Consider the following 57,671-nt stretch of genomic DNA (forward strand, 5'->3'; position numbering starts at 1 on the left):
GGCGCTGTCCCCCGGGCAGCGCCGCTTTACTTTTCGATTACATTTACAACATCGATTATCACTTTGCGCATAGAAAAACTCACGCCGTGTCACAGTGATAATCGTGATAAATAATAAAGAAACATTCAGATTAATTAATTTGCCCTGTTATTTTGATGCAACTCATTATTTCCCCATTTTTAGCGCTTTTTTAATCAATTCATAACAAAAACTGTGATACATTGCGCAGCCGTCAGGTTTCCTTGTCGTTAATAAGGGTTTTCCAGTCATTTGTGCACGCGATGTGCATATATCCCAAACATGTTGTCTCCTTTTCGTCTTTGGGTGAGGTCGTTATGAATCGTTTTGTCATTGCCGATGCCAACAACTGCATCGGTTGCCGTAGCTGTGAAGTCGCTTGCGTAATGGCCCACAACCACGGTGAGCATGTTCTCACGGCGGCGCAGTTTCAGCCGCGCATCCACGTTATCCGCCGCGGCGATCGCCGCACTGCGCTACTGTGCCGTCACTGCGAAGATGCGCCCTGTGCCAACGTCTGCCCCAATGGCGCCATTGAAAAATATAACGACAGCATCCAGGTCAGGCAGGAGAAGTGCATCGGCTGCAAAACCTGCGTCGTCGCCTGCCCGTTTGGCGCCATCGAGGTCATTACCCAGTCCGATCCGCGCAGCAACCACCCTGACAGCGTGCGCGCCAACGCCCATAAGTGCGACCTGTGCGATGAGGTGGCCGATGGCCCCTCCTGCGTTGCCGCCTGCCCCAGCAATGCCCTGCAGCTGATCAGCGAAGCCTCCCTGACCCAGCTGCGCCAACAGCGTCAGCTGCGCGCCGTGTTCAACGAGCAGGCCGGACGGATGTTTAACGGCAGCGCGGCGGCCGATGCCCGCGGCGCCGCGATCGGCGGCAGCGGCGGCAGCAAGGTGGCGCAGATGCGTCAAACCCCGCCGCGCCAGGATCCGGTCAAGATCGCGCTGGCTATCCGTAAGACCCGCTTCGACGAAATCTACCCGACCTTTGACCGCCCACAGGCGCAGGCGCAGAGCGAACGCTGCCTGGCCTGCGGCACCCACAGCGTCTGCGAGTGGACCTGCCCGCTGCACAACCATATTCCGCACTGGATCCGTCTGGTAAAAGAGGGGCGGATCCTTGAGGCCGTCGAACTCTCTCACCAAACCAACTGTCTGCCGGAGGTGACCGGCCGCGTATGCCCGCAGGATCGCCTGTGCGAGGGCGCCTGTACGCTGGGGAAAGAGTTCGGCGCCATGACGATCGGCAACATTGAACGCTACATCAGCGACAGCGCCTTCGCCCTGGGCTGGCGCCCTGACCTCTCCTATGTCAAGCCGGTCAACCGCCGCGTCGCCATCATCGGCGCCGGCCCCGCCGGACTGGGCTGCGCCGATATTCTGGCCCGTAATGGCATTCAGGCGGTGGTGTTCGATCGCCATCCAGAAATCGGCGGTCTGCTCACCTTCGGCATTCCGGCGTTTAAGCTGGATAAAGCGATCCTGGCACGGCGCCGGGAGATCTTCAGCGATATGGGCATCGAGTTCCGCCTGAACACGGAGGTGGGACGTGACGTCAGCCTGGCGCAGCTGCTGTCCGACTTTGACGCCGTGTTCGTCGGCGCCGGCACCTATACCTCCATGCAGGCGGGGATAGAAAACGAGCAGGCGCCGGGGGTCTATGACGCCCTGCCGTTCCTGATCGCCAATACCAAGCAGGTGATGGGACTGCCGCACAGCGATGAGGCGCCCTATATCAGCATGGAAGGTAAGCAGGTGGTGGTGCTGGGGGGCGGCGATACCGCCATGGACTGCGTGCGCACCTCCATCCGCCAGGGTGCCACCCGGGTAACCTGCGCCTATCGCCGCGACGAGGCCAATATGCCAGGCTCGAAGAAAGAGGTGAAAAACGCGCGTGAAGAGGGCGTCGAGTTCGAATTTAACGTGCAGCCCCTCTCCATCGCCGTCGATGAGCAGGGCAAGGTCTGTGGGATCCACATGCTGCGCACCGCGCTGGGCGAGCCGGACGCCGCCGGACGCCGCCGTCCCAAGCCCATCCCCGGCTCCGAGTTTCTCATGCCGGCCGATGCGGTGGTGATCGCCTTCGGCTTTACCCCGCACGCCATGCCGTGGCTGGAGGCCCAGGGGGTAAACGTTGACCGTGCCGGGCGAATCATCGCCCGCGTAGACAGCGACATTCCTTATCAGACCAGCAATCCGCAGATCTTCGCCGGCGGCGATGCGGTACGCGGCGCCGATCTGGTGGTCACCGCCATCGCCGAAGGGCGTCACGCCGCCGCCGGCATGATGCGCTACTTTGGCGTTGAGGCGCAGCGTCCGCATATCCGTGTGCAGGATATCGCCTGATCGACGGATCTATCGCCCGCCGTCCGGCGGGCGTGACTCCCTTTAAACCAGGGGACGGGCGGCTCGCGTCGAGCGCTCCCCTGCGCCTCACCGCGACTCAGCGACGGATCCGCACCAGCAGCCCGGCGGCCAGTATCAGGGCCAGCAGCAGCATTCCCCACTCGCCAAAGCGCAGATGGGTCTGCAGGGCGCCCAGCATCAGCAGCAGCAGTCCTCCCGCCGCCCAGCGCCGTAGGCGACTCAGCAGCCCCAGCGCCCCCAGGGTTTCGGCCGCGCCGACCGCATACATAAACCACTGCGGATAGCCCCAGCGGGCAAACGCCGCCTGCTCAAACGCTAGCCCCGCCAGCTTCGCCGCGCCGGAGGCCAGAAAAATAATCAGCAGTCCCCACGTCAGAATCCGTTGCATCTCTCCTCCTCCCTGCCATATTTTGTATTGATTGTTACAAAATACAGCAACGGCCACGACGACGCAACGTCTATCGCCCCTGAGGCGCCGGCGCCGCATAATTCCTGCTGGCATTCGCCGCCGTAATCCGTACCATACACGCCACGCCGTCCACGATGACAGCCCCCGATAATTGCGCCGTCGCCCGACGCGCCGCCGCAACCCTTTTGTCTATGCCGGGTAACAGAAACGATGTCAGTGAATCAAGAAATCAGCAAAAAAGAGCAGTACAACCTGAACAAGCTACAAAAGCGCCTGCGCCGCTGCGTCGGTGAAGCCATCGCCGACTTCAATATGATTGAAGAGGGCGATCGGGTTATGGTGTGCCTATCCGGCGGCAAAGACAGCTATACCATGCTGGAGATCCTGCGCAACCTGCAGCAGAGTGCGCCGGTGAACTTTACCCTGGTCGCGGTCAACCTTGACCAGAAACAGCCCGGCTTCCCGGAGACCGTCCTGCCGGCCTACCTAGAGACCCAGGGCGTCGAATACCGCATCGTCGAAGAGAACACCTACGGCATCGTCAAAGAGAAAATTCCAGAGGGCAAAACCACCTGCTCCCTGTGTTCGCGTCTGCGCCGCGGCATTCTCTACCGCACCGCCAACGAACTGCGCTGCAATAAGATCGCGCTGGGCCACCACCGTGATGACATGCTGGAGACTCTGTTTCTCAACATGTTCTACGGCGGCAAGCTCAAAGGGATGCCGCCCAAGCTGATGAGCGATGACGGCCAGCATATCGTGATCCGCCCGCTCGCCTACTGCCGTGAAAAAGACATTGAGCGCTTCGCCGCCGCCAAGGCTTTCCCGATTATTCCGTGTAACCTGTGCGGCTCCCAGCCTAACCTGCAGCGCCAGGTGATCAAAGAGATGCTGCGCGACTGGGACAAGCGCTATCCGGGACGCATCGAAACCATGTTCAGCGCCATGCAGAATGTGGTGCCGTCGCATCTGGCGGACGGCGCTCTGTTTGACTTTAAGGGACTGCAGCAGGGCGGTGAGATCATCGACGGCGGCGATCTGGCCTTCGATCGCCAGACGATTCCGCTGCAGCCGGTCGGCCTGAGCGACGATGACGATCGTCCGCAGACGGACGGCATGCGCCTGGACGTCGTCGAGGTGAAGTGATCTGCCCGGCGGGGCGTCTGGACGTCTCGCCGTGTTCAGAAATAAAAAAAATGCCGGTAATCACCGGCATATGACGAATTAAATTGTGCTATGCAATAATTCAAAATTAGGAAGTAAGACAATATGGAGCGCAACGCCCATCGCTTGACGTTGCATTCACCTGCGAAATGAAGTTTGCCCTACCTACTTCGAGTGAAGTTTGATATTGCTCAATTTCCTCCGGCCTTTTCCCCACCTACCGCATGAACTTTGACACGCCACAAAGATTGCTCGCGCGATAGATTACAACCATTTACTGCGTTTTAACCCGATAACAACGCAAAATGCCAAAATCAGCAGCAATAGGCAAAACAGCACGAACGCCAGCGGCGACTCGCTGCCGGGGATCCCCCCCAGATTGACGCCGAACAGGCCGGTCAGAAAGGTGGCGGGCAGAAACAGCATCGCCAGCAGTGACATGGTATAGGTGCGACGGTTCAGCGCATCGGCCACCTGCGACGCGATCTCATCTGCCAGCAGCGCGGTACGGGCGATACAGCTATCCAAATCCTCCAGACCACGGCCGAGGCGATCGGCGATATCCTGTAGACGACGCCGGTCGTCATCGCCCAGCCACCCCAGACGCTCGCAGGCCAATCGCGCCAGCACATCGCGCTGCGGCGCCAGGTAACGACGCATCACGATCAGCTGCTTACGCAGCATCGCCAGCTCGCCGCGGGGAGGAAACTGCTGATCCAGCAGCCGATCTTCCATATCGATGATGCAGTCATGGCGCGCATCGATGGCGTCGCTGAGCTGATCCACCAGCGCATCGGCAATCGCAACCAGCAGCCCCGCGCCGTTCACGGCGCCGCTGCCCCCCTGCAACTCCTCTACCACCGGCGCCAGCATCGCGCTGTCGCGATGCGCGGAGGTGAGGATCAGCGAGCCGGTCACATACATTCGCAGCACCACCCACGGATCCGGGTGCGTATCGGCCGCCGGATCGAGATGGATGCTGCGCAGGGTGATCAGGACCCCCTCCCCCTGACGCGTCAGCCGGGGGCGCAGGCTCTCCCCGGACAGGCTCTGGCGCAGCGGATCCGGCAGCAGCGGCGTGGTCGCCAGCCAGTCGCGGATCGGCGCCTCGCGGTAGTCCAGGTGTAGCCAGGCCGGCTGCGCCAGCGAGGCCTGCGTGTGATCCGTCAGCGCCCGACAGCCGCCCTGCCCATCCAGTTGCAGGGCATATATCGCCTGCCCCAGCGGCAGATCCTCGCCCATCATTGGCGCTTGTCCAGCAGCGCCGTCGTCAGGCGCGAGGTGCAGCACAGATGGTCGCGATCGTCGCGGATATCGATCTGCCACACCTGATGCCGGCGCCCCAGATGCAGCGCCCGGCATACGCCGTGCACCGTACCGCTGCGCACGGCGCGCAGGTGGTTGGCGTTGATCTCCAGCCCCACCACCTGCTGAGTCCCCTCGCTGCACAGGTAGCCCGCCAGCGAGCCCAGCGTTTCCGCCAGCACTGCCGATGCGCCGCCGTGCAGCAGGCCAAAGGGCTGGCGGGTGCGCTGATCCACCGGCATACTGCCCTCCAGCGTATCGTCCCCTATTCGGGTGATCGCAATGCCCAGATGGCCGACCATGCACGCCTCCCCGACCTGATTAAGCTGCTCCAGGGTTATCGCGCGTTTCCAAATCATCACATATCTCCAGTAAAGCCTGAACCGGATGGCGCAGCGCCACCCCCTGCTGGCGTAGCGCCTGACTGCGGCAAGAGTAGCCCGTCGCCAGACAGCGCGCCGGCGGCAGCGCAGCCAGCGCGGGCTGCCACGACAGCGCATAGATGCCGCGCGACGCCGCCTGGTTGGCCACCTCATGGCCATAGGTTCCCGCCATGCCGCAGCAGCCTACGCTGACATTCTGTAGGCGGGCGCCCAGATGGGCAAACACCTGCTGCCACTGCGCCACGCTGGCCGGCTCGGCACAGGTTTCGGTACAGTGGCCGAACAGATACCACGTCTCGTCAGTCGCGGGCCTGAGCCGCTCGGTGGACGGCAGCACCTGCGCCAGCCACTCCTGAATCAACTGTACCTGAAACTCACCGCGCTGCTCACCCAGAATAGTTTTATATTCATCGCGATAGCATAACACCATTGCCGGATCGACGCCCACCAGCGGGATCCCCAGCCGGGCGACGCGGTTGAGAAACTCGGCGCCGCTGCGCGCCGTACGGGCAAAGCGGCGCAGGAATCCCTTGATATGCTGCGCCTTACCGTTGGGAACAAAGGGCAGCAGCTGGGCGCGCAGGCCTAACCGATCGCACAGTCGGATCAGCGCCTCGACGACCCGCGCGTCGTAGTAGCTGGTAAAGGGGTCCTGCACGATAAGCACCCGTCGCGCGCGCGCCGCAGCATCCAGCCCCTCCAGCGACTCCAGGGAGTCCAGCAGCGCCGGGTGGCCGGCCAGCGCATGGCGCAGGGTCGGCGCTGAAAGCTGCGGGAGATCGGTCATTCCGACGCAGCGTTCGCCAAGGCGCCCCAGCAGCGGCTGACGCAGGAAAAAGTTAAAGACCCGCGGCGCCCTCGCCATCCACGGCGTATAGCGCTCCACCCCGGCCACCAGATGGTCGCGCAGCGGGCGCAGATAGCGCGTGTGGTACAGCTGCAGAAAGCGGGCGCGAAACACCGGCACATCGATCTTGATCGGGCATTGACTGGAACAGGCCTTACAGGAGAGACAGCCGTCCATCGCCGCCTTGACCTCATGCGAGAAGTCATATTCGCCGCCGCGGGCGCGCCAGCCGTGGCGCGTTTTGGCGATCAGCGCCCGCAGCGACGCCAGCGTGCCCAGACGCTGCTCCAGCGCCAGGGGATCGACGCCCTGCTCCGCCAGCAGGCGCAGCCATTCGCGCATCAGCGCCGCCCGGCCTTTCGGTGAGTGAAGACGATCGCCGCTCACCTTCAGCGAGGGGCACATCGGACTGCGCCGATCAAAGTTAAAGCACAGGCCGTTACCATTGCACTCCAGCGCCCCGCGAAACGCCCCGCGCACCGCCGCCGGAATCTGCCTGTCGAAGGTGCCGCGCTTTACCGCATCCACCCGCTTCATCGGCGCATCGCAGCCCAGCGGCGGGCAGATCTTGCCGGGGTTCATCCGGTTATCTGCATCAAACAGGCTCTTGATGCGACGCAGCTCATGGTACAGCGCCGCGCCAAAGAAGGCGGGACTGTACTGGGCGCGAAATCCCTTGCCGTGTTCCCCCCACAGCAGGCCGCCATATTTGGCCGTCAGCGCCACCACCCGATCGGAGATCTCGCTGACCAGCGCCTCATGGCGCGGATCGCACATGTCCAGCGCCGGGCGCACGTGCAGTACGCCGGCGTCCACGTGGCCAAACATGCCATAGCTCAGCTGATATTGATCCAGAATGGCGCGAAACTCGGCGATATAGTCCGCCAGATGCGGCGGAGGCACACAGGTATCCTCGACAAACGGGATAGGCTTGGCCGCCCCCTGGGCGTTACCCAGCAGGCCGACCGCCCGCTTGCGCATGCCGTAGATCCGTTCGATACCGGCCTCATCGCCGCACAGACGGTAGCCGATCACGCCCCCTTCGCCCGCGTTCGCCATCGTCTCTAGCCGTTGGCACAGCGCCGCCACCTGAGCGGCGATGACGTGTTCATCATCACCGGCAAACTCGACGATGTTCAACCCCTGCAGAGGGCGATCGGCGCGATCGTCGATCAGATCGCGCACGCCGTGCCAGATGATGTCGCGACGCGCCAGCGCCAGCACCTGAGAGTCGATCGTCTCGACCGACAGCGCGTTGGCCTCCAGCATCAGCGGCGCGTTGCGTAGCGCCGCATCGAAGCTGTCATACGTCACGTTGACCAGCCGACGAACCTGCGGCAGCGGAATGATGCGCAGACGCGCCTCGGTCACCAAGGCCAGGGTTCCCTCCGAACCGGCCAGCAGCCGCGACAGATCGACGCGCTGCAGATCGTCGCTGAGAACGTGGCGCAGATCGTAGCCGGTCAGGAACCGGTTGAGCGGCGGAAACTTGGCTACGATGGCCTCGCGCTGCCCCAGACAGACCTCCAGTACCCCGCGATAGATTTCGCCGATCCGATCGCCCTGGCGGGCCAGGGTCTGGGCCAGCCGAATCGGCAGCGGCGCCGTATCCAGAATATCACCGCCCAGCAGCACACTGCGCAGCCCCAGAATATGGTCGGAGGTTTTACCGTACACCCGCGAGCCCTGACCGCAGGCATCCGTATTGATCATCCCACCCAGGGTCGCGCGGTTGCTGGTGGAGAGCTCCGGCACAAAGAAATAGCCGTGGGGTTTGAGGATGGCGTTCAGCTGATCCTTGACGACCCCCGCCTCGACCCGCACCCACCCCTCCTGCAGATTTATCTCCAGAATCCGCTGCATGTGGCGCGACATATCCACCACGATGCCCCCGTTCAGCGCCTGGCCATTGGTACCGGTGCCCCCGCCGCGCGCGGTGAGACTCAGGTGGCGAAACGCCGCCTCCTGGGCCAGGCGGGCGATCGCCACCACGTCCGCCGTAGAGCGCGGAAATAGAACGGCGTCCGGCAACAGCTGATAGATGCTGTTGTCCGTCGCCATGGTCAGACGCGCCCCATAGCGCGTGTCGCACTCGCCGTTAAAGCCGTGTTGCTTCAGCGTCCGAATAAATGCCGTAACCGCCGGGTCAAACCCCGTCGATGGCGAAAGCCGAGGGATCATGCGCATAAATCCTGTCCATAGTGTGTGCTCCGCGGGCTCACCGGCCCACCCCTGCCATACGCCGCGTCCGAGTATTGGCGACCGGCCGATGCGACGCGCCGGTCATGCGGCATCGCCCCGCAGCGCGGTAGCCATGCCTGAATTCAACCGGTTACTCCTCACGCTATCACAAAACAGCAGGCGGTGAAATTTTCTACGCCGCGCGCCGCCGCCGATAAAGATCTGCATGCAGGCGCTGGGTTTTCCCTCTATCCTGAGTCATCATAGGCGCGGCGCACGCCGCCGCGCACAATTGAGATGGAGACTATGGATAAGCCACTACCGAAGTATGATTTGGCCCGGATTATTTTTGGGTCGCTGTTTATTGCCCTGCTGATCATTTCCTGTCTGTGGGTGGTTCAGCCGTTTATTCTGGGCTTTACCTGGGCCAGCATGGTGGTGATCGCGACCTGGCCGGTGCTGATTTGGCTGCAAAATCACCTGTGGGGCAAACGCTGGATAGCGGTCGTGCTGATGACTCTGCTGCTGCTGCTGCTGTTTGTGCTGCCCATCGGCATGGTGATTACCAGCCTGATCGGCAACGCAGGCCCGATCCTGGACTGGGCAGCCAACGCCCGTAGCTGGCAAATGCCGCAGATGGAGTGGCTGCAGACGCTGCCGCTGATCGGCGCCAAACTGTATGCCAGCTGGCAGGGGCTGATGAACGAAGGGGTTCTGGTCACCAAGATCCAGCCCTATATCGGCCAGGGGATCACCTGGTTTATTACCCAGGCGGCCCACGTCGGCGGCTTCTTCCTGCACTGCTCTCTGATGCTGTTGTTCAGCGCCCTGCTGTATAGCCGGGGTGAGGACGTCGCCTTTGGCATCCGTCGCTTCGCTATCCGCCTGGCCGCCGACCGCGGCGATGCGGCGGTGATCTTGGGCGGTCAGGCCATTCGCGCCGTCGCGCTGGGCGTCGTCGTCACCGCGCTGGCCCAGTCGGTACTGGCGGGTATCGGGCTGGCGATCAGCGGTATCCACTATGCCGTCCTGTTGACGGTGGTGATGTTTATCTGCTGCCTGGCCCAGCTGGGCCCGCTGCTAGTGCTGATCCCGGCCGTCGCCTGGCTGTACTGGAGCGGCGATAACACCTGGGCAACGGTGCTGCTGGTGTGGAGCGGCGTGGTCGGCACCATGGATAACGTACTGCGTCCGGCGCTGATCCGCCTGGGCGCCGATCTGCCGATGCTGCTGGTGCTCTCCGGCGTTATCGGCGGTCTGCTGGCCTTTGGCATGATCGGCCTGTTTATCGGCCCCGTCGTGCTGGCGGTCTCTTATCGTCTGGTCTCCGTCTGGATCAGCGAGGCGCCGGCGCCGCTGAGAGATGCCCGGCAGGTCAGCGAAGAGCTAGATAAGCTGCAGTAAGATAATGGGCGGCGTCTGCTTCGGGAGACGTCGCCTAAAATGCGGTAACGCCTCTACGCTCGCACGATTAAAATAGCCGACATGAACGCCATCGGGTATTTATTCAACAGCCTGCGGTTTTATTTAAGTAATGAAACTAAAATCGCTGTACATATTCCTTTCCTCTCGCTGCCCGGTGAAAGTTCTGTATTCTCCATTTTTTATAGATTAGCTATCGTCATAGTAATAAATTAGATATATAATCCAGCCCTGTAATGTCTTCAGCGCGGTGTCAAGAAGAATCACTCCCAAAACCGTCTGATCCCCCGGATCCAGAAATGTGCATCGGTGCCAGCGCGGGCCTGCGGATTTCTCCCCCTATTGCTGTGTGTAGTCTTTGCCCATCGCCTTGATGGGCTTTTTTTTTATCCGCCATGTTTCAAATGGTAACCGGCCATTTATTTTTATCGCGCTGAGCAAAAATAAAAACGGTAGAAAAAACGGCCGCATCGCAGCGACCGTTTTAGCGGGTTAGCAAAATAACGCTTATTTTTCTGCCAGATTAATCCAGGTCTGCACCACCGTATCCGGATTCAGCGACAGGCTGTCAATTCCCTGCTCCATTAACCAGCGGGCAAAGTCCTCATGATCCGAGGGGCCCTGACCGCAGATCCCTACGTATTTCCCCTGCGCCTTGGCGCTACGGATAGTCATCGACAGCAGCGCCTTCACCGCCGCGTTGCGCTCGTCAAACAGCGCAGAGACCACCCCGGAGTCGCGATCCAGCCCCAGGGTAAGCTGCGTCATATCGTTAGAGCCGATGGAGAAACCGTCGAAATGGGCCAGGAAGTCGTCGGCCAGCAGCGCATTGGAGGGGATCTCGCACATCATGATCACCTTCAGGCCGTTTTCACCGCGGCGCAGCCCCTCTTTCGCCAGCTGAGAGACCACCGCCTGCGCCTGCTCCACCGTGCGCACAAAGGGAATCATCACCTCGACGTTGGTCAGCCCCATCGTATTGCGCACCCGCTTAATGGCGTCACACTCCAGGGCGAAGCAGGGGGCAAAGCTCTCCGCCACATAGCGACCGGCACCGCGGAACCCCAGCATCGGGTTCTCCTCATGGGGTTCATAGCGCTCACCGCCGATCAGGTTGGCATATTCATTGGACTTAAAGTCTGACAGGCGGACGATCACCCGCTTGGGCCAGAATGCCGCTGCCAGCGTCGCGATGCCCTCGGTCAGACGGCTAACGTAGAATTCCACCGGATCGTCAAACCCCTGCATCATCTGACGGATCTCTGCCTGCACCGCCGCATCCTGACGATCGAACTCCAGCGCCGCGCGCGGATGCACGCCGATCATCCGGTTAATGATAAATTCCAGCCGCGCCAGCCCCACGCCGTCGTTGGGCAGACGGGCGAAGTCAAAGGCGCGATCCGGATTGCCGACGTTCATCATGATCTTCAGGGGAAGCGCCGGCATCTGCTCGACCTGCGAACTCTGCACGCTGAAGTCGATCTGCCCGCGGTAAACGTAGCCGGTATCCCCTTCGGCGCAGGAGACCGTCACCGCCGTCCCCGGCCGCAGGCGCTCGGTGGCATCGCCGCAGCCGACGACCGCCGGGATCCCCAGCTCGCGCGCGATGATCGCCGCATGGCAGGTGCGCCCGCCGCGGTTGGTTACTATCGCCGCGGCCCGCTTCATGATCGGCTCCCAGTCCGGGTCGGTCATGTCCGTCACCAGCACATCGCCCGCCTGGATCAGGTGCATCTCGCTGATGCTGGTGATCACCTTCACCGGCCCGGCGCCGATACGATGGCCGATGGCGCGCCCCTCCACCAGCACTTCGCCGCGCTGGCTCAGGTGGTAGCGCTCCATCACCTGCTCGTTGGCCCGCACGGTCTCCGGACGAGCCTGAACGATGTACAGCGTGCCGCTGTGTCCATCCTTGGCCCATTCGATGTCCATCGGACGGCCATAGTGCTGCTCGATCAGCAGCGCCTGGCGCGCCAGCTGCTGGATCTCCTCGTCGCTCAGGCTAAAGCGCCCGCTCTGCGCCGCGGGGACATCCTCAATGCGCACCTGCTTTCCGTGCTCCTGGCTGTCGGCATACACCATGCGGATCTTCTTCGACCCCAGCGTGCGGCGCACGATAGCCGGCCGCCCCGCCTGCAGGGTCGGCTTATGCACGTAAAACTCATCGGGGTTTACCGCCCCCTGCACCACCATTTCGCCCAGCCCATAGGCCGAGGTGATAAAGACCACCTGATCGAACCCCGACTCGGTATCCAGGGTAAACATCACCCCAGAGGCCGCCAGATCGGAGCGCACCATCAGTTGGACCCCGGCAGAGAGCGCTACGCCGCGGTGGTCATAGCCCTGATGCACTCGGTAGGAAATGGCGCGATCGTTAAACAGCGAGGCGAAGACATGCTTCACCGCCGTCATCACCGCATCGATGCCCTGTACGTTGAGAAAGGTCTCCTGCTGCCCGGCAAACGAGGCATCGGGCATATCCTCCGCCGTCGCCGAGGAGCGCACGGCGAAGGAGGCGTTGGCGTTGTCCGCGGCCAAGGTGGCATAGGCGCTGCGGATCTCCGCCTCCAGCGCCGCCGGGAACGGGGTTTCGATCACCCAGCGGCGAATCTGCGCTCCCGCCCGCGCCAGTGCGTCGACGTCATCGATGTTCGTCTGATCCAACAGCGCATAGATCCGCTGGTTGACGCCGCTCTGATCCAGAAAATCATTAAACGCCTGCGCCGTGGTGGCAAAGCCATTCGGCACCGACACGCCCAGCTCAGACAGGTTGGTTATCATCTCGCCCAGAGAGGCATTTTTACCGCCGACCCGCTCGACATCGTGCATCCCGAGCTGGTTGTACCACACCACATTCTGTAATTGCGCGCCATTACTAGACATCGAAGCAATCCTTTTATTTCAAAGCATGGGTTTCGGAGACAATACACCGCCAACGCGGCATAATTAGCCTAACACAATGTCGACACAGGCCAAGACAGGTGAATCGTTACACCTAGCGTAGAATTTACCTTTCATGGAAAAAACGCACTTTTTTACTGAGGGGTGCTGAAGCTCGTCAGCCATTATTGGCCGCATCGCGCCCATGCTGAAGCGCGCCGCGCGCGATCGTCAGCGTATTGGCCAGCAGCGTGGGACGCTTCGGCGGCAGAGTAGCTACAGCATATTGAAAGCAAAGACTTTCCTGACCACTCTTCAATTAACTGTAGTCTTAAAAATACATTCGTGCTATTTATCAGCCGGGCAGCGACGCACCGCGGTCGCGGTGGTCCTGCCCCCATCAACAGGAGGAGAGCATGAAGAGAAGCGTGTTCTATATTTCCGACGGAACGGCCATTACCGCAGAGGTGCTAGGGCACGCCGTGCTGTCGCAGTTTGCGCTGGACGCCACCAGCTATACCCTGCCCTTTGTCGAAACCGAAGAGCGAGCGGAGACCGTACGGCAGCAAATCAACGCCATCTATCAGCACAGCGGCGATCGCCCGCTGGTGTTTTACTCTATCGTCTCGCCGCGCATCCGCACGATTATCGAAAGCAGCGAGGGTTTCTGCCAGGACATCGTCCGCGCGCTGGTGTCGCCGCTGCAGGCGGAGCTGGGTATCCAGCCGGTGCACGTCGCCAACCTGACCCATGGCCTGACGGCCCATAATCTGAACCGCTACGATGCGCGTATCGCCGCGGTTGACTACACTCTGGCCCACGACGACGGTATCTCGCTGCGCAACCTGGAGCGCGCCCAGGTTATTCTGCTGGGGGTCTCACGCTGCGGTAAAACCCCCACCAGCCTGTATCTGGCGATGCAGTTTGGTATCTTTGCGGCCAATTATCCGTTCACCGCCGACGACATGGACAACCTGCAGCTGCCCCCCGCGCTGCGTGAACACCAGGACAAGCTGTTTGGCCTGACCATCAACCCCGAGCGACTGGCGGCGATCCGCGAGGGACGCCGGGAAAACAGCCGCTACGCATCCCTGCGCCAGTGCCGTCTGGAGCTGGGTGAGGTCGAAGCGCTCTACCGTAAACACCAGATCCGCTACCTCAACACCACCAACCACTCCGTCGAAGAGATCGCCGCCAAAATCATCGATACCCTGGGGCTCAATCGCCGCATGTATTGAGATGGCGCCTGCCCCTGTCGCCGCATCCCTGCGCCGCGGGGCGGGCAAAAAAGGCGCTTATTGTGCGACATGACGCATGTACTAGTAAGAAAGTACATCAACTGCTCACAAAAGCAGCGACGCTCTATTGATTTGTCCGGTAATTGCTTTATCGTGATCCCCATCACTTCCCGGTACTCCTGCCGTTGAGAAGACCAGCTTTAGAGATAGCCATGCACAAAACCGATGAACTGCGTACTGCGCGCATCGATACATTGATTTCGCCCGCAGAACTGGCGCAGCAACTGCCTATCGATCCGTCGGTGGCAGAGCACGTGACAACGTCACGAAAACGAATTGAACGCATCCTTCAGGGCGATGATCCCCGCCTGTTGGTCATCATTGGTCCCTGCTCCATCCACGATACGGCGGCGGCGCTGGATTACGCCCAGCGCCTGGCCCCCCTGTGCCAGCGCTATCGGGATCGTCTGGAGATCGTGATGCGCACCTATTTTGAAAAGCCGCGCACCGTTATCGGCTGGAAAGGGCTGATCTCCGACCCGGATCTGAACGGCGCCTGCCGCGTCAACCACGGCATCCGCCTGGCCCGAGAGCTGCTGCTGCGGGTCAATCAGCTGGGGGTGCCGACCGCAACAGAATTTTTAGATATGGTGACCGGGCAATATATTGCCGATCTGATCAGCTGGGGCGCCATCGGTGCGCGTACCACGGAGAGTCAGATCCACCGCGAGATGGCCTCGGCGCTCTCCTGTCCGGTCGGTTTTAAAAACGGCACCGACGGCAGCACCCGCATCGCCATCGACGCCATCCGCGCCGCCCGCGCCAGCCATATGTTCCTGTCGCCGGATAAAGATGGCCGGATGACCATTTACCAGACCAGCGGCAACCCGTTTGGCCATATCATCATGCGCGGCGGCAAGGTGCCCAACTACCACCCGGCCGACGTGGAGCAGACCTGCCAACAGCTGCGCCAGTACGACCTGCCGCCCTACCTGATCGTCGACGCCAGCCACGGCAACAGCCAAAAGCAGCACCGCAGGCAGCTTAACGTCGCCGAGGCGGTCGCCAGCCAGATCCGCGCCGGCTCCCGCAATATTGTCGGGATCATGGCGGAGAGCTTCATCGCCGAGGGGGCACAGAAAAATCTGCCCGGACAGGCGCTGATCTACGGGCAATCGATCACCGACCCCTGCCTGGGCTGGGAGGACAGCGAACGGCTACTCGCGCAGCTGGCCGATGCGGTCGGCAGCCGCCTCTGACCCCGATCGGGACGCACGCCCGCGGTGTCCCGACATCCCCTTATCCCCCGCATTTTATCTTTTTGTGCCCTTTCGCTTGATCCAGATCATGAACAATTCGCATTACCATTGATCGAATGATAACTATTATCATTCAATGCCGCGCAGATCAGGTATTAACGGAGAGTTACCATGACGCTGGACATTACCCCCTATCTGGCCGCGGCCGAGGGCATTCCCTTCCCCGAACGCTGGGCCACCATGCCCTGGCGCCATCAGCAGCCTCTGCCCGCCGACGCCCTGGCGCAGGGCTGGCAGCACCTATGCCAACGCACCCTGCCGCCCAATAAGCGCCTGGTCTATGTGCATATCCCCTTTTGCGCCACCCACTGTACCTTCTGTGGTTTTTATCAAAACCGTTTCAGCGAGCAGGCCGTTGCTCGCTACTGCGACTACCTGCAGCGCGAAATCGCCCTGGAGAGCGCCCTGCCGCTGCAGCAGTCGGCGCCCATCCACGCCATCTATCTGGGCGGCGGAACCCCCAGCGCCCTGAGCGCTGAACAGCTGTATCGCCTGATTACTCAGCTGCGCAGCGCGCTGCCGCTGGCCGCCGACGGCGAAATCACCGTCGAAGGACGCGTGCTGAACTTTGACGATGCGCGCATCGACGCCTGTCTGGCGGCCGGCGCCAACCGTTTCTCCATCGGCATTCAGACCTTTGATACTCGTCTACGCCAGCGTATGGGGCGGCGGGCCGATCGCGATCGGGCCATCGCCTTTCTGCGGGCGCTGGCCGAGCGCGACCGGGCGGCGGTGATCTGCGATCTGATGTTTGGCCTGCCGGGGCAGACCGCGCGGGAGTGGCAAAACGATCTGGACATCGTCAATGATTTACCGCTGGACGGCGTCGATCTCTACGCGCTCAATCTGCTGCCCTCGACGCCGCTGGCCAAGGCCGTCGCCAACGCCCGTACCCGCGTCGCCGACGCCGCAGAACGCCAGTCATTCTACCTGCATGCGCTCGATGAGCTGGATAAGCGGGGCTGGCGCCAGCTCAGCAACAGCCACTGGGCACGCACCACCCGCGAGCGCAATCTGTATAACCTGCTGATCAAGCAGGGGGCGGACTGTCTGGCCTTCGGCAGTGGCGCCGGCGGCCACCTGGATGGCCAGTCCTATATGCTGCAGCGCTCCCTGGAGGCCTACTATCAACGGCTGGACGCCGCGGAAAAGCCGCTGATGATGCTGAGCGCGCCCGCGCCGCAGCACCGCTGGCGCCTGGCGCTGCAGGGCGGTATCGAAACCGGGCGGCTGGATCTCGCCACCCTGCTCGACGATCCTACGCCGCTGCTGCCGCTGCTGCCGCTGCTGCCGCTGCTGCTGCAGTGGCAATCCTGCGATTTGCTACGCCTGCGGGATCACTGCCTCACGCTGACGCCGCGCGGGCGTTTTTGGGCCAGCAATCTGCTGCAGGCCCTGCAGCAGCTGTTGGCTCAGCTGTTGACCCCCTTGCAGGCAACCCCCCTTAGCGCTGGTGCACACGCCGCGCACGCCCCCCATCACACACACTCGGAGAGACACCATGCATCCTGAACATCAGCCACGCATTGCCGAACTGGACGCCTTTCTATCCACGGCGCCGACGGATACCGTTGAAGCGATCGCCCAGCGCTTCGCGCTCTCGGCGCTGGACGTTCTGCGTCACCTGCCGCAGGTCACCCTGTGCGACGGCAACGCCTTTGATCGGGTTTGGCAAACCCTGACCGGCTGGGGCGATGTCACCACGCTTATCAACAACCCCGATTTAATTCTGGAGTTTCATGGCCCGCTGCCCGGCGGCGCCCACCGACACGGCTTTTTCAACCTGCGCGGCAAAGGCGGCCTGAGCGGCCACATCCGGGCTCAGCGCTGCCGACACATTGCACTGGTTGAGCGTCCCTTCATGGGGATGGAGACCGCCAGCGTGTGGTTTATCAACCCTGAAGGACAGGCCATGCTGAAAGTGTTCGTCGGCCGGGATGAGCAGCGCCGCCTGCGGGAAGAGCCCCTGGCCGCGTTCCGCGCCCTGGCCCAAACGCTGTCCACCGCAGGCGCGCGCGCATGACGCCGTGGATCCTGTTTGGCGCCGGACAGGGCGCCGGCCTGGCGTTGGCCCAGCGGGCGGCGGGCCATCGCCCGCTGTATGCCCTGGTGCGTAAAGAGGCCCAGGCCCAGCGCCTGCGCGACCTCGGCGTCCAGGTCACGCTGGGCGATGCCTGCGATACACAGGCGCTGCAGGCGCTATATCGCCAGGCGGGGGCGCACAGCGCGATCCTCTCCACCCTGGGCGGCGGCGGTCATGACTATCTCGCCCACCGGGCCATTATCGATTGCGCCGTTGAGCAGGGGATCGCCCGGATGCTGTTAGTGACATCGCTGGGCTGCGGGGAGAGCTGGCCATTGCTGTCGCCGCGCGCCCGCGCTGCCTTCGGCCACGCGGTGCGGGAAAAGAGCCTGGCGGAGTGCTGGCTGCAGAGCAGCGGTATGGACTTTTGCATTCTGCGCCCCGGCGGGTTGCTGGATGGCGAAGCCAGCGGGCAAGCCACGCTGCACCGGACGCCGCGCCACGGTCTGGTGCGCCGCGCCGATCTGGCGCAGTGGATGTACCGCCTGATGGAAATGCCGCAGGCCTGGGGACAGATCCACACGCTGGTAGACCGCCATCTGACGCCGCCCGAGCGCCCCGTGCGCTAAAAACTGCTTGCCGTCGCCGGCGTCTTATACGATAATGATTATCATTAAGATGAAGAGCAGAATTTTATCCTACGTACTCACTATGGAAAAAGCGACCCCCGATTCACCACGTACCAGACTGACGCAAGAGCGTACTGCGCCGCCGGGCAGTACCATCGCCAGTCACACCCTGCTCGGTCAGGAAGGCCGGGTGACAATTACCCACCAGGGAGAGCACTACCAGCTACGCCAGACCCGATCGGGCAAACTGATCCTGACCAAATAGATACCATAACGCCCTAATACCGTTTTGCCAGCCACCCAGTCCGCCGCATACCCGCGGTGCGGCAAGGCAGCCAGCAGTCCCAATGCCATACTACATTTGGAGTGTTGAGCCATGCCTACGCTTTTTAGCCCTGCCCTACGTCCGCTTACCCTGGCCATCGGCGCCATCGTGTTGACCCCCTCCCTGCTGCAGGCCGCGGAGAGCAGCGACCGCGTGACCGTTATCGCCACCGGGAACCAGCGCGACAGCTTCAGCGCCCCGATGATGGTCACCGTCATCGACCAGCAGGACCCGGTGGCCGCCAGCGCGGCATCCGCGCCGGAAATGCTGCGTAATGTCCCGGGGCTCAGCCTGAGCGGCGTCGGCCGCAGCAATGGCCAGGACATCACGCTGCGCGGCTACGATAACCGCGGCGTTCTGGTCCTGGTCGATGGCGTACGCCAGGGAACCGACACCGGTCACCTGAACGGAACATTTCTCGATCCGGCGCTGATCAAGCGAGTCGAGGTGGTACGCGGCCCCGGCGCCCTGCTGTATGGCAACGGCGCGCTGGGCGGCGTGATCGCCTACCAGACCGTCGATGCCGCCGACCTGCTGCTGGCGGGGAAAAACAGCGGCTACCGCGTATTTGCCAGCGGCGGCACCCAAGATCACAGCCTGGGCCTGGGCGCCAGCGCCTATGCCCGCAGCGATACGCTGGATGGACTGATCTCCTTTAGCACCCGCCAGCGCGGCGATCTGCGTCTTGGCGAGGGGGAAAGCGCCGCCAACCGCGAAACCATCGGCAACCTGTTGGCCAAAGGCACCTGGCTCATCGACGATGCTCAATCGCTGCGTGCCAGCCTTCGCTATTACGACAACGCCGCCCGTGAGCCCAAAAATCCGCAGGATATCCAGGCCAGCGCCAACAACGTCATGACCCGCCGCGATACTCTCCAACGCGATCTGCAGCTGGAGTACCGCCTCAAACCGAGGGAGAATACCTGGCTGGATGCCAGCCTGCGGCCTTACTACTCCGATGTCCGGATTACCGCCAACCCGCAGGGAGAAAGCGCTGAAAGCCGAACCCAGCGCACCCTGGGACTTCGGCTGGAAAACCGCAGTCGCCTATGGCACGACGGCCCCGCCGCCCATCTGGTGACCTACGGCAGCGAAGCCTACGGCCAAAGCCAGCGCCCGGGCGGCGGCGCCAGCGCCTATCCCCAGGCGGACATCCGCTTTGCCTCGGGCTGGCTGCAGGATGAGATAACCCTGCGCGATCTGCCCGTTAGCCTGGTGGCTGGCACCCGCTACGATAACTACCGAGCCCACAACGACAGCTATGGCGATATCAACGCGGACAAATGGTCGTCCCGGGCGGCCGTTACCGTGACCCCGGCCGACTGGCTGATGCTGTTTACCAGCTACGCCCAGGCCTTCCGGGCGCCGACCATCGGAGAGATCTACAACGATGCCCGCCACTTTTCCATCGGGCCCTTTGTCAACTACTGGCGCCCCAACCCCAACCTGCGCCCGGAGAGCAACACCACCCAAGAGGCCGGCTTTGGGTTACGCTTCGACGATCTGCTGGCCGAGGGCGACAGCCTGCAGTTCAAGTCCAGCTACTTCGGCACCCGTGCCAAGAACTATATCGACACGCAGGTGGTCAACGACTTTGCCAAGCGCCAGTTCTATACCACCTCGATCAACGTTGACGATGTCAAACTGTGGGGCTGGGACGTCGCGCTGAACTACCGCAGCGATCGGTTTAGCTGGGAATCGGCCTATAACCGCACCCGCGGCAAAAACAGCCAAAGCGGCGACTGGATTGCCAACGGAACGCCGGACACCCTCAGCAACCGGCTGGATATTCCGCTGGCCCACAGCGGCTTCTCCGTCGGCTGGGTCGGCACCTTTGCCGCCGCCTTCCACACCAACGACAGCCGGACACAGCCGCAGGCTGGCTATGGCGTCAATGACTTCTATGTCAGCTACCGCACCCCGGCCCTGGGCAATCAGTTCAGCGCCACCACCGTCCTGAGCAATGCGTTTGACAAGGCCTACTACGCGCCGAACGGCGCGCTGCAGGATGGCCGCGGCGCCCGTCTGCTGCTCAGCTACCAGTGGTAACGCTATTTTTACCCCGGGGCGTTAGCGCGCCCCGTTTTCACCTGCACAATAAAAAAGGATCTTTGCATGAGCCATGACCTGTATACCCGCTACCTGAACGCCCGCCAAGCGCACCCGCGCGCCTATGCCCGCGATCTGGCGCAGATATTAGGCGTCAGCGAGGGCGAGTTGACCCGGGCCCGCGTCGGCCACGACGCAGTCCGCCTGCACGTTGACGCCGCGGCCCTGCTGACGGCCTGCGCCGCGCTGGGCGAGGTTAACGCCATCACCCGCAACGAGTATGCCGTACATGAGCATCTGGGGCGCTATGACAACGCGCACCTGAGCGGCCACAGCGGGCTTATTCTCAATCCGCGGGCGCTGGATCTGCGTCTGTTTTTACAGCACTGGCACGCCGCCTTCGCCCTGCGTGAGCAGAGCGCGCGCGGCGAGCGCTTTAGCCTGCAGTGCTTTGACTCACAGGGCGACGCCGTACATAAAATCTACGCCACTCAGGCGAGCGATATGGCGGCCTGGCACGCGCTGGTTTCCCGCTTCACCGGCGACGAGAATCCGGCCTTCCCCGGGCTCTCCGCGCGCCCTCCTGTCGCCGCGCCGGCGCTGGACGCCGCCGCGCTGGAGCGCGAGTGGCGCGCCATGACCGATGTACACCAGTTTTTCCCGCTGCTGCAGCGCCATGGCGTCAGCCGCCAGCAGGCCTTTGCCGCCGTCGCCGATGATCTCGCCTGCCGGGTAGACAACGCCGCGCTGCAGCAGATCCTGACCCAGGCGCAGCGGTGCCAGAATGAGATCATGATCTTCGTCGGTAACCGTGGCTGCGTACAGATCTTCACCGGTGAAATCGCCAAGCTGACCCCGCAGGATCAATGGCTCAACGTCTTTAATCCGCGCTTTACCCTGCACCTGTTCGCCCCGGCTATCGCGGAGAGCTGGATCACCCGTAAACCGACCCGCGATGGGATGGTCAGCAGCCTGGAGCTGTTCGCCGCCGACGGCACCCAGATAGCCCAGCTGTTCGGGCAGCGTACCGAAGGAGAGGCGGAGCAGACACAGTGGCGCGAGCAGCTGGCGGCCCTGACCCCGCAGGTGAAGGAGCCGGCATAATGACCAGAATCACCTCGGCAATACTGCTGCTGGCGCTGTGCAGCGTCGGCGCCCGGGCCGGTGAGCGGCTTATCACCCTCGGCGGTGACGTGACGGAGATCGTGTTTGCCCTGGGGGCGGGCGACCAGGTCGTCGCCCGGGACAGCACCAGCACCCAGCCTGCCGCCGCCGCCGCACTGCCTGACGTCGGCTACATGCGCCAGCTCAACGCAGAGGGTATCCTCGCCCTGAAACCGACCCGGGTGCTCGCCAGCGATCAGGCCCAGCCGGCCATCGCGCTGTCACAGATAAGCGAGGTGGGCGTCACCGTGGTACCGGTGACCAGCGTCAACCGCCTGGACGCCGTCGACGACAAAATCCACCGGCTGGCCAGCGCGCTGGGGCGCGAAGCGCAGGGACAGGCGCTGATCGAGGACTACCGGCGGCGCCTGGCCGCCATTCCGCGATCGCCCCTCAATACCCGGGTGCTGTTTATCCTTAGCCACAGCGGTATGACGCCGATGGCCGCCGGCGGCCAGACCGCCGCTGACGCCATCATTCGCGCCGCCGGGGGCCAGAACGCCATGCAGGGCTTTAACCGCTACCGGCCGCTCTCCCAGGAGGGGGTCATCGCCGCCCAGCCGGATCTGATCCTGATCAGCCACGATGGCGCCAAGGCGCTGGGGGGACCCGCGCGGGTATGGGCGCTGCCTGGAATGGCGCAAACGCCGGCGGCGCGCGAAAAGCGGGTTCTGGTGCTGGATGACATGGCGCTGCTGGGCTTTACCCTCGGCACACCGGATGCGCTGGCCGCCCTGCGTAGCGCGGCCGAGCAGGCGCAGCGACCATGATCCGTCGCTCACCGCGCCTGACGCTGGGGCTGCTGCTGGGTCTATTGATGTTGACCACCCTGGTCGCCGCTCACCTGGGCGCACTGCGCCTGTCGCCCGTCGCGCTGCTGCGCGACGGCGATCCCCTTCAGTGGCAGATCTGGCTCAACATCCGCCTGCCGCGGGTGCTGCTGGCGGTGGTTATCGGCATTGCGCTGGCCGTCTCCGGCACCGTTATGCAGGGGCTGTTCCGCAACCCGCTGGCCGATCCCGCCCTGCTGGGGATCAGCAGCGGCGCGGCGCTGTGCGTGGCGCTGACCATCGTGCTCCCGCTGGCGCTCTCGCCGCTGCTGGCGCTGTATGCCCAAATGCTGGCGGCGTTTGGCGGTAGCCTGGCCATTTCGCTGCTGATTTATCTATTAAGCCGCGGCGCATCGGTGACACTGTCACGATTGCTGCTCGCCGGGATCGCCATTAACGCCCTCTGCTTTGCCCTGGTCGGGGTACTGAGCTACCTGAGCGACGATCAGCAGCTGCGTCAGTTCACCCTGTGGAGCATGGGAACCCTGTCGCGCAGCGAATGGCACACGCTGGGCGCCAGCGCCCTGCTGATCCTGCCGGCCAGCCTGTTCGCGCTCACGCTGGCCCAGCGCCTGAACCTGCTGCAGCTGGGCGATGAAGAGGCCCACTACCTTGGGCTCGACGTGGCGCGCACCAAGCGCCAGCTCTTGCTGCTCAGCGCCGTACTGGTCGGCAGCGCGGTGGCCGTCAGCGGCGTCATCGGCTTTATTGGCCTGGTGGTTCCCCACCTGTTTCGCCTGCGGCTCGGCGCCGATCACCGCTGGCTACTGCCCTGCGCGGCGCTGGGCGGCGCCTGCCTGCTGCTGCTGGCCGATACCCTGGCCCGCACCCTGGCGGCCCCGGCGGAAATGCCGGTCGGCATGCTGACCAGCCTCCTGGGCGGCCCCTATTTTCTCTGGCTGATACTGCGCTACCGGGAGGTAAGTCATGGTCAATAACCCTACGCTGCAGGCCGAGCGACTCACCTACAGCGATCATGGCCGGACGCTGATCCGCCAGGTGTCACTGACCCTACCCTGCGCCGAGCTGGTGGTCATTATCGGCCCCAACGGGGCGGGAAAATCGACCCTGATGCGCCTGCTGGCGGGCTATTTACGCCCGGACAGCGGGCGCTGCACCCTGCTGGGGAAGGATCTGGCCGCGTGGCCTGCGCAGCAGCTGGCGCAGCGACGGGCGGTGATGCGCCAGCACAGCGCGCTGGCCTTTCCCTTTAGCGTACGCGAGGTGATCGCCATGGGGCGCGCGCCCTGCCCCGAGGGACAGCAGCAGGCGCTGCAGGCGGTGATGCAGCAGAGCGGCTGCCTGGCGCTGGCGGATCGCGACTATCGCACGCTCTCCGGCGGCGAGCAGCAGCGGGTACAGCTGGCGCGGGCGCTGGCCCAGCTGTGGCATCCCAACCCCCAGCCGCGCTGGCTGTTTCTCGACGAGCCGACCTCTGCACTCGATCTGTTTCATCAGCAGCACCTGCTGCGCCTGCTGCACGGGATGACCCGCTGCGAGCCGCTCTCGGTCTGCTGTATCCTGCACGATCTCAATCTGGCTGCCCTGTATGCCGATCGCATCCTGCTATTACACCAGGGGGCGCTGGTCGCCAGCGGAACGCCGGAGCAGGTGCTGGACCCGGCGCTGCTGTCACACTGGTATCGGGCCGATCTGACGGCGGGGCGCCATCCTGAAAGCGGCGATCCCCAGATCCACCTGCGACGCTGAGTCAAGACAACCGTTTCTCCTGTCGGCGGGCGCTGTCCCGCCCTTTTCTCCGCAATAACACATCAGCATGGCTTATCTATAACGGTTTTATATTGGCATCCTATTGGTGTGCCAGTAGACTGTGCGCGAATGGATTTCCCCCCTCCCGTGCGCGGCGCCGTCGTATGGCAGGGGATGATGCGACCCGCCACGGTGTAAGCAGCATGAGCCAATGACAAAGGAGTGAATTGTAGAATGAGTGAAACCAACGCCAACCCAGCCTGGCAGGTAGAGAATATCGGTATCGATCGGGTTCCCGAGCCGGCGTGCCGCAGTACCCCCAGCGAACTGTTCTGGATCTGGTCTGCCGCCAATATCGGTATTTTGGGCGTGGTCTACGGCGCGATCATCGTCAGCTTTGGCCTCTCCTTTGTACAGGCGATACTGGCCGCCCTGCTCGGGGTGATGAGTTTCTGCCTGGTCGGCTACTTCAGCTTTGCCGGTAAACGCGGCCGCACCTCTACCCTGACCCTCTCCCGAGCCATCTTCGGCATCCGCGGTAACATCGCCCCCACCCTGTTCAGCTGGATCAACCTGATGGGCTGGGAGGCGGTCAATATCATCACCGGGACCCTGACCCTGGCCGCGCTGCTGCAGGCCTGCGGCGTGCCGGGCGGACACGGTCTCACCCTGGTGTGCCTGGTGCTGTTTGCCGGCCTGGCCATCGCCGTCAGCCTGCTGGGTCAGACGGCCGTCGCCGCCATCCAACGCTGGTTTACCCGCATCTTCGGCACCATGACCCTGATCGTGGTCGGCTATATCCTGTTTACCACCCCCTGGCAGGCCGTACTGGCGATGCCCTCCGGCAGCTGGCTAACCGCCTTCCTGCCGGCCGTGTCGGTGATCGCCGCCGGCACCGGTATCAGCTGGGCTATCGCCGGCGCCGACTACAGCCGCTATCAGTCCGCCAAGAGCAAAGAGAGCCACATCTTCGCCGCCGTCACCGGTGGCGCCGCGCTGCCCCTGTGCCTGCTGATGCTGGCCGGGATCCTGCTCTCAGCCCGCCTGCCCGATCTGGCCGCGGCAGAAAACCCCATCGCCCTGATAGGCTCAGTGCTGCCGCGCTGGATGTCCATCCCCTATCTGCTGGCCGCCACGGCGGGCATCGTGACCATCGCCGTGCTCAGCCTCTACTCCGCCAGCCTGAACCTGTTGACCATCGGGGTTAAGATCCGCCAGATCTGGGCGGTAACGCTCGATGCCGCCATCGTACTGGGCATCGCCCTGTACATTCTGTTCGTCGCCGGCGACTTTATGGGGCCCTTCGTCTCCTTCCTGCTGTGCTGCGGCGTCTTCCTGGCCGCCTGGGAAGCGATCTTCCTGGTCGATTATGTCTGCCTGCGTCGCCATCAAGGCTACAGCGACAGCCAGCTGTTCGATCTGCGCGGCAGCAACGCCGGCGTACGCGTCGGTCCGCTGCTGTGCTGGCTGCTCGGCGCGCTGTGCGGGCTGATGGTGACCCGCACCGGCTTTATCGACGGCCCGCTGGCCATCGGCGTCTTCGCCGACTCCAGCCTGGGGCTGTTCGTCGCCTTCCTGATCAGCCTGTTTAGCTACGCCCTGCTGGTCGGCATGAGGAAAAAAGCATGACAACGACGCAAACGCCGCGCCCGGTCGCCGTCATCGGCGGCGCCGTCGGCGATCTGATCCTCAACCTGCCGCGTCTGCCGCGGCGGGGAGAGGACGTAGAAGCCGGCGAAGGCGGGCGAACCATCGGCGGCTGTGCCTTCAACGTGGCGCGGGCGCTGTGCCGCCTGGAGATCCCGGTCATCAACGGGATGCCGGTCGGCAACGGCCCCTGGGGTGCGCTGGCGGAGCAGGCCATGACCGCGCTGGCGCTGCCGGTGCTGCTGCGTCACCCGCAGCAGGATAACGGCTGGTGCCTGGCCTGCGTTGAGGCCGACGGAGAGCGCACGTTTATCAGCGTCAGCGGCTGCGAGGCGCAGTGGTCTGCGCCACAGCTGGCGCAGATAGCGCTGCCCGCCGGGGCGCTGGTTTATCTCAGCGGCTATGAGCTGGCGGGAAGCGGGGGCCAGGCGCTGTGCGAATGGATGTATGCCCTGCCGTCCGGCTGCACCCTGTTGCTGGATCCCGGGCCGCGCCTGCCCCATCTACCAAAGACGCTGTGGCAGCGGCTCCCCGCGGGCAGCATACTGACCCTTAACCGCGATGAGGTGACGCAGCTGTGCGGCGAAGGCGATCCGGTGGTAGCCGCCGCGGCGTTTGCCGTCCAGCGCGGGATCCATCTGATCTGCCGCCTCGACGCCCACGGCGCCTGGCTGTGCGCCAGCGATGGTCGCCAGCGGCACCTGCCCGCCTACCCGATAACGGTAGCCGATACCATTGGCGCCGGGGATGCCCACTGCGGCGGCGTGCTGGCGGGGCTCGCCCTCGGCCTGCCCCTGGAGGAGGCCATCGACCTCGGCAATCAGGTCGCCGCCTGCGTAGTCAGCCAGCCGGGGCCCGACGGCGCACCGACCCGCGCGCAGCTGAAGGCCCGCTTTCCCCTGGCGCGCACGCGCCTATAGCCGACCTTAGGCCAGCTGGCGGCGCAGCCATGCCGCCAGCTGCGGCATCATCATCCCTGTCGCATCCTGCCCCCCCAGAGCCAGCGCCCGCTGGGCTACCGCCTCCCCCTGGTAGGGGCAACCCGCCAGCGCGACGGCCAGCGCCTCAAGCGGCGCCGGCGTCAACGCATCGCTAAACAGACGGGCGCGAACGATCGTCCCCCGCGTCACCTCGCAGTGCAGCTCCACGCCGCCCCAGTCAAAGCGCGTCTCCATCACATGGCTGAAGTCGGGCGCCTGACCATAGTTCCACTCCCAGCTGCTCTGGCGCTGAAACTGCTGTGCAAAGCCGGGCAGATCCGGGAGATGCTGCGGCGAAATATGCTGCGGCGCGACCCGCTGCCCGTAATGGGCAAAAAAGGCCTCGCCGATGGCATCGCACAAACGCGCATGATCGATGTCCGCGACCCACTCCGACAGATTGGCGACGCGCGCGCGCACCGAGGCAATGCCCTTGGCCTGCAGCTTCTTTACGTCGGGGTTCAGGTAATTGGCCAGGCGGCCCAGATCGGCATTCAGCAGCAGGGTGCCGTGATGAAAACCGCGATCCAGGGTTTCGCGGTAGGCCGAACCGGAAATTTTGCGCCTTCCCTGCGGGGTGTCCAGCTCCAGATCGTTGCGGCCGCTGGCCTGAGCATCAATTCCCAGCGCGGCCAGCGCAGCCAGAATGATGCCCGTGGAGACCTGCTTATCATAGCCGGGCTTACCGGCCATAAAAGTAAAACAGCTGTTGCCCAGATCGTGGAAGACCGCCCCGCCGCCGCTGCTGCGCCGCGCCAACTTAACGCCGTCCTGCGCCATGCGCCGGGTATTACACTCGCGCCAGGGGTTCTGCGCGCGGCCAATCACCACCGTATCGGCATTGCGCCACAGGAACAAGACCCGCTGCGCGGGATCCATCTGGCGGAAGATGCACTCCTCCACCGCCAGGTTGAACCAGGGATCGTGAGAATCGGAGATAAAAAGCGATAACGGCGTCATAACTATGCCCTTTTACTGAGCCAAAGCCATGATGATAGCACCGCTAACGCGCGGATAAGAGCCCGCCGCTGAGGCTATAGGCGCCGGGCCTGCCAGTAGACATTACGCCAGTAGACGTTGCCCAGCGACGAGCGCGTTACTCCCTGCGAGGTCGACGCGTGGATGAATGTGTCATTGGTATCATAGATGCCGACGTGCAGCCCGCTGTCACCGCGCCCGGTGCGGAAAAACACCAGATCGCCGGGCAACAGATCGTCCCGCGAGACCCGGGTTCCCAGCGCAGTTTGCTCCTGCGTCGTCCGCGGCAGCTGAATGGCAAAACGATCGCGGAAGGTGCGGTACACAAAGCCGGAGCAGTCGACACCGCTGCGCTCCATCCCGCCGTAGCGGTACGGCGCACCATGCCACTGCTGCAGCTGATCATTGAGCTGCGCGACCACCACTATCGAGTCGGCCAGGCGGCCGGATGGCGGCGGCGCCCGGTGTTTGCTGCTACATCCCGCCAGAATCAGTGCGACGGTACACAATGCGCAATAGCGGTATACGGATGCCAATCGTCTCATCTTCCCTATGCCCCTATCATACCCGGGCTCGCCTTGTAGAGCCGCGCGGGCAACCCCCATGAGTTAGCGTTATTTGCCGCGCGACGTTGCGCGCGGCCTCGTCAACACATAACGGCAAAATACGCGTCAAGGTCAAGTTTTTTTTAGCCATTTTGATAATAGAGCCAGTCGCGATCGCCGCCGTGAATGCGGCGAAAGGGAACGTCAAACAGCCGGCTCAGCGTCTCCACCTGCATCACCGCCCGCGCGTCTCCCTGCGCTATCATCTGCCCCTGGCTGAGCATCCACACCGTATCGGCATGGTACAGCGTGTGGTTGAGATCGTGCGCGCTGGCGATCACCGTGATCCCGGCCGCGCACAGCTCACCGAGCAGGCTGTCCAATGCGGCCTGCTGGCGGATATCCAGGCTGCTCATCGGCTCATCCAGCAGCAGCAGGCGCCCTTCCGGGTTTACGGTCGGCCAGATCTGCAGCAGCACCGCCGCCAGTCGCACCCGCTGCCACTCGCCGCCGGACAAATGGCTCAGCGGACGGCTCAGCTTATCGCTGAGGCCTAGGCGCCCACTGAGCGACGCCAGTGCGCCGTCCAGCGCCGCGGCGTCCGCGTGGCGCGGCGCGTGCAGCGCCAGGTAGGCAAACACCGGCATCAGGGCGTTCGGCATCTGCTGCTGCACTAGACAGGCGCGCCGCCGCGCCTGCGCCGTGGGCGACTGCCGCAGCAGCGACTGCCCCGCCAGCCACACCTCGCCCTCTCCGCTCACTAAGCCGGCCAGCCGCAGCAACAGCGAACTTTTCCCCGCGCCGTTGGGGCCAATCACGTGCACCAGCGCCCCGCGGGCGACGCTGGCATCAACAGCGTCCAGCCGCCCCGGCACCGTCAGCCCGGCGATGCGCAGCAGACTACCGCCCATCGATACCTCCCGCCGATCGTCGCAGCAGCATCCAGATAAACAGCGGCGCCCCCAGCGATGAGGTCACCACCCCGATCGGCAACTCGGCAGAAAACAGCGCAATCCGCGCCACGACGTCCGCCAGCAGCAGCATCGCGGCACCCGCCAGCGCGCAGCCCGGCAGTAGCATTCTATGCTGGGTAATGCCCCACAGACGCAGCATATGGGGCACCACCAGGCCGACAAAGCCGATCACGCCGGCCAGCGCGACGCTCACCCCGACCAGCCAGCCAATAGCCAGCACCAGCAGGCTCCGCCAGTGGGTCATTCCCAGCCCCAGTTGACAGGCGGGAAGCTCCCCCAGCGCCATCAGATTGAGAATATCACCGCGCGTGAGCAGCCACAGCAGCACCGGCAGCAGCGCGGCCACCAGCCACCCCTGACGCCAATCGACGCCGCTGAAGCCGCCCATCAGCCAGTAGAGCAGCTGGCGCAGATCCAGGCTGCTGCTAAAGTAGACCGCCCAGGTCATGGCGGCGCTGCAGGCGATCCCCAGCGCTACGCCGATCAGTAGCAGCCGGGCGTTGTTTACCCGCCCCCGGCGGGCAAACAGCATTAGCAGCAGCGTGATCGTCAGCGCGCCGACGATGGCCAGCGCGCTGAGCAGCCACATCGGCATCAGGCTCTGCCCCAGCAGCACCGCGATCACCAGGGCCACGCCGGCGCCGTTAGAGACCCCCAGCAGCCCCGGTTCGGCCAGGGTATTGTCAAACAGCGCCTGCATCACTGCCCCGCTGACCGCCAGCGCCGCGCCAACCGCCATCACCGCCAGCATCCGCGGCAGACGCAGCTGCCCGACAAACAGCTGCCCGTCGGGGGTGAACCACTGCGTTGGCCACAGCCAGATATCCCCGGCGCTCAGCCCCAGCATCAGCGCCGCCAGCAGCAGCAGCGCCAGCAGTATCAGGCGCCGACGATCGCGCCGCCGCTGACGCTGAAGCAGTCCGCTGAAGGCGGGCGCCGCATCAGGCTGACGCGGCGTCATCATACGGCTCGACGAAGATACCCTGCGCACAGCCGGCCTCATTGAAGAACCAGATGCCCTGGGGATAGTCATCCAGGGCGACCAAATACATGGTGCCTTCGCTGAAGGTCTCCAGCGCCAAAATGCGCCCGATACGACGCGGACCGCCGTCCGTTTTAACACTAACCCGATCGTTTACCTGCATAGTTAATGCCTCACTCTTGCGCCCGCAAAAGCGCTGAACAACACAAGAAAAAGGCCACCCAAGGGCGGCCTTTTGTCCTGTCTGCCTGATTAATCCTTGGGTGTCGCGTTCTCGACCCGGCTCTTTAACTTCTGCCCCGGACGGAATGTCACAACACGGCGCGCCGTAATCGGGATATCTTCCCCGGTTTTCGGGTTGCGCCCCGGCCTCTGGTTCTTGTCGCGCAGATCAAAGTTGCCGAAACCGGACAGCTTGACCTGCTCGCCATTTTCCAGCGCGCGGCGTATCTCTTCGAAAAACAGCTCGACGAGGTCTTTGGCGTCCCGTTTGCTCAGCCCAAGCTTTTCAAACAGGTGTTCAGACATTTCAGCTTTTGTAAGCGCCATAGATTCAATCCCTCAAGGATGCTTGGAATCGCTGTTTTAACGCCTCTACGCATTTTGCGACGGTAGCGGCAATTTCCTCTTCTTCCAGTGTACGCGTGGTGTCTTGCAACACCAGACTGATCGCGAGGCTCTTATAACCCTCGGCAACACCCTTACCACAATACACGTCAAATAAGTTTACGCCAACTACCTGATTTGCGCCAACTTTCTTACATTCAGCCAAAACATCTTCCGCCGGCACATTTTCAGCCACCACAACCGCGATATCACGGCGGTTTGCCGGGTAGCGAGAGATCTCGCGCGCCTGCGGGATCAGACGCTCTGCCAGGGCATTCCAGCACACCTCAAACACCACGGTACGGCCGTTGAGATCCAGCTTGCGCTCCAGCTCCGGATGCACCACGCCAATGAAACCAATGCGTTCGCCGTGCAGATACAGCGCGGCGCTCTGCCCCGGATGCAGAGCATCGTGGGCTTCGGCGCGGAACTGCACCGCATCCAGTTTACCGGTCAGCTCCAGCACCGCTTCCAGATCGCCCTTCAGATCGTAGAAATCGACGACCTGACGCTCGATGCCCCAGTGCTCCTCCTCGCGATGACCGGCGATCACCCCAGCCAGCATCACGTCCTGGCGGATCCCCAGATTCGCGCTCTCGTCCGGAACAAAGCGCAGGCCGCTTTCAAACAGACGCACCCGTGACTGCTGGCGATTCTGGTTATAGACCACGGCGCCCAGCAGACCGGTCCACAGCGACAGGCGCATGGCGGACATATCGACGGAGATCGGGTTCGGCAGGATCAGCGGCGACGTCTGCGGGTGCAGCAGCGCCTGAACTTTAGGATCGACAAAGCTGTAGGTGATGGCTTCCTGATAGCCGCGATCGACTAGCAGCGTCTTGACCCGCTTCAGGGGCAGATTCGCCTCACGGTGCGCGGTCATCACCAGATCGGCGCGCAGCGGCACATCCGGAATGTTGTTATAGCCGTAGACACGCGCCACCTCTTCGATCAGATCTTCTTCGATGGCCATATCAAAACGCCAGCTCGGCGCGACAGCCTGCCACCCGCCGTCCACGGCCGTGACCTGGCAGCCCAGACGCTGCAGAATATCCAGCACCTGCGCGTCATCGATATGATGGCCGATCAGACGATCCAGTTTGCTGCGCTGCAGCGTAATGTTGGCCGGCTGCGGCAGGTAGGCATCGTTGGTCACATCGATAACCGGACCGGCCTGGCCGCCGCACAGCGCCAGCAGCAGCTCGGTCGCACGCTCCATGGCACGCTGCTGCAGCTGCGGATCGACGCCGCGCTCATAGCGGTGCGACGCGTCGGTGTGCAGCCCATAGCGACGGGCGCGGCCGGTAATCGCCAGCGGGTTGAAATAGGCGCACTCCAGCAGCACGTCGCGGGTTTCCGCGTTAACGCCGGAGTGCTCGCCGCCGAAAATGCCGCCCAGCGCCAGCGCCTGCTGATGGTCGGCGATGACCAGCGTATCGCTGCTCAGCGTCGCCTGGCTGCCGTCCAGCAGCGTCAGGGTCTCCCCTTCACGGGCCATACGCACCACGATACCGTCCTGCAGACGGCTGAGATCGAAGGCGTGCATCGGCTGCCCCAGCTCCATCAGAACGTAGTTGGTCACGTCCACCACCGGATCGATGGAGCGAATGCCGCAGCGACGCAGCTTTTCGCTCATCCACAGCGGCGTTTTCGCCGTTACGTCGATGCCGCGCACCACCCGGCCAAGGTAGCGCGGGCAGGCTTCCGGCGCCTCAACGGCGATCGGGAAACGGTCATCGATGCTGGCCGCTACCGGCGCCGTCTGCGGCATATTCAGCGGCAGGCGGTTAAGCACCGCGACATCGCGGGCAACGCCCAGAATACCGAGGCAGTCGGCACGGTTAGGGGTCACGCTGATTTCGATCGCGTGGTCATCCAGCTGCAAATATTCCCGCAGATCGCAGCCGATCGGCGCATCCTGTGCCAGTTCGATGATGCCGCTGTGATCCTCACAGATGCCCAGCTCGGAGAAAGAGCACAGCATCCCTTCGGAGGGTTCGCCGCGCAGCTTAGCCGCTTTGATTTTGAAATCGCCCGGCAGAACGGCGCCGATGGTAGCCACGGCCACGCGCAGCCCCTGACGGCAGTTCGGCGCGCCGCAGACGATATCCAGCAGACGCTCGCCGCCGACGTTGACCTTAGTGACCCGCAGCTTATCGGCATTGGGGTGTTGATGGCACTCGACCACCTCACCGACCACCACGCCGTGGAAAGCGCCGGCAACCGGCTCTACGCCGTCCACTTCCAGGCCGGCCATGGTAATTTGTTCGGACAATGCATCGCTGCTGATGGCAGGGTTTACCCACTCGCGCAACCAAAGTTCACTGAATTTCATGTGTTAATCCTGCCTTATTTGAACTGTTTGAGGAAACGCAGATCGTTTTCGAAAAATGCGCGCAAGTCCGTGACACCGTAACGCAGCATCGTCAGTCGCTCCATGCCCATCCCGAAGGCAAAGCCAGAGTAGACCTGCGGATCGATGCCGACGTTGCGCAGCACGCTGGGGTGCACCATGCCGCAGCCCAGCACCTCCAGCCACTTGCCGTTTTTCCCCATCACATCCACCTCGGCAGAGGGTTCGGTAAACGGGAAGTAGGAGGGGCGAAAACGGATCTGCAGATCCTGCTCAAAGAAGTTGCGCAGGAAGTCGTGCAGCGTCCCCTTCAGGTTGGTAAAGCTGATATCTTTATCCACGATCAGCCCTTCCATTTGATGGAACATCGGGGTATGGGTCTGATCGTAGTCGTTGCGGTAGACGCGACCCGGCGCGATGATGCGGATCGGCGGCTCCTGCTGCTGCATGGTTCGGATCTGTACGCCGGAGGTCTGGGTGCGCAGCAGACGGGTCGCATCGAACCAGAAGGTATCGTGGTCGGCGCGCGCCGGGTGATGGGCCGGAATGTTCAGCGCATCAAAGTTATGGTAGTCGTCCTCGATCTCCGGCCCGGTAGCAACGGCAAAGCCCAGCTCGGAGAAAAAGGATTCAATGCGTTCGATGGTGCGCGTAACCGGGTGCAGGCCACCGTTTTCCATCCGCCGACCCGGCAGGGAGACATCGATGGTCTCCTGCGCGAGGCGGGCATTCAGCGCCGCCGACTCCAGCGCCGCCTTACGGGCGTTCAGGGCCTCCTGAACCTCCTGCTTGGCCTGGTTGATGACCGCCCCGGCCGCCGGACGCTCTTCTGCCGGCAGATCGCGCAGTGACGTCATTTGCAGCGTTAAATGACCCTTCTTACCCAGAAACTCGACGCGTACGCTATCCAGCGCGGCGACGTCCTGGGCACTCTCTACGGCTGCCTTCGCCTGGGCAACCAACTCGGCGAGATGTGACATGACTTTCCTCTTCTTCCGGCCAGTATGGCCCGATGGTCGATGTTGAGCGATGACGGCTCATCGTACTACGGCGCGCCGCTTCGCACGCCGCGCAACGCGCGGCGATAATAAAAAAAAAGCCTCCACGAGGGAGGCTTTTGGCGCTATTTTCCGTTTCTTTTCTTATGCGCAAAGCCTCCTGACGATCAGGCGCTAAAGTAAAAAAAGAAACGGAAAATAGCAGCGTTCATGCTTGCGTTACCTTGAACATTCAGAACGTATTGAAATCTCTGTCTATTGAAAGATCCAGCGCGGAGAATGTCAATAAATTATCGCTAGCCCTGCGCAGTTCTGGCGAACAATGCTTCAGGCTCAAAAGTAAAAGAGGGAGCAAGCTCCCTCTTTCATCTGACTTACGCCAGAGCCGCTTTCGCTTTTTCAACCAGGGCGGTGAACGCCACTTTGTCGAATACAGCGATGTCGGCCAGGATCTTACGGTCGATTTCAACAGAAGCCTTTTTCAGGCCATTGATGAAACGGCTGTAAGAAATGCCATTCTGACGGGCAGCAGCGTTGATACGTGCGATCCACAGCTGACGGAACTGACGCTTACGCTGACGACGGTCACGGTAAGCATACTGGCCTGCTTTGATCACTGCCTGGAAGGCAACACGATATACGCGCGAACGGGCACCGTAGTAACCTTTCGCCTGCTTCAATACTTTCTTGTGACGTGCACGTGCAATCACACCACGTTTTACGCGAGCCATATGCTCTCTCCTAAAGTCTTATTCTTGATTCAAAAAAAATTACTTATGCGTACGGCAGGCACGCTACAACCAGACCCAGATCGCCTTTGGAGACCTGAGACTTCGGACGCAGGTGACGCTTACGCTTGGTAGATTTTTTGGTCAGAATATGACGCAGGTTAGCATGTTTACGCTTGAAACCACCACCGGCGGTTTTCTTAAAGCGCTTGGCCGCGCCACGCACAGTTTTAATCTTAGGCATTTCGATTTCCACTTCGCATTGTTAATTACAACGAATCAGTGAGGCGAACGGTTCTACGGTCGGAAAACCGAACCGCAGAACCCTTACTTGAGAGCCTTACTGTTTCTTCTTGGGAGCGAGCACCATGATCATCTGACGGCCTTCGATCTTCGACGGGAAGGACTCGACCACTGCCAGTTCACTCAGATCGTTCTTGACGCGGTTAAGCACTTCAATACCGATCTGTTGGTGCGCCATTTCACGACCGCGAAAACGCAGCGTGATCTTGGCTTTATCGCCATCTTCCAGAAAGCGAACCAGGCTGCGGAGTTTTACCTGGTAGTCGCCATCATCGGTGCCAGGACGGAATTTGATTTCCTTGATCTGGACAACTTTCTGTTTTTTCTTCTGCTCTTTGCTAGCCTTACTCTTCTCATAGAGGAATTTGCCGTAATCCATGATACGACAAACCGGCGGTTCAGCGTTGGGGCTGATTTCGACCAGGTCGACGCCAGCTTCCTCGGCCTTCTCAAGAGCTTCTCTCAGACTGACAATACCAATCTGCTCGCCATCCACACCTGTCAAGCGAACCTCTTGGGCGCGAATTTCCCCGTTAATACGATTAGGACGCGCCGTTTGAACTCGTTTTCCGCCTTTAATACCTTATTCCTCCAACTGATGAAGACTACGGCTGCGAATCTCTTGCTGCAGCTTCTCGATTACGTCGTCAATGCTAATTACGCCCAGGTCTTTACCACGGCGTGTACGCACTGCCACTTTGCCGGCTTCGACTTCTTTGTCACCGCAAACCAACATGTAAGGGACGCGACGTAAAGTATGTTCGCGAATTTTAAAGCCAATCTTCTCGTTTCTCAAGTCTGATTTTGCGCGAATACCGGCGGCCTGCAGTTTTTTGCTCAATTCTTCGACATATTCAGCCTGAGAATCGGTGATATTCATCACTACGGCCTGTACCGGCGCCAGCCACGTTGGGAAAAAGCCGGCAAACTCTTCGGTCAGAATACCGATAAAGCGCTCCATGGACCCCAGGATGGCGCGGTGGATCATCACCGGCACTACGCGTTCGTTGTTTTCGCCAACGTAAGAGGCGCTCAAGCGACCCGGAAGAGAGAAGTCGAGCTGCACGGTACCACACTGCCAGGCGCGATCCAAGCAATCATGCAGCGTAAACTCGATCTTCGGCCCGTAGAAGGCGCCCTCACCCGGCTGATATTCAAACGGAATCCCGTTCTCCTGCAGCGCTGCGGCCAGGTCCTCTTCCGCGCGATCCCAGATTTCATCGCTACCGATGCGCTTCTCCGGACGGGTTGACAGTTTCACCACGATTTTCTCAAAGCCGAAGGTGCTGTACATGTCGTACACCATCTTAATGCAGCTGTTGACCTCGTCGCGGATCTGCTCTTCGGTACAGAAAATGTGCGCATCGTCCTGGGTAAAGCCGCGGACGCGCATCAGGCCGTGCAGGGAGCCTGACGGCTCGTTGCGGTGGCAGCTGCCAAACTCGGCCATGCGCAGCGGCAGATCGCGGTAGGACTTCAGCCCCTGGTTGAAGATCTGCACGTGACCCGGGCAGTTCATCGGCTTGATGCAGTATTCACGGTTCTCTGATGAGGTGGTGAACATCGCATCCTTGTAGTTTTCCCAGTGGCCGGTTTTCTCCCACAGCACGCGGTCCATCATGAACGGACCCTTCACTTCCTGGTACTGGTACTCTTTCAGCTTCATGCGCACAAACGCTTCCAGCTCGCGGAAGATGGTCCAGCCGTCGTTGTGCCAGAACACCATGCCCGGCGCCTCTTCCTGCATATGGTACAGGTCGAGCTGCTTACCGATCTTGCGGTGGTCACGCTTGGCCGCCTCTTCCAGACGCTGCAGGTAGGCGTTCAGCTGCTTCTTGTCTGCCCAGGCGGTACCGTAGATGCGCTGCAGCATCTTGTTATCGCTGTCGCCGCGCCAGTAGGCGCCAGAGGACTTCTGCAGCTTGAAGTGGTGGCAGAAGCGCATGTTCGGCACGTGCGGACCGCGGCACATATCGACATACTCTTCATGATGATACAGGCCGGGGCGATCGTCGTGACTGATGTTCTCATCGAGGATCGCCACTTTGTACGGCTCATCGCGGGCGACAAAAGCGTCACGCGCCTCTTGCCAGCTGACTTTTCTCTTGATGACGTCGTAGTCTTTTTCCGCCAGCTCATGCATACGCTTGTCCAGGCGATCGAGATCTTCCTGGGTCAGCGTGTGATCTAAATCGACGTCATAGTAGAAGCCGTTGTCGATCACCGGGCCGATGGCCATTTTCGTTTGCGGCCACAGCTGCTTGATAGCATGTCCCAGCAAATGGGCGCAGGAGTGACGCAGAATGTCTACCCCTTCCTGATCCTTGGCGGTAATGATGGCGACCGTTGCGTCGGCATCGATGAGATCGCAGGCGTCGACCAGCTCACCGTTGACGCGGCCGGCGATGCAGGCTTTTGCCAGACCCGGGCCGATATCGCGGGCGATGTCCATGACAGAAACGGGATGGTCGAAATGACGCTGACTGCCGTCAGGAAGCGTAATAACAGGCATTTGAATTCCTTATCTACAGTGGTGACCCACACGACAGGTCACATATAGAAAAAAGTTTTGTTGAGTTTCAAGGATTGTCGGTGCGTTCCTGCTCTACTTAGCAAGACGCGTACGCTGCGTCATCAACGACGCTACGGATAACACAGCGGACTAACACCGCACCGGGCAATATTACCCCCCTGCGGCCGCAATTGCCAACCGCAATCCCGGCCGCGAAAGAGATTGCCCTACTCCGGCACCCGCTCGCCGCGGATCAGGTGCAAAAAGTGAATGTGCTTCTCATACTGATCCAGAATATCATGCAGCACCTGCTCCTGGGTCCAGCCCATCAGATCGTAATCCTGTCCGCCCTCTTTCAGGTACACCTCGGCGCGGTAGTAGGCCTCATCCTCGCGCGGGCTATCCTCCTCATCCAGCCCGGCCATAGCGAAGGCGGGCTTGCGATAGGTACGCGGCCGCACGCCGTAGCAAAAATCCATATCATCGCCAAAGTCGACCCGCAGACTCAGGCGATCGTCCGCCTCCTCCGTCAGGCTGGCCGACTTGCCCTGCCGCCCCAGCTCCTCCTGCACCATCAGCATCGCCGGGCGGATCACCTCGGCAATAAAGCGGCGCACCTGTGAGCGCTTCGGATAATAGACGATATTGCGCAGGCGGCGCTGCCAGGGGATCGGATTACGGCTGGCCGGCGGCGCAATGGTGGTCATCTGCTGACTCTCCTTTTTATAGATATCGACCCGCAGCGCCTTGAGCAGACCATAGATCGCCAGCAGCAGGATCAGCGCAAACGGCAGCGCGCTGGCGATAGTGACGGTCTGCAGCGCGCGCAGTCCCCCCGCCAGCAGCAGGACGATCGCCACCACCCCCATCAGCGCGGCCCAAAAGATACGCTGCCACAGCGGCGTATGCTTGACGCCACCGGAGGCCAAGGTATCCACCACCATCGCCCCGGAGTCGGCCGAGGTGACAAAAAACACCACCACCATCACCATGGCGATAAACGACAGCGCCGTCGGGAACGGAAAGTGCTCCAGGAAGTTAAACAACGCCAGCGAGACATCCGTCTGCACCGTCCGCGCCAGATCGGCGGCGCCGCGGTGGGCGATCAGATCGATGGCGCTATTGCCAAATATCGTCATCCACAGCAGGGTAAAGCCAGCGGGGACCAGCAGCACGCCGGTCACAAACTCCCGGATGGTTCTGCCGCGCGATACGCGGGCGATAAACATGCCGACAAAAGGCGACCAGGAGAGCCACCATCCCCAGTAGAGCAGCGTCCAGCCTCCCAGCCAATCGCTCGATTTAGGCTCATAGGCATAAAGATTGAAGGTCTTGCTAATAATCTGCGACAGATAGCCGCCGGTGTTCTCAACAAAGGATTTGAGCAGCAGCACCGTCGGCCCCAGCGCGGCGACCAAGATCATCAGCAGCACCGCCAACCCCAGGTTCAGCTCCGACAGCATGCGGATACCGCGATCCAGCCCAGAGACCACCGACAGCGTCGCCAGCGTCGTGATCCCCACGATCAGCGTCACCTGTACGCTGGCAGAAATGGGCAGGCCAAAGAGATGATTAAGCCCGGCGTTCACCTGTAGCACCCCGTAGCCCAGCGAGGTGGCCACCCCCAGAACGGTGCCGATGACGGCAAAAATATCGACCGCATGGCCCGCCGGGCCATAGATACGCTCGCCGATCAGCGGATACAGCGCGGAGCGCAGAGTCAACGGCAACCCGTGACGATAGCTAAAGAAAGCCAGGATCAGGCCGACGATGGCGTAAATGGCCCAGGCGTGCAGGCCCCAGTGGAAAAAGGTCAGCGTCATCGCCTGCTTTGCCGCCGCGACCGTCTCGGCGCTGCCCTGCGGCGGCGATAGATAATGCATGGCGGGCTCCGCCACGCCAAAAAACATCAGCCCGATCCCCATGCCGGCGGAAAATAGCATGGCAAACCAGGAAAAATAGCTAAACTCCGGCTCGGCATGATCCGGCCCAAGCTTAATGCAGCCATAGCGTGAAAAGCCTAAGTAGGTCACGCTTAACAGAATTAATGCGACGGCTAAAATATAAAACCAGCTGGCGTTGGTAAATATCCCTTGCTGTATGGCTTGAAACCAGCGATCCGCCTGCTGCGGTAACATCCCGGCAAACAGCACAAGCGCAATAATGAGGACTGCTGAAATAATAAAGACGGGGGGGTTAATCGTTCGACGTTGATTCTCAATATTCGTGCCATTATGACTCATGTTATACCCTCACGTTGAGTTTATAATGCGCGCAATTTACTCATCCTTAATGTGAAAATTACCCGGTTAAAATGAACGTCCACGGCAAAAAAATAGCGGACGATGGCGTAAGAACGGCAAGATCATAAGGAAAAATATGGTTGATTTCAATGAATACAGCTAATTTTACAGAAATGATGGGCGAAACAACCCGCGCTATCACGGCGCGGCGGCCCCTTATCAGCGGGTGCTCGGCGGCGTATTTTACGGCGATAATCTAGCGCAAAATGGGGCGATAATTAACCGCGCTAGCCCGACGATCATGATGGCATCCCCCCCATTATCCCCGGCGGCGTTGAGATGCGGCAGCCGTGGCTAGCCCCCTCGAATCCGGGGCCTCCCCGCTAACGCATGGCCTGCGCCATGCGCGTTTCTCCGGCCTCAGGCTATCCCTATGCCCCGCGCGACGGGGGGGAGACGACGCGTTACGTCGCCGGGGGTATCCCACCCCGGCGCATCCGGACTCAGTGCGGCTGCAGCAGCGCAAGCAGACGCTCCGCCGCCGTATTAAACGCCGCAAGCGCCGTATCGTTAACGCCCTGCGGCGTGATCCCCTGCATCGCCGTACGCCATGTCGCGATGGTCTCCTTCAGCGCATCGCGCTGCGCCTGGCTGGTGAGCGTGGGGTAGACCGCCTGATACTGGGCATCGATAATCTGGCGCGACGCCTGTAAGATCTGCGTACTGCAGGCGCTGATGCGATCGCGCTCAGGCAGGGCGTCGCTGTGGGCCAGCCATTGGCCGGCGACGAAGTTTCGCGCCTGGGCATGCTGAGAGAGATGGCGCATATTGACCACCAGATCCGCCGCCGTCTGTAACGGGGGAAACGCCTGCGCCTGCGGCACATCGCACTGATAGCTGCTGCGCAGCGTCTGCGGCACGCTCTCCGTCGCCTGCGGGCCCGCGCTGCAACCGGCGAGCAGACACACCGCCAGCAGTGAAAGATATTGTTTCATCACATATTCCTCGCTAGGTAGGCCGCGATAATAGCAAGCGTACGCCACAACTCAATGTCTACGGTAAAATTTCCCGACGCAATACAGGACGCCCCCGTTGCGCAAGGCGATCACGTCCGTGCGCAAAAAAAGAGACAGATCGGTGAGCTGTATCACACTCGACCGCTGGAGATTCCGCTATGTTTATTTCATCCGAGGCAACGAAAGGAGTTAAATGGCACATTTAATTACGTTCGTGACGGCAGTGAGTTGTAGCACCCAACGGACCCTCGTCTTGGCCAGCCCGGAATATGCCACTGAGTAAGCGGCGCGGGATTTCTGCCTCGCGGTGGTCATGCCCTTAATATGTAGCACTCAATTATCTGAGGCCTCATTCGTGAGGCCTCTTTACGTTTTTATGCGCGAGTTCACTCCCGCATTCCCCGCGCTTAGCACAGCCACTCACCGTATTATTCGCGATGCCCCGCTTCCCCCCTGCCGCGCTAGCGTCTCTCAGCTCAGTCACCGCATAGCCTTCGACCACGGCGATATCGACACGCGCGAAAAAATAAAAGCCCGGCACATCCCGGGCTTTTATTTAAAATACTTATTCTGACGCGCCGCGTTTATCTCTTTTCTCCGCCCGCCTTTCCTTCAGCGTCTTCTCTGCTTTTTTCTTGGTGGCCTTATCCTTTCCTCTACTCATAAACACCTCGCTTATTTTTGATAGTACTCAGTTTCGGGAAACCAAACTTCTGCATATCTGCAGATTCATTAATAGCAAAGGCAAAAAATAAAAACAAGATCATCTCTGGTAGTTAACCTGTGCATACAACAATCCCCCGCCCCCTTTGCGCGCTGGCGGATATCGGCGCCGCGAACAAGGGAAAAAGGCTCGCCCATCTGACTGATTATGATAATATTTCACTAATTTTCTACCGTGAGCGCCGCAGGCTGGCGCCGGACCTAAGGAGTTGTCATGCGTCTGCTAAAAACCACCCTGATCCTGTTGATCGTCATCTATCTGGCCATGCTATTCAGCGGCTATGGATTTCTGATCAGCAGCCGTAAAAACCTAGGCGGTCTGGGACTCCAGTGCCAATATCTGACCGCCCGGTCGCTGGTAACGCAGACGCAGATCCACGATAGCAACGGCGTCATCGGCATCGCCGAGTGTCCGCTGTTTAAAGCCATCAGCGGCCCCTTAGGCCAGTAGCCTCACCGCGAGGGCGCGCGCGCCGTCCTCAGATAATCCCGCGGGCGCGCTAGCCCGCGGCCGTCACGCTCATCAGGCGCCTAACGGCCATTCACACGCCGTGCTCAAGCGGACGTCGACGCGGCAGCGCGCCAGGAGAATAAAAAATAAAACGCACTGAGGCCATAAACGATAGATAGCACCTATTCAAACAATACTGATAACCCTTTAGCTATCCTCCCATCCCTCTCCCTATACTGACACAAACAGTACGTATTATTGCGCTGTCTGACTGAATAAACGACGTAAATCAATGGGAGAAATAATAATGAACGTGACCCCGCTGAATAACACCGCTCTGGACGCCACTCTGACGACCACCCGCAACGATCTGGCCCCGGAAATCAAGCAGCAGACCATCGCCCAGCTACAGCCGCTGGTCGCTGAGTTCATCGATCTGGCCCTGCTGACTAAGCAGGCGCACTGGAACATGAAGGGAAAAAACTTTATCGCGGTACATGAAATGCTAGACGGCTTTCGCACCGCGCTGCTGAACCACCAGGATATTTTCGCCGAGCGTATCGTTCAGCTGGGCGGCATCGCGCTGGGGACGCTGCAAACGACCGCCGCCGCCTCATCGCTGGCCGCCTACCCGCTGAATATTACCCGCGTCCGCGAACATCTGTCCGCGCTGGCAGAGCGCTATGCCGTCGTCGCCAACCATACCCGGTCGGCGATTAGCGCCACCCAGGATGAGGACAGCGCAGACATGCTGACCGCCGCCTCGCGCGATCTGGACAAGTTCCTGTGGTTCATCGAGGCCCATCTGGCCGATTAATCCTCGGCGATCCGCTTGCGACGCGGGGCGGCGAATGTCCCCCGCGTCTTTCTTTATCCACATCCACGGCGCATTAAAATGAATGCGGCTGTGGGTGGTGGGCCTCGATATAAGCCACGATCTCGGCGACATCGCTCGCCTGGCAGAGTTCGGTGCCATGGCGCAGCGTCGCCGCGGTTCCGGCCGCAACGCCGCCGATCGCCAGCGCGCTCAGCGCTCCTCCCTGAGCCAGCTGCAGCGTCATCGCGGCGACCATACTGTCGCCGGCCCCCACCGTCGTCAGTGCCTTAATCGGCGGCGGCGTCACCTGAATCCAGGCCTGGCGATCGACGGCAATCGCCCCCTGCGCCCCCAGCGAAACCACCACATACTGTGCGGCGCCCTGTAATACCAGCGCGTGGGCCGCCTGCAAAACCGAGGCCGGCTGGGTCATATCTCGACCGCTCAACGTCGCCAGCTCCTTTTGATTGGGCTTAATCAGCGTCAGTCCCCCTTGATTCACCGCCGCCATCAGGGCATCGCCCGAGGTATCGACGACGCAGCGAATACCGCGCTGACGAATGTGCTGCAGCAGCGCGGAAAACCGCGACGGCGTAATGTTCTCCGGCAGACTCCCACTCACCACCAAGAGGGCATCGGTCGGGATCTGATCCAATCGTTGCGCCAGGAGATCGAACTCCCGCGGCGTCAGCGCCGCGCCGGGCATCACAAAACGGAACTGCTCGCCGGTCGCCGTCGCACTGACATGCATATTCTGACGCGTCCAGGCCTGCGCCTCGATCGTATCGACCGCCACCCCCTCCGCCAGCAGCAGCGTGGTCAAGTGCGCGCCGGTCGATCCTCCCGCCGGATAGATGGCCACGGCGCCGCCGCCCATGCGCTGAATGGCCCGGGCCACGTTGATCCCACCGCCGCCCGGTTGGTAGATGGCCTGACTGCAGCGTAGCTTACCCTCAGGATATATTTTGGCCGTGCTGGTCGAACAGTCCAGCGAGGGAGACAGCGTAAGGGTATAGATAGGGTTCATATGCGCTCCTTAATCGGTAGAGTTCGTTTCAGCGTAGCATGCCTCACATTCCCCGGATCGCGATAGAGGATCCCGCTAAGCGTAGCCGATCGATATTGTTAACTAAATAGCGGAAATTCTGACTGAAACGTGTCGAAGTATAGGGAATGGTGTTATAACAGAAAGGTCAGCCTAGGCTGAACAGAGCAAATTGATGGATTTATGTAGGGAGCCTGTATGAAGCGAATCATTAAAGGCGATACAAACTTCTCTCACCTTGTTGTTGCCCATGCGGCCATCGACCAACATGCAAACGCCTTCGGCCGCACCCGTCAGGGATGGCCTTGCATCTACCACCTTAAATACCGAGATAAACTCATTGCCGTAGAGGTCGTCACCCGACGACAGTCCTATGTCGCGACCGTCATGGTCGGCGCCCGTAATCTGACCAAACTGTGCGGTATGCCAACCGCAGCCTAAAAACCAGGGGCACACAGAGCGCGGTGCCCCACGCCGAGTAGTTCCATCCTCCCCCTGGGTACCACGGTGCACTGTCGGTTCGAAAATCGTGCGTGGCAGCGTTGCTTGCCAGCCACTACCTGTAAATAACTTCATCAATAACAATGAATTAACTTCATGCCATGAATATAACCTTGCAACTCAGTCGCAACGGCGCTTAAGTAACTAGGCAACCTACCCAACGATAGTTAAAGAGAGGCTACTATGAGTAAGGGAATGGATAGCAAAAAAAATGCTAAGAAAAAACCGCAGAAAACGCTGGTGGAAAAGCGCGCGGCAAAACGCGCTAAACGCGCCCACACGGAGGATGTGGTAGAATAAAAACGGCAGTTATTCTTGGCAAATAAACCCGCGACGGCGGGTTTTTGTATTCTATGCAGGTGCAGAAGATCCGCAGCGCCGATCCCGCGAGGCGTTTGGCGTGCAGGTCGCATGACATCCCTCCGCCGGGCATTGACGGTGAGGCGCCGTCTTTCGCTTCCCCCCTATTGGAAAATAATCACCATCGACGCCCCCCAGACCTAAGACAACTCTCACAAAACATCCGCCAAGGTCATCATGTTTATATCCCACCCCGCCACTTTCGAACCGCATCTTTTGTTAAAGACAGAGTTAAGAATTAATATAATAGCGGCGGGATATCGTTGACGTATCACACGGTTTATCACTCGCAATGGGCACAGCACAAATAATCAAACATGATTCTTATATACGCACAGAGTACCTAGCAATACACCATAGAATAATAAGAAAAGCATATCATGGTTTAATAATATTAATGAGTTGTATCAACAGCAACCGACGCAAAGGCTAAAGACGATAGAAAATCATAATGATTACTAAGGGATTTTTACAAAAAAAAAGCCAACCCGAAAGGTTGGCTTAAAAGAAATCTTTAAGACACAGTAAAAATAAAGTGCAGTAACAATGATGAGATTTAAGTATACAACAACAATAGGAATAACATTGACATTTTGTGTGATCGTCAAAATTTCGAACAAACAGTCAACGCGCGATAGCGCAATGAATAATAAAACGTTGGTAGCTGCGCGGGCGCGCAAAAAACATACGTAATGTCATAAAATATGGTGCATTTTACATTTATACATAATTAATTACGCGATTTAATAAATTAAATGGAACTCTGCTTTTTATTTAGCTGAAAAAACACCTATCATTAGGGCGTGCCCGATGTGTTTACTTCGACAGATGGAACGCAATTTAGTTCTCACTCGTAGCACGAAAAGACAAAATAAGCAGTGGCATCTCATACCTGACCGCACCGGTCAGCAACTAAGAAGGAATATTATTGTGAAACGTAATCTGCTGGCAGTCGTTATTCCTGCTCTGTTAGTTGCAGGCGCAGCTAACGCTGCGGAAATCTACAACAAAGACGGCAACAAGCTGGATCTGTACGGTAAAGTAGATGGTCTGCACTACTTCTCTAGCGATAGCAGCAAGGATGGTGACCAGTCCTACGTCCGTTTCGGCTTTAAAGGCGAAACCCAGATTAACGATCAGCTGACCGGTTATGGCCAGTGGGAAGCACAGGCTAACGTTAACCAGCCCGAAAGCAACTCCTCTAACTTCTTCACCCGTCTGGGCTTTGCCGGCCTGAAGTACGGCAACTACGGTTCTATCGACTACGGCCGTAACTACGGCGTGCTGTACGACATCGAAGGCTGGACCGACGTGCTGCCGGAGTTCGGTGGCGATACCTCTGCCCAGACTGACAACTACATGGCTCAGCGCGCCAACAACCTGGCCACCTACCGTAACAACGGCTTCTTTGGCCTGGTTGATGGCCTGGACTTCGCCCTGCAGTATCAGGGTAAAAACGATGGCCACGCCTATGGCAAAGATGCTGATGGCTCCTACAGCTGGGATGGCGCTCCGCTGAGCAACAATGCGCGTGAGATCCAAGGCCAAAACGGCGACGGCTTCGGTATGTCCACCACCTACGATCTGGGCTGGGGCATCAGCGCCGGTGCGGCGTACACCACCTCTAACCGTACTACCGAGCAAAAATGGAGCGGCAACCAGGCTAACTCTAACGTTGCCGGCGGTAACAAAGCCCAGTCTTGGGGCGCCGGTCTGAAGTATGATGCTAACAACATCTACCTGGCCACCATGTACACTGAAACCCAGAACATGACGCCGTTCGGCTCTACCGGTATCGCTAACAAAGCGAAGAACTTCGAAGCCGTGGCCCAGTATCAGTTCGACTTCGGTCTGCGTCCGTCCATCGCCTACCTGCAGTCTAAGGCCTCTGAGCTGAACTCCTACAACGGCTTTAACGGTGGCAAGGCTGACCTGGTAAAATACGTTGACCTGGGTGCGACCTACTACTTCAACAAGAACATGTCCACCTACGTTGATTACAAAATCAACCTGCTGGATGAAAACGACTTCACCCGCGCGAACAGCATCAACACCGATGACATCGTTGCTCTGGGTCTGGTCTACCAGTTCTAATTCCACTCCGGTGGAAAGCAAAAAGGGGCCTCAGGCCCCTTTTTTTATCTGTCTCACGCCGAGTTCGGCTTAACGCGGCAGGCTCTGCTGCAAAAACGTCAGCAGTAGCTGGTTCACCCGCTGCGGCTGCTCCAGCGTACAGATATGCCCAGCCTCGGCCACCACCTCCTGGCGGCAGTTCAACATCTCAGCCATCAGATATCCCTCCAGCGGTGGGCGCGGTCGATCCTCTGCCCCCGTGATCACCAGCGCGGGCATCTGTAGCTGAGTCAACAGATCGCAGCGATCCGGACGTCCAAAGATCATTCGCCCCAGCGGAACAATACTGTCGCGTAGCCTCTCTGCGGGCAGCGCGGCCAGGCGCTGACTCAGCGCAGCGATCAGCTCGGGAGCCGGCGTCTGGCGGAAGAACAGCGGAGCGATCTGCCCCAGCAGCGGCGGCGGGATAGCGCCGGCCTGCTCGATAGCCTCCAGCATGGCAAAATAGCGCTGGTGCGTTACCTCCGGCTCGCGCCCTACGAACGTATCCATCAGGACCAGCGCCGCGCAGCGATCGCCGGCCAGCGCCGCCAGTTCGGTTCCCCACATTCCGCCGACGGACAGCCCCACCATCGCAAAGCGATCGATCCCCAGGCTGTCCAGCAGCGCCAGGGTATCCTGCGCAAGGCAGGTCAGCGAGCGGTGCCCCTCCGGTAACGCCGCAGAGCGACCGTGTCCCCACAGCTCCGGCACGATGACGCGGTAGTGGGCGCTCAGCGCCTCGATCTGCGGACGCCACATATCGGCATCGAACAGATAGCTGTGGCCCAGCACCAGCGGAAAGCCGCTGCCGTGATCCTCATAGTACATATCGCGCTGGTGTAAATGCAGTATTGGCATACGACTCCTTGCTAAAGCTCACCCAAGCGGGTCTATTGTGTTACGCCGGACAGCGTTAAAATAAACGCATATTCCAACGCAATATCTTCATAGGCTTTAAAACGCCCCGATTTTCCCCCGTGCCCCGCCTCCATATCGGTGTACAGCAGCAGCAGGTTATCATCGCATTTCATCTCACGCAGACGCGCCACCCACTTGGCCGGCTCCCAGTATTGCACCTGAGAGTCATGGAGCCCGGTGGTCACTAAGAGATGGGGGTAAGCCTGTGCCTGGACCCCATCATAGGGGCTGTAGCGCCGCATATAGTGGTAGTATTCCGGATCCTCTGGATTCCCCCACTCATCGTACTCACCGGTCGTCAGTGGGATCGAGGCATCCAGCATGGTCGTCAGTACGTCGACAAAAGGCACCTCGGCGACCGCACCGCGATAAAGCTGGGGAGCCATATTCAGCACCGCCCCCACCAGTAGCCCACCGGCGCTGCCGCCCATAGCATAGACCTGATCGGCGGCGGCATACCCCTGGCGAACCAGCCCCTGCGTGACATCAATAAAATCATAAAATGAGTTCAGCTTGTGCAGCAGCTTACCGTCCTCATACCACTGCTGCCCCAGATCGGCGCCGCCGCGAACGTGGGCCAGCGCAAACACAAAGCCCCGGTCGAGCAGACTCAGGCGGCTGGTGCTGAAGCCGGGATCCATGCTGCTACCATAGGCGCCGTAGCCATAGATCAGGATCGGATTCTGTCCGCGCACAAAGCGATCGCGCCGGTAGACCAGAGACACCGGCACATCCACGCCGTCCCGCGCCCGCAGCCAGATGCGTTCGCTGGCGTAGTCCTGCGGGCTAAAGTCCGCCACGCTCTGCTGCTTCAGCAGGCGCCGCTCACCGCTGTTTAAATCCAGCTCATAGACGCTGCCCGGCGTCGTCATCGATGAGTAGCCGTAGCGTAGTTTGGCAATCTCTGGCTGCGGGTTATAGCCCAGCCAGGTGACGTAGGTGGGGTCGTCGAAATGGATCAGCCGCTCCTCGCCGCCGTCGCGACGGATCTGGCGCAGCGTCGTCAAACCGTGGGTTCGCTCCTCCACCACCAGCCAGTCGTGAAACAGACAAAAGTCCTCTAGCATGACCGCATCGCGGGGCGGTACCAGCGTCTGCCAGCTCAGCACATCGCCATCCGGCCCACAGTACAGGGCAAAATTCTGCCCTTCCCGGTTAGAGCGGATATAAAACCGCGAGTCATAGTGCTCCAGCGAATACTCATGATCGCGCCTACGCGACAGGAAGCAGTGCGCCCGCGCCTCGGGGTCATCGGCATCCAGCAGCAGAACCTCGGAGGTCGTCGTGCTGCTGATATGGATCATCACGTAGCGCTGGGAGAGCGACTTCTCCAGCCCCAGGTAAAACGCATCATCCAACTCTTGATAGATCAGGCAGTCCTGGCTGCAGGGGGTGCCCAGGCGGTGGCGATAGACCTGATAAGGCAGCAGGGTCTGTGGATCCAGGCGGATATAATAAAAGGCGCGGGAGTCGTTACACCATTCGATATGCCCATCGCACCCGTCGATCGTATCCTCCAGCCAGACGTCGTCATCCGTCAGGGATTTTACGCGCAGCGTATATTGCCGCCGGGATACGGTGTCCTCGCTGACGGCCAGCAGGCGGTTATCCGGGCTGACCTCCAGTGCGCCCAGCGCATAAAAATCATGCCCCTCGGCACGCTGGTTGGTATCCAGCAGCAGTCGCCACCCCGTCTCACTCTCCGGGTTCGCCGACTCAGGCTGGCGCCAATATTCGGCATATTCGGCGGCGGGTCGGTAGCGGTGCTGGTAGCGGTAACCGTTGCGCACATAGGGAACGGAGGCATCCTGCTGGGGAATACGCGCTACCATCTCAGCCAACAGCGCCGATCGCAGCGCCGACTGCGGTGCCAGGCAGCGCTCGCTGTAGGCGTTTTCCGCGTTAAGGTAGGCTAACACCTGTGGATCGCTGCGGGTGTCGTCGCGCAGCCAGTAATAATCATCAACCCGGCGATCCCCGTGCGTCACGATCTCATAGGGATGTTTTGCTGCTTTTGGTGCCTTTATCATTGTTAATGCCTAACGGATTCATCACACAAGCCATCTTATAACAGGGTGACACAATCCGCAGGCGGTGAAAACGCAAAAATACCGTTGTATGCCTGGGAAGATAAGCGGAATAAGGTGAGATAACGCGGCGGCTCACCCGCCAGAAGGCGACGCCGCTTCGTCGGCGTCACTCAAAATGTGGCATACGACCGCCAGCTGATGCGCGCTCAGAGGATGAAAAAGATAGGCGCCCTGGAAATCGCGGCATCCCGCCGCCGACAGACACTCAAACTGCTGTACGCTGTCGACTCGCTGCGCGCAGCAGCGCATAGCCAGTTTATCCGCAAGGCGCAGCATCAGCTGAACCATCACCATAGCATCCGGGTGCGGCAACAGGCCGATCACCCCCGGCGGAATGTGCACCCGATCCAGCGGCAGCTGGTTCAGGGCCGCCAGTTGGCGATAGCCCTCGCCGTACTCCGCCAGCGCGGCCCCGTATCCCTGCTCGCGCAGAGTGTGCATGCCAGCCAGGCACGCGGGATCGGACAGCAGATCGTCACTTCCCTGCCAGATCAGCGCGATCGCCGCCGGCGTTAACCCATACTGGGACAGCTGTTGGGTAAAGGGCGCCAGCACGGCCTCATTCGCGGCGAGGCTCAGCGGTAGGGCCAAAGACAGGCTGAAGTCCGGCGTGACCTCGTTACGCAGCCGCTGTAGCAGCGGCAGCGCGCGCTCGGCTAACCAACCAAATAGCGCGGGCCCCAGTTGACAGCTCATCAGCGCGTCCATAAACCGCTCGGGCAATAGGACGCCATAGCGAGGATGCTGCCAGCGAATCAAAACCTCCGCGCCCTGGATGTGTCCGTGAACATTCCACTGCGGCTGGTACTCCAGATAAAACTCGTCGCTAGCGAGCGCATATTGCAGCCTGACCCGCAGCGCCTCAGCCTGCTTATGAGACGGCGCTACCGATCTGACATCACTTAAGAGATGGTAATGTTCACTATTCATTATGCTATCTAATTTTATTTTCCTCCTCATATGAGGAGTCACTGGTATTGACTGCGTGTAGTGTCAAAGTTGACAGCTTGCCATTATTACAACAAAAATTAATCGCTTCTAAAGTATCTGCTACGTCAGTATTTACTAAAGTGAATATTTATTATTCTGGAACATTGCATCAATCATCCTTGGTATATTAGCAAAGTTTATCTAATCCGGCGGATTCAGCCACTATTCTAGCCGATAGTGGATAAATGAATAGATATAATTAACCATGCACTTAGAGGGTAATATGGTAAGAGTAACTATATAATCCGATGATTTGCGACAAATCAGAATAAAAACCCTTTATATATCAAAAAATCAGGATTAGAATCTATTTTTATAGCTAAATATATTAATATGTCTATCAGATCACATTCGTGAAGGAATCGATACTTCGATCTTAACAATCTTGCGGCGTCTACGCGCCCGAGGTCCGCAGACGCGCGCGCCGTCCCCCCCTGCAGCAATACCCGCGCCACCGCGTTGAGCGCGCATTTTTTATGCTGGATAGCCGAACATAGGGGCTCGCCCCTAACTCGCCTGATACCGCCGCTGCGCTAAAGAGACTCGGGTAAAGCGCATCGTCTACCGTACCACTCCGCCCGACGGATAGCCAAACCCTCGGGCTACGCGCTCGGCTTGGTCTATCCCCCGCCGCGGCGTCTGCCCCAGCGTATCGCCAGAGCAACGTCAGCCGAGGGCAAACGAATCAGCGGCGAATCACGCGTTCATTTCTCGGTGGCGCTCGTCAACGCGGCGCCGCAGGTGTCTCCTTTTCATCACAGAATAAAATATCGACGTTAAATAAAATATATATGATCAATTTAATTACGCATCCAACGCGAATCTCCATCCGATCGGCCGATTATACGGTGCGCCGAGATATCCATGGGCGTGAGATTTAAAACGGCGCGACGCAGGCAATAAATTACGCCGCGAAGTAACGCTCGGCGAGAGGGATAACCTCACCGATAGCACACCCGCACCAGAAGATATCGCTAGGCTACCACAATATTATTTACGCGTGACACTATAACGATGAAAAACTATTTCATCGACGTATCGATAAGACGTATATCTTACGCCGGATAGACACGGCCTCGCCCCGCCGGACATACCGGGCACCGCGGGAATATCGCGCGATAGCGCCTGTGGTAGACAGCCACGTTCACCAGGGCACCATAGCTCGGTAGCGACGGGCGCCACCGCTTCTATATATCAAAATAACTTATTAAATATAAGTAAGTTATACGAAAAATGTATTAATAATCGCGCCGGCGCCTCCGAGGGGTTCGCCGCACACGCCGGTGATTCTCCGTGTGCACGATACGGGATATGGCGTCGCGGAAGAGGCCACCGCAGAGCGCGCCCCTTTTCGCTACCGACGCGATATTTCCTCGCGGGAAAAAGCGCATAGCAATAGCATCGTGTGCTGGGTTAATATATCTCACACAATGATTAGCCGCATACTGAAATAACCCAGGCGCCGCCGCTAAATTAACGCCCAGCGCGTACGACGATGCCCCACCGCCAATAGCATCAGCGATAAGGCGACTATTTCAGCCGGCCATCTCAGCCAGCAGATAGGCGCGTAGAATCCCCCATTGATGGATACACAGGTAATATATTGTGCATATCATCGCGAAGCGTGGTCGCCGAAAAATAAACCAGAGCGCTAAGGTACTCCGCCGTGGAAAATAGGGCCGACGCGTCATCAAACGGCGCATCGCCGACGGCGGCAGCGCAACCGGCGGAAACGCGTCGGCGCCCGAGCCTCAGCCCGCCAGCGCGCGTACCAGTGAAAATGCGATGACATAGAGCCGATCGACCTGCGGATAGATCTCTTCGATCACGCTGCGCAGCCCATCCAGCGTCATATTCTCCTGAGCAGCATGCTGTGCGTTCAGCTGCGCCAGCGTCACCGGCGTTACGTCAATCACCTCAATCTCACAAAAGGGGAGCCCATCCTCGTAGCGTCCGACCGTGAGCCGCTGCCCCGGCTGAAAGTGGGACTCGCTGCCATCGCGGATGGTAATCGTCTTACGGCCGGCCAAAATATCGGCCTGGAAGCGGCGATAAAAAGTGATATCGGGTTTCATAGGTTGCTCCAGTGCGGTGATCTAGGGGAAAAGGCAGCATGATATCCTGCTGCCCCTCCCGCTGCCAATGTCGACATGCGCGCCTATCGAGGCCACGCTGGCCAAGGCGATACACTAGGCCACCAGCGTCTCTCCGATGGACTCTTCGCCAGCGGGCTCCGTCGGTGATGCATCCACCAGCGATGCTACGCTGGCCCCGCGCAGCAGACGCCCCAGGCTCTCTTTCTGCTCAGCCAGGTAAAAGCTCAGCGCTTCACGCTGCCCCTCCTCTAGCGTCAGCGGCGCCTGCGCCAGCCACTCGCTCAGGTTATCCGCCAAATCCAGCATCTTGTCATAGGCATCCGCCTCTTTCTTACTGGCAAAGGTCATTTTTTCTACCCCATCGCGCACCACAACATATTGAATATTTACTGCCATCTTACCCACTCTCGCCTGGACACTGTTTTTATATACAGTAAATGATTCCGGGGGCTATCTGCAAGCCTCCAGCGCAGCAATGGCTACCGTTCGGTTGATTTCGCAGCCAAAAACAGAAAAACCCGCCGATGGCGGGTTTTATCAACCGTGGTGAAGCGGTTTACTTACAGCGCAACCACGTCGGCTGCGGCCGGGCCACGCGGGGAGTCCTGGATAGAAAACTCAACCTGCTGACCTTCTGCCAGGGTCTTGAACCCATCGTTCTGGATGGCAGAGAAATGGACGAAGACATCTTTGGAGCCATCAGCAGGCGTGATGAAACCAAATCCCTTGCTTTCGTTGAACCATTTGACCTGACCGGTTTTCTTACTCATTACGCTTTCCTTCACTTTGAAAAACTGCCCTAAGGCATGCTTGAGCCTCTTAACGATACCGCCACCATGGTAAAGAAAGCATCAGTCCAGATATTTCTTCGGCATAGACGGCGCCCCGTTTTAAGGCGCCATTATTAATGACACACTTCACTTCAGGGTGCAAATGGTTAGCTGTGTTTTTTAATCACGCCGCAAAAAAAGGTGCGCTATGGATTATTATTTCAGGATGTTTATTAAATGAAATTAAATATAAAATACTATACATTTCATTGCATTACGATATATTAAAAATATCTTTAAAACAGAAAAACAGGGTTTCCCAGCGCAACTTCCGAGATAGACATCACATTTATCGCCGTCACTCATTGCATAAAAATATCCCCTTTTCCTCCCGCCCCCACCGCGCCGCGTATATTGTCAGACATAATAAATAGGCGGCACCAGTATTACCCTGGCACCGCCTATTTTCTGTTCAGCCGCCCTCGCACAGGCGCGGAGATTAACGCGGTACGCGCATCCCCCCTTCAATCCCCTTCGGGCTTAACAGAACCTGCCACAGCTGAATGTCGCGAGCGCGGAATGCCCCGGCGCAGGCCGTAAGGTAATAGCAGAACATACGGTAAAAACGCACGCTGTAGTTATCGCTGATCTCCGGCCAGCACGTCTGGAAACGTTGGTGCCACGCCATCAGGGTGCGATCGTAGTCTGGCCCAAAGCTGTGCCAATCCTCCATGACGAACAGCCCCTCGCTGTGGTTGGCGATGTGCGCCACCGACGGCAGACAACCGTTAGGGAAGATATATTTATTGATCCAGGCATCCACGTTCAGGTCAGTCTGGTTAGAGCCGATGGTATGCAGTAGGAATAGGCCATCCGCCTTCAGATTACGCGCGGCCACCTCAAAGTAGGTGCGGTAGTTTTTCGGACCGACGTGTTCGAACATCCCCACCGATACAATGCGATCGTAGCGGTTGTTCAGATCGCGATAGTCCTGCAGCAGAATATTGACATCCAGCCCCTGACAGCGCGCCTGCGCCATCTTCTGCTGTTCGGCGGAAATCGTCACCCCGTCAACGGAGACGCCGTAGTTTTCCGCCGCATACTGCGCCAGCCCGCCCCAGCCGCAGCCGATATCCAGCAGCTTCATGCCCGGCTGCAGCTGCAGCTTCTCGCAGATCAGCTTCAGCTTATCCTGCTGGGCCTGCTCCAGCGTCTGCGCCGTTTTCCAATAGGCACAGGAGTACTGCATATACGGGTCGAGCATCCGGCTAAACAGATCGTTCCCCAAATCGTAGTGCTCTTTCCCGACGATCCAGGCGCGTTTACGGCTCTGTAGATTAAAGATCCGCGCGGACGCGATGCGTACAATGTCAGCAGCGTGCTTCGGGAGTTGGGTATCCAGACCGGCGGTCAGAATGCGCTGGAAGAAAATATCCAGCCGCTCACACTCCCACCAGCCATCCATGTAGCTTTCGCCCAGTCCCAGGGATCCCTCTTGCAGTACACGGTGAAAAAACTGCGGGTTTTTTACCTGAATATCATAAGGCTGAGTGCCATTGATGGTAATCCCCGCCCGGCTCAGCATCTCTTCCGCGATACGGTACCAGTTATCCTGTTTTAATCCGCTTTCTTCAATGCAGGTCGCACTACTCATTCCACATACCTTCCCGCTGCACCCGATGCACTCCTGCGTTTGCGCAGCGCTGTTGAAGTCTTAAGCGACCGGCTCCCTTCCGGCCAAAACAATTAATCATACAATATTATTTATAATACAAATCTTCAAGCTGCGGCGCCTTACGCGCCGAGAGGGGAAGGCCGCGCTAGAAGTGGTTATTCAGCGCCCCGTCTATCCCCCGTTTTTCCAGTATATCCCTGCCTCCGACGGCGAAAACGCTCTAGTGAGACATAGCGCACAATTGTGTAAAGCATCCCCGGCAGCCCATAGTCAACACAATGAAATACAAAAGGTTATTTAAAGCTTATCGTTTTGTTGCTCATTGTAATAAAATCTTTCTCGTTGCCACGCAAACGGTTTCGTATATACTGCCGACGATGATTTCCCCGAGTGAACAGGAACAGAATCCATGCAGCCAATCGGAACCGCCCTTCGTCCCCATGCAACCCGCGTCATGCTGTTAGGCGCCGGTGAGCTCGGCAAAGAGGTCGCTATTGAGTGTCAGCGTCTCGGTCTGGAAGTGATTGCCGTGGATCGCTATGCCGATGCGCCGGCCATGCAGGTCGCCCACCGTAGCCACGTCATCGATATGCGCGACGGCGACAGCCTGCGGGCGCTTATCGAACGCGAGCGCCCTGACTATATCGTGCCGGAAATCGAGGCCATCGCAACGCAAACGCTGCTGCAGCTGGAGAGCGACGGCCAACGCGTCGTTCCCTGCGCCCGGGCAGTACAGCTCACGATGAACCGCGAAGGGATCCGCCGCCTGGCGGCCGAGACCCTGGCGCTGCCCACCTCCCCCTATCGCTTTGCCGATAGCATCGAGGCGTTTCGCCAGGCGGTGGCCGAGATCGGCTATCCCTGCTTCGTCAAGCCCGTCATGAGTTCATCGGGTAAGGGACAGAGCATCGTGCGCGGCGACGACGACGTGGCGTCCGCCTGGCAATACGCCCGCCAGGGAGCCCGCGGTGACGCCGACAGCGTCATCGTAGAGGGTGAGGTTCGCTTCGATTTCGAGATAACCCTGTTGACCGTACAGGCCAGCGACGGGATCCACTTCTGCGCGCCGATCGGGCACCGCCAGCAGGAGGGCGACTACCGCGAGTCCTGGCAGCCGCAGGCGATGAGCCCTGCCGCGCTGGCGCGGGCGCAGGCGATCGCCGCCTCGGTCGTCCGGGCGCTGGGGGGATATGGTCTGTTTGGCGTAGAGCTGTTTGTCTGCGGCGACGAGGTGATCTTCAGCGAGGTCTCCCCCCGCCCCCACGATACCGGGCTGGTCACGCTGGTCTCGCAGGATCTCTCTGAGTTTGCGCTGCATGTCCGCGCGTTTCTCGGGCTGCCGATCGGCGTGATCCGCCAGTTTGGCCCCAGCGCATCCGCCGTACTGCTGCCGTCGCTGCACAGCGACGACGTTACCTTCGCCAATCTCTCGCAGGCGCTGCGCCCGGCAACCCAGCTGCGCCTGTTTGGCAAGCCGCACATCGACGGCGTGCGGCGCCTCGGCGTCGCGCTGGCCTGGGGAGAGAGTACGGAAACGGCGCGCCAGCGCGCCAGGGACAGCGCGGCGTCGGTGGTTATCCGCCCCTAAACGCCCCCGGGGCGCCGCTGGCGCCTCGCCCTACTGCGACGCCTCGTCGTCGTCCGTCTCGTCAAACGCCACGCGAATCTGCTCGCCGCGGTGGCTGGCGCGGATCTCTGCGGCGACCTGGGCGATCGCCTCTCCGCTGCTCATCCCCTGCGTCATCAGCGTCTGGATGCGCTCCGCCGCCGCCTGCTGCTGTTCATGGGTTAATGCCGGCATACCGCCAACCATACAACGTCTCCTCTCGGTTAATTCCGCTGCAGTATATAGCCAACCCGCCGGACGGAACAGCGCCGTGGTGATTGCCGCGCAGGCGCCATCCGTAGATAATTGACCTAAATCATATACAGACCGATGAGACCCCCACGCCGCTATGACCGCTATCCCCGAACTGACACAGCG

General features: G+C 60.3%; 51 protein-coding genes and 1 other annotated feature (1 of these 52 only partly in view). Of the genes, 22 read left to right on the top strand and 29 right to left on the bottom strand.

All coding sequences use genetic code 11. The features are described from left to right. Window positions 1–335 precede the first annotated feature (335 nt). Window positions 336–2,372, top strand: a complete 2,037-nt coding sequence (gene aegA, locus L1P05_RS08630; RefSeq protein ID WP_012848619.1) for a formate-dependent uric acid utilization protein AegA — start codon at window positions 336–338, stop codon at window positions 2,370–2,372. Window positions 2,373–2,469: 97 nt separating this feature from the next. On the opposite strand, the gene L1P05_RS08635 is transcribed toward aegA, so the two are convergent. Continuing rightward, the gene (locus L1P05_RS08635) at window positions 2,470–2,781 is read right to left on the bottom strand and encodes a DoxX family protein (protein ID WP_012848620.1); all 312 of its coding nucleotides are present in this window, start codon (window positions 2,779–2,781) and stop codon (window positions 2,470–2,472) included. Window positions 2,782–3,012: 231 nt separating this feature from the next. Between L1P05_RS08635 and ttcA the strand changes: the two genes are divergently transcribed. Then, window positions 3,013–3,948: a tRNA 2-thiocytidine(32) synthetase TtcA gene (gene ttcA, locus L1P05_RS08640; RefSeq protein ID WP_012848621.1), complete on the top strand. Its 936-nt coding sequence runs from the start codon at window positions 3,013–3,015 to the stop codon at window positions 3,946–3,948. Window positions 3,949–4,230: 282 nt separating this feature from the next. Here ttcA and zntB read toward each other — a convergent pair whose 3' ends face one another. Genes zntB through ydiJ form a run of 3 tightly spaced genes read right to left on the bottom strand, consistent with a single transcriptional unit; the run spans window position 4,231 to window position 8,682 of the window. Further along, window positions 4,231–5,211: a zinc transporter ZntB gene (gene zntB, locus L1P05_RS08645; RefSeq protein ID WP_012848622.1), complete on the bottom strand. Its 981-nt coding sequence runs from the start codon at window positions 5,209–5,211 to the stop codon at window positions 4,231–4,233. Continuing rightward, the gene (locus tag L1P05_RS08650; protein WP_015461520.1) at window positions 5,208–5,630 is read right to left on the bottom strand and encodes a hotdog fold thioesterase; all 423 of its coding nucleotides are present in this window, start codon (window positions 5,628–5,630) and stop codon (window positions 5,208–5,210) included. The genes zntB and L1P05_RS08650 overlap by 4 nt, the downstream gene beginning before the upstream one ends. Continuing rightward, window positions 5,593–8,682 (bottom strand): D-2-hydroxyglutarate dehydrogenase YdiJ, encoded by a 3,090-nt coding sequence (ydiJ, locus tag L1P05_RS08655; RefSeq protein ID WP_012848624.1) that lies wholly within the window; start codon window positions 8,680–8,682, stop codon window positions 5,593–5,595. The genes L1P05_RS08650 and ydiJ overlap by 38 nt, the downstream gene beginning before the upstream one ends. Window positions 8,683–8,988: 306 nt before the next feature. Here ydiJ and ydiK point away from each other — a divergent pair, with 306 nt between their 5' ends. Then, on the top strand, window positions 8,989–10,086 hold the full coding sequence (gene ydiK / locus L1P05_RS08660; protein WP_012848626.1) for an AI-2E family transporter YdiK: 1,098 nt from the start codon (window positions 8,989–8,991) through the stop codon (window positions 10,084–10,086). Window positions 10,087–10,611: 525 nt separating this feature from the next. On the opposite strand, the gene ppsA is transcribed toward ydiK, so the two are convergent. Next, window positions 10,612–12,987 (bottom strand): phosphoenolpyruvate synthase, encoded by a 2,376-nt coding sequence (ppsA, locus tag L1P05_RS08665; RefSeq protein ID WP_012848629.1) that lies wholly within the window; start codon window positions 12,985–12,987, stop codon window positions 10,612–10,614. A gap of 413 nt (window positions 12,988–13,400) precedes the next feature. Between ppsA and ppsR the strand changes: the two genes are divergently transcribed. The 13 genes from ppsR (at window position 13,401) to L1P05_RS08730 (ending at window position 26,838) form a co-directional block, all read left to right on the top strand. Next, window positions 13,401–14,222 (top strand): posphoenolpyruvate synthetase regulatory kinase/phosphorylase PpsR, encoded by an 822-nt coding sequence (ppsR, locus tag L1P05_RS08670; RefSeq protein WP_015461523.1) that lies wholly within the window; start codon window positions 13,401–13,403, stop codon window positions 14,220–14,222. A 212-nt stretch (window positions 14,223–14,434) separates the two neighbouring features. Beyond that, on the top strand, window positions 14,435–15,481 hold the full coding sequence (locus L1P05_RS08675; RefSeq protein ID WP_012848632.1) for a 3-deoxy-7-phosphoheptulonate synthase: 1,047 nt from the start codon (window positions 14,435–14,437) through the stop codon (window positions 15,479–15,481). A 171-nt stretch (window positions 15,482–15,652) separates the two neighbouring features. Continuing rightward, on the top strand, window positions 15,653–17,053 hold the full coding sequence (gene hutW / locus L1P05_RS08680) for a heme anaerobic degradation radical SAM methyltransferase ChuW/HutW (protein ID WP_012848633.1): 1,401 nt from the start codon (window positions 15,653–15,655) through the stop codon (window positions 17,051–17,053). After that, complete coding sequence (hutX, locus tag L1P05_RS08685) at window positions 17,043–17,564, top strand: heme utilization cystosolic carrier protein HutX (protein ID WP_012848634.1); 522 nt, start codon at window positions 17,043–17,045, stop codon at window positions 17,562–17,564. The genes hutW and hutX overlap by 11 nt, the downstream gene beginning before the upstream one ends. Further along, window positions 17,561–18,193, top strand: coding sequence for an NAD(P)H-binding protein (locus L1P05_RS08690; protein ID WP_012848635.1), 633 nt, complete (start codon window positions 17,561–17,563; stop codon window positions 18,191–18,193). Before hutX ends, L1P05_RS08690 begins: the two co-directional genes overlap by 4 nt. Before the next feature lie 34 nt (window positions 18,194–18,227). Next, window positions 18,228–18,458, top strand: coding sequence for a hemin uptake protein HemP (gene hemP / locus L1P05_RS08695; protein ID WP_012848636.1), 231 nt, complete (start codon window positions 18,228–18,230; stop codon window positions 18,456–18,458). 111 nt (window positions 18,459–18,569) lie between these two features. Further along, a complete protein-coding gene (locus L1P05_RS08700; RefSeq protein ID WP_012848637.1) occupies window positions 18,570–20,567 on the top strand; it encodes a TonB-dependent hemoglobin/transferrin/lactoferrin family receptor in 1,998 nt (665 codons plus the stop codon). Window positions 20,568–20,633: 66 nt separating this feature from the next. Beyond that, window positions 20,634–21,671, top strand: coding sequence for a hemin-degrading factor (locus L1P05_RS08705; RefSeq protein WP_012848638.1), 1,038 nt, complete (start codon window positions 20,634–20,636; stop codon window positions 21,669–21,671). Then, complete coding sequence (locus tag L1P05_RS08710) at window positions 21,671–22,501, top strand: heme/hemin ABC transporter substrate-binding protein (RefSeq protein WP_012848639.1); 831 nt, start codon at window positions 21,671–21,673, stop codon at window positions 22,499–22,501. Before L1P05_RS08705 ends, L1P05_RS08710 begins: the two co-directional genes overlap by 1 nt. Then, window positions 22,498–23,499: a FecCD family ABC transporter permease gene (locus L1P05_RS08715; RefSeq protein ID WP_012848640.1), complete on the top strand. Its 1,002-nt coding sequence runs from the start codon at window positions 22,498–22,500 to the stop codon at window positions 23,497–23,499. Before L1P05_RS08710 ends, L1P05_RS08715 begins: the two co-directional genes overlap by 4 nt. Further along, entirely contained in the window at window positions 23,489–24,271 is a 783-nt protein-coding gene (locus tag L1P05_RS08720; RefSeq protein WP_012848641.1) for a heme ABC transporter ATP-binding protein, read from the top strand. Before L1P05_RS08715 ends, L1P05_RS08720 begins: the two co-directional genes overlap by 11 nt. Before the next feature lie 234 nt (window positions 24,272–24,505). Continuing rightward, window positions 24,506–25,900: a purine-cytosine permease family protein gene (locus L1P05_RS08725; RefSeq protein ID WP_012848642.1), complete on the top strand. Its 1,395-nt coding sequence runs from the start codon at window positions 24,506–24,508 to the stop codon at window positions 25,898–25,900. Next, window positions 25,897–26,838: a PfkB family carbohydrate kinase gene (locus L1P05_RS08730; RefSeq protein ID WP_012848643.1), complete on the top strand. Its 942-nt coding sequence runs from the start codon at window positions 25,897–25,899 to the stop codon at window positions 26,836–26,838. The genes L1P05_RS08725 and L1P05_RS08730 overlap by 4 nt, the downstream gene beginning before the upstream one ends. 6 nt (window positions 26,839–26,844) lie before the next feature. Here the strand turns inward: L1P05_RS08730 and L1P05_RS08735 are convergent, their stop codons facing one another. The 15 genes from L1P05_RS08735 to L1P05_RS08805 all read right to left on the bottom strand — a co-directional run bounded on the left by L1P05_RS08735 (window position 26,845) and on the right by L1P05_RS08805 (window position 41,115). Continuing rightward, window positions 26,845–27,858 carry a lipoate--protein ligase gene (locus L1P05_RS08735; RefSeq protein WP_012848644.1) on the bottom strand — a complete coding sequence of 338 codons (1,014 nt, stop codon included), beginning with the start codon at window positions 27,856–27,858 and terminating at the stop codon, window positions 26,845–26,847. Window positions 27,859–27,932: 74 nt separating this feature from the next. Beyond that, entirely contained in the window at window positions 27,933–28,421 is a 489-nt protein-coding gene (locus L1P05_RS08740; RefSeq protein ID WP_045474762.1) for an NlpC/P60 family protein, read from the bottom strand. A 143-nt stretch (window positions 28,422–28,564) separates the two neighbouring features. After that, the gene (btuD, locus tag L1P05_RS08745) at window positions 28,565–29,332 is read right to left on the bottom strand and encodes a vitamin B12 ABC transporter ATP-binding protein BtuD (RefSeq protein ID WP_012848646.1); all 768 of its coding nucleotides are present in this window, start codon (window positions 29,330–29,332) and stop codon (window positions 28,565–28,567) included. Next, window positions 29,322–30,356, bottom strand: a complete 1,035-nt coding sequence (btuC, locus tag L1P05_RS08750) for a vitamin B12 ABC transporter permease BtuC (protein WP_012848647.1) — start codon at window positions 30,354–30,356, stop codon at window positions 29,322–29,324. The genes btuD and btuC overlap by 11 nt, the downstream gene beginning before the upstream one ends. After that, window positions 30,337–30,540 carry a protein DsrB gene (dsrB, locus tag L1P05_RS08755; protein WP_012848648.1) on the bottom strand — a complete coding sequence of 68 codons (204 nt, stop codon included), beginning with the start codon at window positions 30,538–30,540 and terminating at the stop codon, window positions 30,337–30,339. Before dsrB ends, btuC begins: the two co-directional genes overlap by 20 nt. A gap of 89 nt (window positions 30,541–30,629) precedes the next feature. After that, window positions 30,630–30,926 (bottom strand): integration host factor subunit alpha, encoded by a 297-nt coding sequence (gene ihfA / locus L1P05_RS08760; protein ID WP_005285818.1) that lies wholly within the window; start codon window positions 30,924–30,926, stop codon window positions 30,630–30,632. A gap of 4 nt (window positions 30,927–30,930) precedes the next feature. Beyond that, the gene (gene pheT / locus L1P05_RS08765) at window positions 30,931–33,318 is read right to left on the bottom strand and encodes a phenylalanine--tRNA ligase subunit beta (protein ID WP_012848649.1); all 2,388 of its coding nucleotides are present in this window, start codon (window positions 33,316–33,318) and stop codon (window positions 30,931–30,933) included. A 14-nt stretch (window positions 33,319–33,332) separates the two neighbouring features. Next, window positions 33,333–34,316, bottom strand: coding sequence for a phenylalanine--tRNA ligase subunit alpha (gene pheS / locus L1P05_RS08770; protein ID WP_012848650.1), 984 nt, complete (start codon window positions 34,314–34,316; stop codon window positions 33,333–33,335). A gap of 109 nt (window positions 34,317–34,425) precedes the next feature. After that, window positions 34,426–34,551: a sequence feature (Phe leader region), on the bottom strand. Then, on the bottom strand, window positions 34,502–34,546 hold the full coding sequence (gene pheM, locus L1P05_RS08775) for a pheST operon leader peptide PheM (protein WP_106120997.1): 45 nt from the start codon (window positions 34,544–34,546) through the stop codon (window positions 34,502–34,504). Its footprint overlaps the feature before it by 45 nt. A gap of 157 nt (window positions 34,552–34,708) precedes the next feature. Further along, a complete protein-coding gene (gene rplT / locus L1P05_RS08780; protein WP_015461533.1) occupies window positions 34,709–35,065 on the bottom strand; it encodes a 50S ribosomal protein L20 in 357 nt (118 codons plus the stop codon). A 43-nt stretch (window positions 35,066–35,108) separates the two neighbouring features. After that, the gene (gene rpmI, locus L1P05_RS08785; RefSeq protein WP_005293643.1) at window positions 35,109–35,306 is read right to left on the bottom strand and encodes a 50S ribosomal protein L35; all 198 of its coding nucleotides are present in this window, start codon (window positions 35,304–35,306) and stop codon (window positions 35,109–35,111) included. Window positions 35,307–35,402: 96 nt separating this feature from the next. After that, window positions 35,403–35,945 carry a translation initiation factor IF-3 gene (gene infC / locus L1P05_RS08790; RefSeq protein WP_034163363.1) on the bottom strand — a complete coding sequence of 181 codons (543 nt, stop codon included), beginning with the start codon at window positions 35,943–35,945 and terminating at the stop codon, window positions 35,403–35,405. A 3-nt stretch (window positions 35,946–35,948) separates the two neighbouring features. Then, window positions 35,949–37,877 carry a threonine--tRNA ligase gene (gene thrS, locus L1P05_RS08795; protein ID WP_012848653.1) on the bottom strand — a complete coding sequence of 643 codons (1,929 nt, stop codon included), beginning with the start codon at window positions 37,875–37,877 and terminating at the stop codon, window positions 35,949–35,951. A 227-nt stretch (window positions 37,878–38,104) separates the two neighbouring features. Continuing rightward, window positions 38,105–40,120, bottom strand: coding sequence for a choline BCCT transporter BetT (gene betT, locus L1P05_RS08800; protein WP_012848654.1), 2,016 nt, complete (start codon window positions 40,118–40,120; stop codon window positions 38,105–38,107). A gap of 503 nt (window positions 40,121–40,623) precedes the next feature. After that, the gene (locus L1P05_RS08805; protein WP_012848656.1) at window positions 40,624–41,115 is read right to left on the bottom strand and encodes a hypothetical protein; all 492 of its coding nucleotides are present in this window, start codon (window positions 41,113–41,115) and stop codon (window positions 40,624–40,626) included. 958 nt (window positions 41,116–42,073) lie between these two features. On the opposite strand from L1P05_RS08805, the gene L1P05_RS08810 reads away from it, so the two are divergent. Both L1P05_RS08810 and dps read left to right on the top strand, forming a co-directional pair. Then, window positions 42,074–42,310: a YobH family protein gene (locus tag L1P05_RS08810; protein WP_012848658.1), complete on the top strand. Its 237-nt coding sequence runs from the start codon at window positions 42,074–42,076 to the stop codon at window positions 42,308–42,310. 307 nt (window positions 42,311–42,617) lie between these two features. Then, window positions 42,618–43,127, top strand: a complete 510-nt coding sequence (gene dps / locus L1P05_RS08815) for a DNA starvation/stationary phase protection protein Dps (RefSeq protein ID WP_012848659.1) — start codon at window positions 42,618–42,620, stop codon at window positions 43,125–43,127. A gap of 73 nt (window positions 43,128–43,200) precedes the next feature. Here dps and pfkB read toward each other — a convergent pair whose 3' ends face one another. After that, window positions 43,201–44,154: a 6-phosphofructokinase II gene (gene pfkB, locus L1P05_RS08820; protein ID WP_012848660.1), complete on the bottom strand. Its 954-nt coding sequence runs from the start codon at window positions 44,152–44,154 to the stop codon at window positions 43,201–43,203. 216 nt (window positions 44,155–44,370) lie between these two features. Here pfkB and L1P05_RS08825 point away from each other — a divergent pair, with 216 nt between their 5' ends. Both L1P05_RS08825 and ompC read left to right on the top strand, forming a co-directional pair. Beyond that, window positions 44,371–44,613, top strand: a complete 243-nt coding sequence (locus L1P05_RS08825; RefSeq protein WP_012848661.1) for a DUF4060 family protein — start codon at window positions 44,371–44,373, stop codon at window positions 44,611–44,613. Window positions 44,614–45,963: 1,350 nt separating this feature from the next. After that, a complete protein-coding gene (gene ompC, locus L1P05_RS08830; protein ID WP_012848664.1) occupies window positions 45,964–47,127 on the top strand; it encodes a porin OmpC in 1,164 nt (387 codons plus the stop codon). 69 nt (window positions 47,128–47,196) lie between these two features. On the opposite strand, the gene L1P05_RS08835 is transcribed toward ompC, so the two are convergent. The 7 genes from L1P05_RS08835 to cfa all read right to left on the bottom strand — a co-directional run bounded on the left by L1P05_RS08835 (window position 47,197) and on the right by cfa (window position 55,666). Continuing rightward, a complete protein-coding gene (locus L1P05_RS08835) occupies window positions 47,197–48,006 on the bottom strand; it encodes an alpha/beta fold hydrolase (RefSeq protein WP_012848665.1) in 810 nt (269 codons plus the stop codon). Between the two features lie 32 nt (window positions 48,007–48,038). Then, complete coding sequence (locus L1P05_RS08840; RefSeq protein WP_012848666.1) at window positions 48,039–50,096, bottom strand: S9 family peptidase; 2,058 nt, start codon at window positions 50,094–50,096, stop codon at window positions 48,039–48,041. A gap of 132 nt (window positions 50,097–50,228) precedes the next feature. Further along, window positions 50,229–51,086 (bottom strand): EAL domain-containing protein, encoded by an 858-nt coding sequence (locus L1P05_RS08845; protein WP_034168176.1) that lies wholly within the window; start codon window positions 51,084–51,086, stop codon window positions 50,229–50,231. Between the two features lie 1,811 nt (window positions 51,087–52,897). Then, complete coding sequence (gene yqfB, locus L1P05_RS08850; RefSeq protein WP_012848670.1) at window positions 52,898–53,221, bottom strand: N(4)-acetylcytidine aminohydrolase; 324 nt, start codon at window positions 53,219–53,221, stop codon at window positions 52,898–52,900. 114 nt (window positions 53,222–53,335) lie between these two features. Continuing rightward, a complete protein-coding gene (locus L1P05_RS08855) occupies window positions 53,336–53,638 on the bottom strand; it encodes a YebG family protein (protein WP_015461543.1) in 303 nt (100 codons plus the stop codon). Between the two features lie 164 nt (window positions 53,639–53,802). Then, window positions 53,803–54,012: a transcription antiterminator/RNA stability regulator CspE gene (cspE, locus tag L1P05_RS08860; protein WP_012848672.1), complete on the bottom strand. Its 210-nt coding sequence runs from the start codon at window positions 54,010–54,012 to the stop codon at window positions 53,803–53,805. Between the two features lie 499 nt (window positions 54,013–54,511). Next, window positions 54,512–55,666, bottom strand: coding sequence for a cyclopropane fatty acyl phospholipid synthase (gene cfa, locus L1P05_RS08865; protein ID WP_012848674.1), 1,155 nt, complete (start codon window positions 55,664–55,666; stop codon window positions 54,512–54,514). Between the two features lie 430 nt (window positions 55,667–56,096). Here cfa and purT point away from each other — a divergent pair, with 430 nt between their 5' ends. Next, complete coding sequence (purT, locus tag L1P05_RS08870; RefSeq protein ID WP_015461545.1) at window positions 56,097–57,275, top strand: formate-dependent phosphoribosylglycinamide formyltransferase; 1,179 nt, start codon at window positions 56,097–56,099, stop codon at window positions 57,273–57,275. Window positions 57,276–57,305: 30 nt separating this feature from the next. Here purT and L1P05_RS08875 read toward each other — a convergent pair whose 3' ends face one another. Beyond that, window positions 57,306–57,500, bottom strand: a complete 195-nt coding sequence (locus L1P05_RS08875; protein WP_012848677.1) for a YoaH family protein — start codon at window positions 57,498–57,500, stop codon at window positions 57,306–57,308. 142 nt (window positions 57,501–57,642) lie between these two features. Between L1P05_RS08875 and pabB the strand changes: the two genes are divergently transcribed. Next, window positions 57,643–57,671, top strand: partial view of an aminodeoxychorismate synthase component 1 gene (pabB, locus tag L1P05_RS08880; protein WP_012848678.1) — the beginning only. Its footprint extends 1,360 nt past the window's final position; the window shows 29 of its 1,389 coding nt (coding positions 1–29); its start codon is at window positions 57,643–57,645; its stop codon lies beyond the right edge, outside the window.

Origin of the sequence: Edwardsiella piscicida, from assembly GCF_021733145.1 — a bacterium.
In the GTDB taxonomy this organism is placed as follows: Bacteria; Pseudomonadota; Gammaproteobacteria; order Enterobacterales; family Enterobacteriaceae; genus Edwardsiella; species Edwardsiella piscicida.

Coding starts and splice junctions, on each gene's coding strand:
- cspE (WP_012848672.1), bottom strand. CDS start 54,012: ATGAGTAAGAAAACCGGTCAGGTCAAATGGTTCAACGAAAGCAAGGGA.
- btuD (WP_012848646.1), bottom strand. CDS start 29,332: ATGGGCGGTAGTCTGCTGCGCATCGCCGGGCTGACGGTGCCGGGGCGG.
- ppsR (WP_015461523.1), top strand. CDS start 13,401: ATGAAGAGAAGCGTGTTCTATATTTCCGACGGAACGGCCATTACCGCA.
- L1P05_RS08635 (WP_012848620.1), bottom strand. CDS start 2,781: ATGCAACGGATTCTGACGTGGGGACTGCTGATTATTTTTCTGGCCTCC.
- L1P05_RS08855 (WP_015461543.1), bottom strand. CDS start 53,638: ATGGCAGTAAATATTCAATATGTTGTGGTGCGCGATGGGGTAGAAAAA.
- L1P05_RS08835 (WP_012848665.1), bottom strand. CDS start 48,006: ATGCCAATACTGCATTTACACCAGCGCGATATGTACTATGAGGATCAC.
- dps (WP_012848659.1), top strand. CDS start 42,618: ATGAACGTGACCCCGCTGAATAACACCGCTCTGGACGCCACTCTGACG.
- L1P05_RS08740 (WP_045474762.1), bottom strand. CDS start 28,421: ATGAGACGATTGGCATCCGTATACCGCTATTGCGCATTGTGTACCGTC.
- L1P05_RS08725 (WP_012848642.1), top strand. CDS start 24,506: ATGAGTGAAACCAACGCCAACCCAGCCTGGCAGGTAGAGAATATCGGT.
- L1P05_RS08825 (WP_012848661.1), top strand. CDS start 44,371: ATGAAGCGAATCATTAAAGGCGATACAAACTTCTCTCACCTTGTTGTT.
- L1P05_RS08735 (WP_012848644.1), bottom strand. CDS start 27,858: ATGACGCCGTTATCGCTTTTTATCTCCGATTCTCACGATCCCTGGTTC.
- cfa (WP_012848674.1), bottom strand. CDS start 55,666: ATGAGTAGTGCGACCTGCATTGAAGAAAGCGGATTAAAACAGGATAAC.
- L1P05_RS08690 (WP_012848635.1), top strand. CDS start 17,561: ATGACGCCGTGGATCCTGTTTGGCGCCGGACAGGGCGCCGGCCTGGCG.
- L1P05_RS08805 (WP_012848656.1), bottom strand. CDS start 41,115: ATGAAACAATATCTTTCACTGCTGGCGGTGTGTCTGCTCGCCGGTTGC.
- ydiK (WP_012848626.1), top strand. CDS start 8,989: ATGGATAAGCCACTACCGAAGTATGATTTGGCCCGGATTATTTTTGGG.
- pheT (WP_012848649.1), bottom strand. CDS start 33,318: ATGAAATTCAGTGAACTTTGGTTGCGCGAGTGGGTAAACCCTGCCATC.
- yqfB (WP_012848670.1), bottom strand. CDS start 53,221: ATGAAACCCGATATCACTTTTTATCGCCGCTTCCAGGCCGATATTTTG.
- L1P05_RS08700 (WP_012848637.1), top strand. CDS start 18,570: ATGCCTACGCTTTTTAGCCCTGCCCTACGTCCGCTTACCCTGGCCATC.
- L1P05_RS08730 (WP_012848643.1), top strand. CDS start 25,897: ATGACAACGACGCAAACGCCGCGCCCGGTCGCCGTCATCGGCGGCGCC.
- zntB (WP_012848622.1), bottom strand. CDS start 5,211: ATGATGGGCGAGGATCTGCCGCTGGGGCAGGCGATATATGCCCTGCAA.
- btuC (WP_012848647.1), bottom strand. CDS start 30,356: ATGACGCCGCGTCAGCCTGATGCGGCGCCCGCCTTCAGCGGACTGCTT.
- ihfA (WP_005285818.1), bottom strand. CDS start 30,926: ATGGCGCTTACAAAAGCTGAAATGTCTGAACACCTGTTTGAAAAGCTT.
- ttcA (WP_012848621.1), top strand. CDS start 3,013: ATGTCAGTGAATCAAGAAATCAGCAAAAAAGAGCAGTACAACCTGAAC.
- rplT (WP_015461533.1), bottom strand. CDS start 35,065: ATGGCTCGCGTAAAACGTGGTGTGATTGCACGTGCACGTCACAAGAAA.
- pfkB (WP_012848660.1), bottom strand. CDS start 44,154: ATGAACCCTATCTATACCCTTACGCTGTCTCCCTCGCTGGACTGTTCG.
- L1P05_RS08650 (WP_015461520.1), bottom strand. CDS start 5,630: ATGATTTGGAAACGCGCGATAACCCTGGAGCAGCTTAATCAGGTCGGG.
- rpmI (WP_005293643.1), bottom strand. CDS start 35,306: ATGCCTAAGATTAAAACTGTGCGTGGCGCGGCCAAGCGCTTTAAGAAA.
- L1P05_RS08720 (WP_012848641.1), top strand. CDS start 23,489: ATGGTCAATAACCCTACGCTGCAGGCCGAGCGACTCACCTACAGCGAT.
- ydiJ (WP_012848624.1), bottom strand. CDS start 8,682: ATGATCCCTCGGCTTTCGCCATCGACGGGGTTTGACCCGGCGGTTACG.
- L1P05_RS08705 (WP_012848638.1), top strand. CDS start 20,634: ATGAGCCATGACCTGTATACCCGCTACCTGAACGCCCGCCAAGCGCAC.
- L1P05_RS08845 (WP_034168176.1), bottom strand. CDS start 51,086: ATGAATAGTGAACATTACCATCTCTTAAGTGATGTCAGATCGGTAGCG.
- hutX (WP_012848634.1), top strand. CDS start 17,043: ATGCATCCTGAACATCAGCCACGCATTGCCGAACTGGACGCCTTTCTA.
- L1P05_RS08875 (WP_012848677.1), bottom strand. CDS start 57,500: ATGGTTGGCGGTATGCCGGCATTAACCCATGAACAGCAGCAGGCGGCG.
- L1P05_RS08840 (WP_012848666.1), bottom strand. CDS start 50,096: ATGATAAAGGCACCAAAAGCAGCAAAACATCCCTATGAGATCGTGACG.
- purT (WP_015461545.1), top strand. CDS start 56,097: ATGCAGCCAATCGGAACCGCCCTTCGTCCCCATGCAACCCGCGTCATG.
- aegA (WP_012848619.1), top strand. CDS start 336: ATGAATCGTTTTGTCATTGCCGATGCCAACAACTGCATCGGTTGCCGT.
- L1P05_RS08810 (WP_012848658.1), top strand. CDS start 42,074: ATGCGTCTGCTAAAAACCACCCTGATCCTGTTGATCGTCATCTATCTG.
- L1P05_RS08710 (WP_012848639.1), top strand. CDS start 21,671: ATGACCAGAATCACCTCGGCAATACTGCTGCTGGCGCTGTGCAGCGTC.
- dsrB (WP_012848648.1), bottom strand. CDS start 30,540: ATGCAGGTAAACGATCGGGTTAGTGTTAAAACGGACGGCGGTCCGCGT.
- betT (WP_012848654.1), bottom strand. CDS start 40,120: ATGAGTCATAATGGCACGAATATTGAGAATCAACGTCGAACGATTAAC.
- L1P05_RS08715 (WP_012848640.1), top strand. CDS start 22,498: ATGATCCGTCGCTCACCGCGCCTGACGCTGGGGCTGCTGCTGGGTCTA.
- hemP (WP_012848636.1), top strand. CDS start 18,228: ATGATTATCATTAAGATGAAGAGCAGAATTTTATCCTACGTACTCACT.
- L1P05_RS08675 (WP_012848632.1), top strand. CDS start 14,435: ATGCACAAAACCGATGAACTGCGTACTGCGCGCATCGATACATTGATT.
- pheS (WP_012848650.1), bottom strand. CDS start 34,316: ATGTCACATCTCGCCGAGTTGGTTGCCCAGGCGAAGGCAGCCGTAGAG.
- hutW (WP_012848633.1), top strand. CDS start 15,653: ATGACGCTGGACATTACCCCCTATCTGGCCGCGGCCGAGGGCATTCCC.
- ppsA (WP_012848629.1), bottom strand. CDS start 12,987: ATGTCTAGTAATGGCGCGCAATTACAGAATGTGGTGTGGTACAACCAG.
- thrS (WP_012848653.1), bottom strand. CDS start 37,877: ATGCCTGTTATTACGCTTCCTGACGGCAGTCAGCGTCATTTCGACCAT.